Below are 55,262 nucleotides of genomic sequence, written 5' to 3'. Positions count from 1 at the left end.
GAGCAGGATGTGCGCGGTCGCGATCTGCCGCGCGACGAGCGACGACGACTTCATGCCGGCGGGCGCCGCGCGCACCGCGACGTCGTAGCCTTCGTCGATCAGCTCGACGACGCGGTCGGACAGCGTGATCTCGACCGTCACGTCGGCGTAGCGCTGCGCGTACGACGTCACCGCGTCCATCACGTGCCGCAGCCCGAACGCGGACAGCGACGTCACGCGCAGCCGCCCTTGTGGCACGACGCTCGCGGCGCCCACCGCCTGCCCGGCCTCGTCGAGTTCGGTGAGCGCCTGCACGAGCCGCTCGTAGTATTCGCGTCCCGCCTCCGTCGGCGCGACGCGGCGCGTCGTGCGATGCAAGAGACGCGCGCCGAGCTGATGCTCGAGATGCATCACATGCTTGCTCGCCATCGCAGCCGACATCTCCATGCGCTCGGCCGCGCCGACGAAGCTGCCGACTTCGACGACATAGCGGAACACATTCATGCTGACGAGGGTATCCATCCGAAATGCTCGCAATCGAGGGGAATTATGCAATCGCAAGCAACTGTAACAAAGCTGGTGAATTGAAAACGTCAAAAAAGGCAAAACGGCGCCGTTTAATGTGACGCCGCTCACTTTTTCGTGCATCGCCCGGACAGTGCGCGCCCGGGTTCCGATTGGTTAGAACTTCGCACGAATTCCCGCGCCGAACGTGTCGCCGCTCGACATGCCCGAGTAGCGATCGTTCATGTACGCCGCGTACAGGTCGGTGCGCTTCGACAGCGGGTAGTCGTAGCCGAGCGCCCACGTGCGACGCGTCTGATCGAGCCCGCCCGAATCACGCGAATACGCGTACGACGCGAGCGCGCTGCCCGGCCCGAGCGGCACCGCCACGCCGCCTTGCACGGTGTTCACGTGCCAGTTGCCGGCGTTGCGCTCGTTGTTCGTATACATGTATTGCGCGTAGATCTTCGCAAGCTTGAAGTCGTACGACAGGCCGACCTGCGCGACGCCCTGGCTCTTCATCCCCGACACGAGCGCGCCGAGATCGCCCGGGCCGCCGTTGAAGTTCACGTATTGATAGACCGCCGTCGCCGCGAACGGGCCGTTCGAATAGTTCAGCTGGCCGCTCCACTTCTTCGAGCGGTTGTCGCCCGCCGTATTGCCGAACGCGTACATCGCGGCCGCGTTGAAGCCGCCGAAGCTCGGGCTCGTGTAGTCGATCGCGTTGTTCCAGCCCGAATCGCCGACCACGCCCTGATCGGTCGTATACGTCGGGAACGTGCCGAGGCCGAGGAACACGTGGTACACCATCGGCGAGAACACGTACGAATCGACGAACGGATTGAAGAGGATCGTCGAGACGAAGAGCTGCGTCGTCAGACGCCCGGCGCGCACCGTGCCGTACGGCGTCGCGAGTCCGACATAGGCGTTGCGGCCGAAGAACGTGTCGCCGTCGAAGCGGCCGTAATGGCCGTTCTGCGCGCGGAAGAAATCCTCCAGCGTGAAGATCGCCTGATAGCCGCCGCCGAGATCCTCCGTGCCGCGCAGCCCCCAGTACGACGTCGACATCCCGCCGCCCTGCACGCCCCACGCGCGCTGCCCGCCCGGAAATTTCTGCGCGCCGATCCATTCGTCGACTTGCCCGTAGAGCTGAACGCTCGATTGCGCGCGAACGCTCGGCGCGCCCGCGGCCAGCGCCGCGACGGCGGCGCACGCGAAAGTGGTTTGCAGCGCGCGGCTGACGGATGACTTCATGTGATCTCCAGATTGTCGTCTAACGGAAGCGAGGCGAACGGGCGGGCGACGTCCGGAAGACGCGATGCCGTTCGGGGGCGTCGCCATCTTCCCGAGCCATTTTTCCGGTCAAAAAAGGAGGGACTTATTGCGGATATAGCGTCAGCGTTAACTTCCCGGCGATTTGTCGGGCGTCGGCGATCGGCTCGCCGGTTTCAAACTGACGGATGGCTTTCCCGCGCGCGCCGAACGCGCCGGCAACGATCGCCGGCGGCGCCTCGAACACGGGGAAAACGCCGGCGTGCGCGCGTCGTCCTCGCAACAACGCGCGAAAGATAGCGTAATCAAGGAAATGCGAGGCAGGATTTCGCGCAAGTGTCGCGGATTTGCATCAGCCGGCGGCAGCGCGAGCGCCGAACCGGCGCTCAGTTGCGATAGAACGGCGCGAAGAACGGCAGGCGCGGGGATTCATCCTGCCGCGGCACCGGCGCGGGACGGCCGCCGCGCTCCTCGTTGTAGCGCGCGACGTCTGCCCGGATCGAGCCGGCGCGCATCGGCAGGTTCGCCGAGCCCGGCGCGTGCGGCGCCTGGCGCGCTTCGGCGCTGATCGGCCGGTACGGGTTTTGCGTCGCGTAGCGGCCATACGACGGCGTCGGGCGCAGCCCCCAGCGCTGGCGGTAGCCGTTCACGCCGATGCGCGCGTCGCCGCCGCCGCGCGGCGCCGCGCGCAGATAGCCGGGCGCGCCGCGCCAGCCGCCTCCGCCGCCCGCCATGTATGGCGCGCCGCCGCGACCGCCGCCGAAACCGGGCCCGCCGCCGTGCGGCGGCTGCGCGAAGACGAGCGTCGCCGCGAGCGCGCCTATCGCGCCCGCCGCCCATCGCCCGATCTTCCGTATTGCCCGTTCCGTCATCATGATTGGTGGGTCTGCCGCTTGGCTTTTTCGCCCGCGCGCGCACCTAAATCGCGCGCAAGCCTTTCAGCGGTAATTTATGGGCGGCGCGAAAACGTGTCGAGCGCAAAAGTGTTAGACCAAAAGCATCGGTGTAACACCGTGTTACTGCATGGCTTTTGCCGATTCCGCGCACGTTTTCCGAGCGCGCGCGCCGCCGGTTTTCGATCCTTTCCGCCGTAAGGTTGCGATGCGCGGGAAGCGCGCATCGGCATGCATTCGAGTCATCAATCGATTCTTCGAATGAATTTGCCTATTCAATCCCCGGCCGCGACAATATCGGACCGACAACCGCCGCACCGCCCGCCCCGCGGGCCGTGGCGCATCCACCGCATTCGACCGAGACCCGAGATGGCGCGCTCCCGCTTCGTTCCCGACAACTTCACGCTCGCGCTCGTCGGCACCGTCGTGCTCGCGAGCTTCCTGCCGTGCCGCGGCGAGGCCGCGCACGCGTTCAACTGGGCGACCGACATCGCGGTCGGCCTGCTGTTCTTCCTGCACGGCGCGAAGCTGTCGCGCGAGGCGATCATTGCGGGCGCGACGCACTGGCGGCTGCACGTGGTCGTGCTGCTCAGCACGTTCGCGCTGTTCCCGCTGCTCGGCCTCGCGCTCAAGCCCGTGCTCACGCCGCTCGTCACGCCCGCGCTGTACGCCGGCGTGCTGTTCCTCTGCACGCTGCCGTCCACCGTGCAGTCGTCGATCGCGTTCACGTCGATCGCGAAGGGCAACGTGCCGGCCGCCGTGTGCTCGGCGTCCGCATCGAGCCTGCTCGGCATCTTCGTCACGCCGGCGCTCGTCGGCGTGATGGTGTCGACGCAGGGCACGGGCGCGACGGCGTCGCCTTGGAGCACGATCGGCGCGATCGTCATGCAGTTGCTCGTGCCGTTCCTCGCCGGCCAGTTGCTGCGGCCCGTGATCGGCGGCTGGATCGAGCGCAATCGCGGCGTGCTGCGCTTCGTCGATCAGGGCTCGATCCTGCTCGTCGTCTACGTCGCGTTCAGCGAGGCCGTGAACGAAGGGCTCTGGCACCAGATTCCGCCGATGGCGCTCGCGGGCCTCGTCGTCGTCAACGTCGTGCTGCTCGCGATCGCGCTCGCGGTCACGACGATCGTCAGCAAGCGGCTCGGCTTCAACCGCGCGGACCAGATCACGATCATCTTCTGCGGCTCGAAGAAGAGCCTCGCGGCCGGCGTGCCGATGGCGAAGGTGATCTTCGCCGCGCACGCGGTCGGCGCGATCGTGCTGCCGCTGATGCTGTTCCACCAGATCCAGCTGATGACCTGCGCGGCGCTTGCGCAGCGCTGGGGAGCGCGCGACACGAGCCGCGAGCGGCAGCCGGGCGCGCACGGCGGCCGGGCGATCGGCTCCGGCGCGAACGCGAGCGCGGCGAAACGCTGAGCAACGGGCGCGGCGAAGCGGGCTTGCGCCAGCCGCGCCGCGCTCGCGCCGCCAAAGCTTCGCAGCGGGGCGCTTCCCCGTTTTCGGGGCGCGCAGGGCTTCATGGCCGCGCGGCTTCGCGATTTTCCGGTTTCGTCGGCACATCGAATTTTCGGCGTCCTCCGCCGACGTCGCCTCAGGCGCTTCTTCACGCCGCCGCTGCGCGCCGACGCAGCGCGCATCGAACGCACCGTTCGCTCGCCGATTCGCGCATCGCGCTTTCGGCCGCCCTGTCCCAGCCCCGCCTCATCGGCCATCGCATCCGCCCCGGCGCACCCGCCCGGCGGTCGCCGCCCCACATCGGGGCATCGCTTCACGAAAAATTCATTCAATCCCGGTTCCGCGGCGCCGTTAAGCCGGCTTCTCGTCACGGCTCGACGCGTCACGAGCGCGGCGCGCCGCTTCCGGAACCCTCGATGAACACCACCCGCCTCACCGTCAAAACCCGTCTGCGCATCCTCGTCGCGGTCGTCGTTCTCGTGCTCGTCGCCGTCGGCGGCATCGGCCTCGCCGGTGTCGCGCGCGTCGGCGACGCGCTCGCGCATGTCTTCGAAGATCGCGCGAAGACGCTGCAGCGGATTTCGTCGATCGACGAGCTCGTCACGCAGACGCGCTACGCGGTCGGCGACGCCGTGCTTGATCCGTCCGCCGCCAAGACCGAGGCGGTCGCGGCAGCGTCGGCGCGCGACGCCGCCGCGATCGACCGCCTGCTCGCCGACTTCCGCGCGACGCCGCGCGCCGGCGCCGAGCGCGAGCAGGCCGAACGCCTCGCCGCCGACTGGGCGACGCTGCGCGACAAGGGCATCCGGCCCGCCGTCGATCTGCTGAAGGCGAACAACCTGTCCGAAGCGCAATGGGTCGTCACGCAGACGCTCGATCCCGTCGCGCAACGCGTGAAGGGCGAGGCCGCGCAGTTGCGTCAGGAGCAGCTCGAGGCCGCGCAGCGCGCGTACGATTGCGCGCGCGGCGTCGCGCGGCTCGTCCAGTGGGCGGTCGCGGGCTGCGTGCTCGCGGGCGTCGCGGCCGTCGCGCTCCTGTGCGCGGCGATGGCGCGCGCGCTCGCGCGGCAACTGGGCGGCGAGCCGGACTACGCGGCGAGCGTCGCGAACGAGATCGCGTCCGGCAATCTCGCGCTCGACGTGCGCGCCGCCGACGCCGCGTCCGGCAGCGTGCTGCATGCGATGCACGCGATGCGCGCGCGCCTCGCGGCGACGATCGGCACGCTGCAGCGCGCGGCCGACGCGATCGCGCACGCGACGTCCGACATCGCGCATGGCAACCACGACCTGTCGCGCCGCACCGACGAACACGCGGCCGGCCTGCAGCAGACGGCCAGCAGCATGGAGCAGCTCGCGGCGACGGTGCGCACGAACGCCGATCACGCACGACAGGCGAGTTCGCTCGCGCTCGCCGCATCGGCGCAGGCCGAGCAAGGCGACGCAGCCGCGCGCGACGCGATCGCGCGGATGGAAGCGCTGTCGGTGCGCTCGCAGCAGATCCGCAGCATCTCGTCGACGATCGAGGGCATCGCGTTCCAGACCAACCTGCTCGCGCTGAACGCGGCTGTCGAGGCGGCGCGCGCCGGCCAGGCTGGGCGCGGCTTCGCGGTCGTCGCGCAGGAGGTGCGCGGCCTCGCGCACCGCAGCGCGCAGGCGGCGAAGGAAATCTCGGCGCTGATCGCCGACGTGACGGGCGAAGTCGAGCTCGGCGCGGACACGGTGCAGGCGGCGGGCAACACGATCGTCGGCATGCTCGCGTCGGTGCGGCAGGTCGCGACGCTCGTCGACGAAATCTCGCACGCGTCCGACGAGCAGCGCAGCGGCATCGATCAGGTGAGCCGCGCGGTCGCGCAAATGGACGAGATGACGCAGCACAACGCGCTGCTCGTGCAAAAGGCGGCGAGCGCCGCGGGCGCGCTCGCCGGCGAGGCGGCCGCGCTGCGCGAGGCGGCCGCGATCTTCCGGACCGCGGCATAAGCGCCGGCCGCGCCGCCCAGGCCATTCTGTTTAGTATTTTTAGTAAACAATTATGAGCATATTTACCGTTTATACATAAGCACTTATAAGCGCGATCGAGATGATTCCGGGACGTTTCGCGGCGATTTTTACTATACAATCGCCAACACCCTAAACATCCCGGCTCAAACGATGGGCACCACCATTCGCGACGTTGCGCAAGCGGCCAACGTGTCGATCGGCACCGTGTCGCGCGCGCTCAAGAATCAGCCCGGCCTGTCCGAGGCGACGCGCGCGCGCATCGTCGAGATCGCGCATCGGATGAACTACGATCCGACGCAACTGCGCCCGCGGATCAAGCGGCTCACGTTCCTGCTGCATCGCCAGCACAACAACTTCGCGACGACGCCGTTCTTCTCCCACGTGCTGCACGGCGTGGAAGATGCATGCCGCGAGCGCGGCATCGTGCCGTCGCTGCTGACGACGGGCCCGACCGACGACGTGATCCGCCAGATGCGTCCGCACGCGCCCGACGCGATCGCGGTCGCGGGTTTCATGGAGCCGGAGACGCTCGAGGCGCTCGCCGCGACGGGCCGGCCGCTCGTGCTCATCGACATCCGCGCGCCCGGACTGCGCTCGATCAACGTCGACAACGCGGGCGGCGCGGCGCTCGCGATGCATCACCTGTTCGCATCGGGCCGCCGGCGCATCGCGTTCATCGGCGGCTCGCTCGCGCACTACAGCATCGCGCAGCGCGCGCTCGGCTATCGCCGTGCGTTCTTCGACGCGGGCATGCTGTTCGATCCGTCGCTCGAGCTGTCGATCGACACGAGCCTCGGCCCCGACGCCGGCGCGGCGCACGCGATGCGGCAACTGCTCGACGCGGGCGGCCCGCTGCCCGACGCAGTGTTCGCGTACAACGATGCGGCCGCACTCGCCGCGATGCGCGTGTGCGTCGAGCGCGGCGTGCGCGTGCCCGAGGACATCGCATTCGTCGGCTTCGACGACATCCCGGCCGCCGCGCACGCGGCCCCGCCCCTCACGACGCTCGCGATCGACAAGGAAGCGCTCGGCCGGCAAGGCGTCGAGCTGCTGCTCGCCGATTCGCCCGCGCAAGCCGAACTCAGCCTCCCCGTGCAGCTCGTCGCGCGGGCCAGCAGCGCAGGCGCCGCACACGCGCCGCGCGCCCTCACCTCGGTACTCGGATCATGACGACCTCAGCCACGCCCGCCCCCCGTCCGGCGCCCAACGCGCCGCCCGCCGCCGCGCCGTACGTCGCGAGCTTCCGCGACCCGCAGTTCCTCGTCGCGCACGTCGAGGACACGCTGCGCTTCTACGCGCCGCACGCGTTCGACCCGTCGGGCGGCTTCTACCACTTTTTCCGCGACGACGGCAGCGTCTACGAGCGCGCGACGCGCCATCTCGTCAGCAGTTGCCGCTTCGTCTTCAACTACGCGATGGCGTACCGCCACTTCGGCGACGCGCGGCATCTCGAGTACGTGCGCCACGGGCTGCGCTTCCTGCGCGACGCGCACTGGGACGCCGAGCACGAAGGCTATGACTGGGAGATCGAATGGCGCGACGGCGAGAAGCGCTCAACGCGCGACGGCACGCGCCACTGCTACGGGCTCGCGTTCGTGCTGCTCGCGGCCGCGCATGCCGTGATGGCGGGCGTCGAAGAGGCGCGGCCGCTCATCGCGCATACGTTCGACCTGATGGAGCACCGCTTCTGGGATCGCGCGGCGGGCCTCTACGCGGACGACGCGACGCCGAACTGGACCGTGTCGAGCTACCGCGGACAGAACGCGAACATGCACGCGACCGAAGCGCTCCTCGCCGCGTACGAGGCGACGGGCCACCTGACGTATCTCGATCGCGCGGAGAAGATCGCGACGAACATCGTGCAGCGGCAGGCCGCGCTGTCACGGGGGCTCGTGTGGGAGCACTTTCACGCGGACTGGTCGATCGACTGGGAATACAACAAGGAAGACAGCTCGAACATCTTCCGGCCGTGGGGCTTCCAGCCCGGCCACCAGACCGAATGGGCCAAGCTGTTGCTGATTCTCGAGCGCCACCGCCCGCTCGACTGGCTCGCGCCGCGCGCGATCGAGCTGTTCGACGCGGCGTTCTCGCACGCGTGGGACAGCGATCACGGCGGCCTCTGCTACGGTTTCGGCCCGGACTACACGGTGTGCGACCACGACAAGTACTTCTGGGTGCAGGCCGAGAGCTTCGCGGCGGCCGCGCTGCTCGCGCGGCGCACCGGCAGCGAGCGCTTCTGGGACTGGTACGACGAGATCTGGCGCTACAGCTGGGCGCATTTCGTCGATCACCGCTACGGCGCGTGGTACCGAATCCTCACCTGCGACAACCGCAAGTACAGCGACGAGAAGAGCCCGGCCGGCAAGACCGACTATCACACGATGGGCGCGTGCTACGAGGTGCTGCACGCGCTTGCGTCGACGCGCGACGGCGAGGCGCCCGGCGCGCGCACGGGCGACGGCGAGGCCGCGCCCGCAGCGCGCGGCAACGGGCACGGCGGCAACGTCGTGAACAACGGCAACGCCGGCTACGGCAAAGGCGACGGCGCCGCGCGCCGCCGCGACGGAGGAGTGCGATGAGCGCAGGATTTCCGCAATTCGTGTCGGCGGGCGACATCCTCACCGACATGGTCCGCACGGGCGGCGCGCACTGGACGTCGCGCCCGGGCGGCGCGGGCTGGAACGTCGCGCGCGCGGTCGCACGGCTCGGCGCGCCGAGCGCGTGCGCGGGCGCGGTGGGCCGCGACTGCTTCTCCGACGCGCTGTGGCGCGAAAGCGAGGCAGCCGGCCTCGATCTGCGCTTCCTGCAGCGCGTCGATCGCGCGCCGCTCCTCGCGATCGTCCACGAGACCCAGCCGCCCGCATATTTCTTCATCGGCGAAAACAGCGCCGATCTCGCGTTCGATCCGAAACGGCTGCCCGACGGCTGGCGCGAACACGTGAAGTGGGCGCATTTCGGCTGCATCAGCCTCGTGCGCGAACCGCTCGCCTCGACGCTCGTCGCGCTCGCCGCCGAACTGCGCGAAGCAGGCGTGAAAATCAGCTTCGACCCGAACTACCGGAACCTGATGACGGACAGCTACCGGCCGACGCTCGCGAAGATGGCCGAGCTCGCCGATCTGATCAAGGTGTCCGACGAAGATCTGCGCCACCTGTTCGCGGGCGAAGACGAAGCGAGCGCGACCGCGCGGCTGCGCGCGCTCAATCCGCAAGCGGCGCTGCTCGTCACGCGCGGGCCCGACACGGCGACGCTCTACGCGCACGGCGCGACGCTCGACGCGCAGCCGCCGCGCATCGAGGTCGCCGATACGGTCGGCGCGGGCGACGCGACGATCGGCGGCCTGCTGTTCAGCCTGATGACCGTGCCGGCGCGCGGCTGGCGCGAGCATCTGGCGTTCGCGCTCGCGGCGGGCGCGGCGGCGTGCCGGCACACGGGCGCGCACGCGCCGACGCTCGACGAGGTCGTCGCGCTCGTCGCGGCGTGACGTGACGTGACGTGACGTGACGTGAGGCAGCGTGACGCGACCTGACGTCGCGTGACGGGCGTCGCGCCGCCCGTGCATTCTCACGCCCCCCCCGGCCCCCCATGCGCGGGCGCGCCAGCCGCGCGTTCCTGCCGCCGCTGAACGCGCTGCGTCGGAATGCTACGATGGGGGCGTCCTTTCTCGGGAGAGGCATCATGGACGGCGGCAACACCTACACGAAAGGCCTTTACACGGCCAAGGCGCACACCCGCAAGACGGATAACGGACGCTTCCAGGGCTACGTGATCCTGTCCCGGAACGAAGGCGGCCCGCCCGACAACACGCTCTACGAGGTCGAGGCGACGAGCACGAACGAGGCGGAAGCGTTCAACGAGGCGAAGGCGCTCGCGCATCGGATTCTCGGCGAGCTCGAGCTGTAACGCGAGCGCGCACGGTGCGATGCGCGGCAGGCGGCCGGCTGCGCGCGCCGCGTCGGAACCGTCCGAACGCGGTGCCCGCCCGCCGACGTCACCAGAGCCGCGCGATCACCGACACGATGCCCATGATCACGAGCGTCGACATGAACGGGAACGGATAGACGCGCGAGCCGAGCTTGAGCGTCACGTCGCCCGGCAGCCGCCCGACGCCGAGCCTCGACAGCCACGGCCACGCGCGCGTGAGCACCATCACGGCGATGAACGTGGTGAGCAGCCAGCGCAGCATCGCGTCGCGTCCGGCCCCGGCTACAGCGTGTGCGAGCGGTCGCCGCGCGCGAACGCGTCGAGCGCGCCGTCGATGCCGCGCGAGAAAGCGATCACCTTGAAGAGCTCGCCCATCTCCGCCTCGGAAATCAGCTTCTGCACCGCGTTCGCGGCGGGCAGGAAATGCTGCGCGTCGGACGGGTCGATCTCGGCGAGCACGTCGGTGATCCCCGCGTTCAGCAGGAAACGCGCCTGCGACGTATAGCCGAGCAGATCCGCGCCCGCGCCGACGCCCGCCTCGTGGATCGCGCTGAATTCGACGTGCGCGGTGATGTCCTGCAGCCCCGGATAGACGAACGGATCGCCGTGCGCACGGTGCCGGTAGTGGCACATCAGCGTGCCCTGCGCGCGCTGCCGGTGATAGTACTCGTGGCTCGGAAAGCCGTAGTCGATGAAGAACGCGGCGCCGCGCGCGAGCATCGCGCACACCGTGCGGACGAACGCCACCGCCGCATCGTGCGTCTCGGTCACGTAGCCTTCGTCGGCATCGATCCCCGCGAGCCGCGCCGCCTCTTCGGCGCGCGCGAACGGCCGATCGGCGAACACGAACGCGCCCGCATCGTCGATCGATACGCCGCGCTCGCACCAGCCGCGCGCCTGCTTCGCGACGAGCCGCACCGGCATCGCGTCCAGCACTTCATTGCCGACCACGACGCCCTCGAAGCGCTCGGGCAGCGCATCGAGCCAGCGCACGCGCGCGGCGAGGCCGGGCGCTTGCGCGCCGAGCGTCTCGCGCTGGCGCGCGCGCAGCTCGCCGGACAGATCGACGATCGCATATTCGTCCAGCTCGACGCCGAGCGCGGCCAGCGCGGTCAGCAACCCCGCCGCGAGCTTGCCCGTGCCCGCGCCGAACTCCATCACGCGCCGCGTGCCGCTCGCGTCGAGCGCCTGCGCGACGGGGCGCGCGAGCGTTTGCGCGAAGAGCGGCGACAGCTCGGGCGCGGTCACGAAATCGCTGCCGTCGTCGGCGCGCCGGCCGAATTTCTGCGCGCCGCCGCTGTAGTAGCCCATGCCCGGCGCGTACAACACGCGCTCCATGTAGCGTGAAAACGGGATCCAGCCGCCCGCCGAGGCGATTTCGGCGCGCAGCGAAGCGGCGAGCGCTTCGGACTGCGCGAGCGCGTCGGGGCCGGGAACGGGTAAACTAGCGGGTTCGTGAGCTTTCGGATTCATCCCGGCATTGTAAATGACCGTCCCCGCCGACACCTGCGACACATCCGCGGCCCGCACCGCGCGGGTCGTGCTGATCACGGGCGCCGTGCATACGGGCGCCGCGCAAGCATGCGCCGCCGAAGCGGCACGGGCGGTCGCACCGCAGGCGGCCGATGCCGCCCCGGCGGGCGACGCGCCATCCTGCGCGCCGACGGCGGATGGCGCGCCGATGGGCGCCCCGCGAGCAGGCGGGCAGCAGGCGGACACCGCTTCGCATGCCGCGCGCCCGGGCGGCGCGCCCACCGCCGCGCGGCCCGCGCCCGACGCCGCGGCCGTCGGACGCGCGCTCGCCGTCGGCTTCGCTCGGCGCGGCTGGGACGTCGCGCTCGCGGCCGCCGCGGGCGACGAAGCCCGCGCGGCCGCCGCGCTCGCCGCCGAAGTCGAGGCGCTCGGCCGCCGCGCGGCGGTGCTCGTCGCCGATCTGTCGGCCGAGACGGATGTCGCGCGGCTCGTCGCCGAGTGCGGCGCGGCGCTCGGCCGGCCGGCGTGCGTCGTCGCGCAGCCCGCGCCCGTCGCGGACAACGCGCGCGACGTCGGCTACGCGTCGCTCGCGTGCGCGATGGCGCGCGGCGTCGCCGCGCCGCTCGTGCTCGCGCGCACGCTCGCCGACGCGACGCCCGACGCCGCGCGCGACGACGAGCGCGAGCGCGCGGTCGTGATTCATCTGCTCGACGAGACGCTGTTTCATCCGGCGCCCGAGCGCCTGTCGCACTCGCTCGCGCAAGCCGCGCTGCACCGCGCGACCACCGCGCAGGCGCTCGCGCTCGCGCCGAAGGTGCGGGTAGTCGGCCTCGTGCGCGGGCGGGCGCCGCGCGCGGACGACATCGCCGACGCCGCGTGCTATCTCGCGGATGCGCCGGGCGTGACGGGCGCGACGCTGACCGTCGACGGCGGCGAGCATCTCGCGCCGCCCGCCGACGAACGGAATTGACGGGCGCGGCCTCGTGCGGACATCTCGACGCCGCGCGTGGCCGCGCCCCTTTGCATGCATCACCCTTTGACTGGAACGACCATGTTTGCCGCCCTCCTGCATCCCAGGCTCGCCGATTGCCGCAGGCTCTACCTGCGCAACCACGAGGTGTACATGAACATCGGCGCCTTCGAGCATGAGAAGCGCGGCGAGCAGCGCGTCGTCATCAACGTCGACCTGTTCGTGCCGCTCGCGCTGACGACGCCCGTCGAGGACAAGCTGCGCGAAGTCGTCGATTACGATTTGATGAAGCAAAGCGTCGCGCAGTGCGTCGCGCGCGGCCACATTCATCTGCAGGAAACGCTGTGCGACGCGATCGCGGCGAGCCTGCTCGCGCACGACGCGGTGCGCGCGGTGCGCGTCTCCACCGAAAAGCCGGACGCCTATCCCGATTGCGACGCCGTCGGCGTCGAAGTATTTCGCATCAAGGACGAGGAGCGAGCATGAATGCGCCCCACACCCCGCATCTGAACGAAGCCGACGCGGCCGCCGCCGTCGAGGCGAACGCGGCCGAGATCGGCCGCCGCGCGCTCACGCGCCGCGAGCAGAAGGAAGCGTACGAGAACAACAAGCTGTTCAAGCGGCTCGTGCGCCAGGTCGGCCAGGCGATCGGCGACTACAACATGATCGAGCACGGCGACAAGGTGATGGTCTGCCTGTCGGGCGGCAAGGACAGCTACGCGCTGCTCGATATCCTGTTGCGGCTGCGCGAGCGCGCGCCGATCGATTTCGACCTCGTCGCCGTGAACCTCGACCAGAAGCAGCCGGGCTTTCCGGAGCACGTGCTGCCCGAGTACCTGACGAAGATCGGCGTGCCGTTTCACATCGAGAACCAGGATACGTACAGCATCGTCAAGCGGCTCGTGCCCGAAGGCAAGACCACCTGCTCGCTGTGCTCGCGGCTGCGCCGCGGGATTCTGTACCGCGTCGCGGGCGAACTCGGCGCGACGAAGATCGCGCTCGGCCACCACCGCGACGACATCGTGCAGACGCTGCTGCTGAACATGTTCTACGGCGGCAAGCTGAAGGGGATGCCGCCGAAGCTGCAATCGGATGACGGCAAGAACATCGTGATCCGCCCGCTCGCCTACGCGAAGGAAACCGATCTCGAGAAATACGCGGAACTGCGCGAATTCCCGATCATTCCGTGCAATCTGTGCGGCAGCCAGCCGAACCTGAAGCGCGCGGAGATGAAGGCGCTGATCCGCGACTGGGACAAGCGCTTTCCGGGCCGCGTCGACAACATGTTCAACGCGCTCGCGAACGTCGTGCCGTCGCACCTGATGGACACGCAGTTGTTCCCGTTCGCCGGACTGCGCGCGACGGGCGAGGCCGATCCGAACGGCGACATCGCGTTCGACGAGGACCCGTGCGGCACCGGCGCGAGCGCGCCGGGCGGCGCGAAATCCGTGTCGATCGTGCAGTTCGACGATCTGTAACCCGCCATTCGCGGCGCGCGCCGCGAAACGAAACGAACGGCGGCGCGCCGGCCTGCCGCGCGCCGCCGGAACCCGAGCCCGCGCCGATCCCGCGGCCGCGGCGGCTCGCCGGGCCCGCCGAACTCGCCCGCGCGGTGGCCGCCGCCGCGCCCGTCCGGCCCCCCGCGCAGCCGCGCCGGACGGGGCCTGCATGCTAGAATGGCCAGCTTCGAACTCTCCCTACGAAACTGGCGCCATGAATATCGTGATTTTGGCGGCAGGCACCGGCAAGCGCATGCGTTCGGCGCTGCCGAAAGTGCTTCATCCTCTGGCCGGCAGGCCCCTTCTCTCCCACGTGATCGACACCGCCCGCGCGCTCGCGCCGTCCCGGCTCGTCGTCGTGATCGGCCACGGCGCCGAGCGGGTGCGCGCGGCCGTCGCCGCGCCCGACGTGCAGTTCGCGGTGCAGGAGCAACAGCTCGGCACGGGGCACGCGGTGCGCCAGGCGCTGCCGCTGCTCGACCCGTCGCAGCCGACGCTCGTGCTGTACGGCGACGTGCCGCTCACGCGCGCGGCGACGCTCAGGCGCCTCGCCGACGCCGCGACCGACGCCCGCTACGGCGTGCTGACCGTCACGCTCGACGATCCGACGGGCTACGGGCGCATCGTGCGCGACCAGGCGGGGTGCGTCACGCGCATCGTCGAGCAGAAGGACGCTTCGGCCGACGAGCTGAAGATCGCCGAAATCAACACGGGCATCGTCGTCGCGCCTACCGCGCAGCTGTCGATGTGGCTCGGCGCGCTCGGCAACGACAACGCGCAGGGCGAGTACTACCTGACCGACGTCGTCGAGCAGGCGATCGAAGCGGGCTTCGAGATCGTCACGACGCAGCCGGACGACGAATGGGAGACGCTCGGCGTCAACAGCAAGGCGCAGCTCGCCGAGCTCGAGCGCATTCATCAGCGCAAGCTCGCCGAAGCGCTGCTTGCCGATGGCGTGACGCTCGCCGATCCGGCGCGCATCGACGTGCGCGGCAAGCTCACGTGCGGGCGCGACGTGTCGATCGACGTGAACTGCGTGTTCGAAGGCGACGTGACGCTTGCCGACGGCGTGACGATCGGCGCGAACTGCGTGATCCGCAACGCGGCGATCGCCGCGGGCGCGCGCGTCGACGCGTTCTCGCATCTCGACGGCGCGACGCTCGGCGCGAACACGGTCGTCGGCCCGTATGCACGGCTGCGCCCGGGCGCGGTGCTCGCCGACGACGCGCACGTCGGCAACTTCGTCGAGGTGAAGAACGCGACGCTCGGCCACGGCTCGAAGGCGAACCATCTGACCTATCTCGGCGACGCGGACATCGGCGCGCGCGTGAACGTCGGCGCGGGCACGATCACGTGCAACTACGACGGCGCGAACAAGTTCCGCACGGTCATCGAGGACGACGTGTTCGTCGGCTCGGACACGCAGTTCGTCGCGCCGGTGCGCGTCGGCCGCGGCGTGACGGTCGCGGCGGGCACGACCGTGTGGAAGGACGTGGCCGAAGGCATGCTCGTGCTCAACGACAAGACGCAGACCGCGAAAAGCGGCTACGTGCGTCCCGTCAAGAAGAAGAGCTGAACCGTTTTTCGGGCGCGCAGCGGCGCGCCCGCGTCATTGTCGAGTTTCGAGGATAGATTTCATGTGCGGGATTGTCGGCGCGGTTGCGCAACGTAACATCGTTCCGGTGCTGATCGAAGGACTGCGCCGTCTCGAGTATCGCGGCTACGACTCGTGCGGCGTCGCGGTGCTCGGCGCCGGCGCGCCTGCGCCGGGCGCGCCGAGGCGCGCGCGCAGCGTCGCGCGCGTCGCCGATCTCGATGCGCAGGTGCGCGAGTCGCATCTCGGAGGCGTAACCGGCATCGCGCACACGCGCTGGGCGACGCACGGCGCGCCCGTCACGCACAACGCGCACCCGATCTTCTCGTCGAACGCGCTCGCGCTCGTGCACAACGGCATCATCGAGAACTTCGAGCCGCTGCGCGAGGGGCTGCGCGCGAAGGGCTACGCGTTCGTATCGCAGACCGACACCGAAGTCATCGCGCACCTGATCCACAGCCTCTATCGCGGCAACCTGTTCGCGGCCGTGCAGGAAGCCGTCAAGCAGTTGCACGGCGCGTACGCGATCGCGGTGATCCACCAGGACGAGCCGCACACCGTCGTCGGCGCGCGCCAGGGCTCGCCGCTCGTCGTCGGCTTCGGCGAACAAGAGAACTTCCTCGCGTCCGACGCGCTCGCGCTCGCGGGCAGCACCGATCGCTTCACGTTCCTCGAGGAAGGCGACGTCTGCGAGCTGACGCTCGCGGGCGTGACGATCGTCGATCGCGACGGCGCGCGCGCCGTGCGCGAGGTGCGCGTCGTCGCCGCATACGGCGGCGCGGTCGAGCTCGGCCCGTATCGGCACTTCATGCAGAAGGAAATCTTCGAGCAGCCGCGCGCGATCGCCGACACGATTGCGCAAGCGGACGCGTTCGATCCGTCGCTGTTCGGCGAGCGCGCGGGCAGCGTATTCGCGGGCATCGACAGCCTGCTGATCCTCGCGTGCGGCACCAGCTACTACTCGGGCCTCACCGCGAAGTACTGGCTCGAATCGATCGCGAAAATCCCGACGCAAGTCGAGATCGCGAGCGAATACCGCTATCGCGAATCGGTGCCGAACCCGCGCGCGCTCGTCGTCGTGATCTCGCAGTCGGGCGAGACGGCCGATACGCTCGCCGCGCTCAAGCACGCGCAGGCGCTCGGCCACGCGCACACGCTCGCGATCTGCAACGTCGCGACGAGCGCGATGGTGCGCCAGACCGAGCTGCAGTTCCTCACGCACGCGGGCACCGAGATCGGCGTCGCTTCGACGAAGGCGTTCACGACGCAGCTCGTCGCGCTGTTCGTGCTCGCGGCGACGCTCGGCAAGCTGCGCGGCCACGTCGACGCGGCCCGCGAAGCCGATTACCTGAAGCAGTTGCGCCACCTGCCCGCCGCGCTCAACAGCGTGCTCGCGCTCGAGCCGCAGATCATCGCGTGGTCCGAAGAGTTCGCGCGTAAGGAAAACGCGCTGTTCCTCGGCCGTGGGCTGCACTATCCGATCTCGCTCGAAGGCGCGCTGAAGCTCAAGGAGATCTCGTACATCCACGCGGAAGCGTATCCGGCGGGCGAACTGAAGCACGGGCCGCTCGCGCTCGTGACGGAGGCGATGCCGGTCGTCACCGTCGCGCCGAACGACACGCTGCTCGAGAAGCTGAAATCGAACATGCAGGAAGTGCGCGCGCGCGGCGGCGAGCTGTACGTGTTCGCCGACGCGGACACGCACATCGTCAACGACGAAGGGCTGCACGTGATCCGGATGCCCGAGCATTACGGGCCGCTGTCGCCGATCCTGCACGTCGTGCCGCTGCAGTTGCTCGCGTATCACACCGCGTGCGCGCGCGGCACCGACGTCGACAAGCCGCGCAATCTCGCGAAATCCGTGACGGTGGAGTAAAGCGCGCGCGACGGAACACGCGATCCGCGCCCCCCCGCGGATCGCTCGCCTCCCCCGCTGCGATCCTCCCGCCTCAAGCCCTGACGAACGTATCGGCACCCGCGTTGATCGACGCCCACTCGTCGCCCGCCTCGACCTGATGCGTCATTTGCCACAGCGTGCTGATCCTGTCGTCCGACGTGCCGGGCTCGCATTGCCCGACCCACGCGGTGATCGCCTGAAACTGATCCCAGTGGACGACGAACGCGATCAGGTTGCCGTCGACGTAGCCGATCAGATCGCCGCTCGTCGAGCCGCCCTTTTCGCTGACCGCGCTCGTGTACGTGCCCGTCACGCTGTCGCCCGACTGCTCGATCCGCATCGTCGAGCCGAGCTCGTTCTTCCACGTGCCGGAGAAATCGATCGGCGTGCCGGTGCCGACCTTGACGCGCCTGAGCGCATGTTCCAATCGCTGCATCTTTCGCCTCCTCAATTTACGAATCGACGACAGCCGGCCGGGACGGGCGCGGGTCACGCCAGGGCGCGTTGTTCTATCGGCGCAGCGGCACGGATATCTAGAACAATAGTTCATCGCTCGCGGCAGCGACGGACGATTCACTGATTCACCGATTCATCGATTCATCGCGCGTCGCTCGTGACCGCGCGCGGACGGTGCCGCTCGGAACCCGTCGCGTCAACCCGGCGCTCGAACGGGCGAACCCGCGCGGCGCGCGTGCCGGCAGACAGTCCCGGCTTCGCACGAAACCGCCGCCGAATCGAAAGCGATTCACAGCACGACCGGCGCGCTCGACAACTCGTCGCCCGGCGCGCGGCGCGCCGGATAGTGCCGCGCGAGCAACGCGGTGACAGCCTCGATCCCGTGAATCGAGCCCGCCTCGAAGCGGCCTCGGCGAAACTCCGCCTCCATCTCGCGGCACACCTTCTCCCAATCGTCGCTGTCGACGCGCGCATGAATCCCGCGATCGGCGACGATCTCGACGTCGTGATCGGCGAGCAGCAGATAGATGAGCACGCCGTTGTTGTGCTCGGTATCCCAGACGCGCAGTTCGGAGAACGCATCGATCGCGCGTTCGCGCGCGGTGGTCCCGCGAAAGAGCATCGACACGTGCAACGCGCCTTCGACCGCGAACCGCAATTGGCCGACGTGCTTCTCGTGACTCGTCTTGATCGCGCGCTCGATCTTGCCGAGCGTGCGCTTCGGAAACGCCGTGCCGACGCGCCAGCGCGTCATCAACAGGTGCCTCGCGAATCGCGCAATATCCATCACCACCTCCCGGACGCGCCGCCGCCGCCGAACCCGCCTCCGCCGCCGCGAAAGCCATCGCTCCCGCCGCCCCAGCCGCCGCCGCGCCCGCCGATGAACGGCCCGCCGACGCGCGCGCCCACCCCGCCGCCGAGCAGCGTGAAGAAGAGCGCGACCGCCGCCGCAGCGAATGCGACAAAGAGCGCGCCGGACAGCATCCACGCGACGAAGCCGACCACGCCGCCCGTGACGACCGAACCCGCGAGCCGGCCGAGTATCGCGCGCAGCACGCCCCCCGCGACGATCGTCATCACGAACAGCAACGGCAGCAGGCGGCCGAGCCCGCCTTCGTCGCCGCGTCGCGCGCGAGGCGGCGGCAGCGGCTCGCCTTCGATCACGCGCATCATGCTGCCGACGCCCGCCGAGATGCCGCCGTAGAAATCGCCGCGTCGAAAGCCCGGCACGATGATCTCGTCGATGATTCGATGGCTCGTCGCGTCGGTCAGCACGCCTTCGAGCCCGTAGCCCACCTCGATGCGCAATGTGCGATCGTTCTTCGCGACGATGAGAAGCGCGCCGTCGTCGACGTTCGCGCGGCCGAGCTTCCACTGCTCGACGACGCGGATCGAATACTGCTCGATCGTCTCGGGCTGCGTCGTCGGCACGATCAGCACCGCGATCTGGCTGCCCTTGCGCGCTTCGAAATCCTTCAGCGACTGTTCGAGCGTCGCGCGCTCGGCGGCCGTCAGCGTGCCCGTCTCGTCCGTCACGCGCGCGGCGAGCGGCGGCACCGGCTGCTCGGCGCGGCAGACGCCGCCGCCGAGCGACAGGAACGTGAGGATCGCGACGCACGCCGCGCGCAAGAGATTCTTCAATTCGACGCTCCGGCGGCCGGCGCGGGCGCCGGCTTGGCCCCGAAGTCGACGCGCGGCGGCTTCGAGATCTCGGCTTCGTTCGCGACCGAGAAGTTCGGTTTTTCCTGGTAGCCGAACGCCATCGCGGTCAGGTTGCTCGGGAACGAGCGAATCGTCGTGTTGTACGCCTGCACCGAGCGGATATAGCGATTGCGCGCAACCGTGATGCGATTCTCGGTGCCCTCGAGCTGCGCCTGCAGATCGCGGAAGTTCGCATCGGACTTCAGTTGCGGATAGTTCTCGGACACGACGAGCAGCCGCGACAGCGACGACGTCAGCTGCGCTTGCGCGGCTTCGAATTTCGCGAATGCCTGCGGATCGGACAGCAGCTCCGGCGTCGCGCGAATCGAGCCGACCTGCGCGCGTGCCTCGGTCACGCGCGTGAGCACGTCGCGCTCCTGATTCGCGTAGCCCTTCACGGTGTTGACGAGATTCGGCACGAGATCCGCGCGGCGCTGATACTGATTCAGCACCTCCGACCAGCTCGCCTTCACCTGCTCGTCCTGCACCTGGATCGCGTTGTAGCCGCAACCGGACAACGCGAACGCGAGCACGGCCAGCAGCGCCGCCCGGATCGGAAATGTCCACGCCGCCATCGCATGAGGAACCGAAGAGTGATGTCGCATCTGCTACCTCCTTGCCGTTTGCCGGGAAGGCTTGCGCTGATCGCCGGCAGCCCGTCCGGGGCGGCTGGCTTCGGACAGCCAGTTTGAGGGACGGCCGGTCGCGGACGGCCGGTCGCGAATCGTCTGCGCACGCTTCGAATCGATGCTACGTTTGCGATTCCCGATCCGCTTGACTTGCGTCAACGGTCGACCAGCATGGGCCGGCGGCAAGGATCGCGCGCACGGCTCGCGCCCGCCGCGTCACGTTCGCGGCCGACGCCGCTCTGGGCCGCGCGTCCGCGGGCAAGTAACGGGGCGCGATTGAGATAGGTCAATTCGCGCCGTCCGGCCCGCGCTACAGTGAAACGGTCATTCGCCTTCGAGCCATGCTCAGGCCCCGAAATGAGAGCATTCAAGCGGTTCGCGATTGCAATGCTCGCCGCCCCGCTCGCGACGGGACGCCGGCTCGCCCGCCGCATGCGGGCGTCCGCGCGCGCCGAGGCCGCACGGTGGCGCGTGCTTTGCCGGCAATGGCGCGGCGGTCCTCGCTTGCGCGCGTCGCCGGCCGGCACCGGCGCGCCGGGTGGAGCAAGACGATGAGCGCGCCGCGCCGTTCCCATTCGCATCGGCGGTCGCGCATCGTGATCGGCATGCTCCTGCTCGGCGCGACCGCAGCCTTCGTGTGGCTGCCTCGCCATCGCTACCACGTTCTTGGCTTCCTGCCGTATCTGCTGCTGCTCGCGTGCCCGCTCGCGCATGTTTTCATGCATCGCGGCCATTGGCACCGCGACGCCTCCGGAAACGCGACGCCCCCCGATGCCGGAGACGACGATGCGCGGCACCGCTGCACGGTCGGCTCGCGAGCCTGCGTCTCCCGCGCTCGCGAAGCCGGCCGGAAAAGCGCAACATCGAACGACGGTTCGCCGCCTATGCGATGACGCGACGCGCTTGGGCTAAGCGCGCCGCCGCAGGCGCTACCGACATTCATCGACGCGACAGGAGCGCTTGTCATGCACGACGCACATGTCCATCACGATCACGGCCGCGACGCGGACGAACGGCACGATCCCCATCGCGCGCACGGCGCGGCGACGCCCGGCGAAACGGCCGTCGATCCGGTCTGCGGAATGAAGGTGCCGATCGACGCGCCGCGCCGGCACGACCATCAAGGCCGGACGTATCGCTTCTGCAGCGACGCGTGTCTGACGGCGTTTCGCGCATCGCCGCAACGGTTCGTCGGGATGCCGAAGCAGCCGGCGAGCGAATCCGCGGCGCCGCCGGGCACGATCTACACGTGCCCGATGCACCCGCAGATACGCGCGAACGCGCCGGGCGACTGCCCGATCTGCGGGATGGCGCTCGAGCCGCTCGCGCCGGGCGCCGCCGAAGTAAGGAATCCCGAGCTCGAATCGATGACCAAGCGATTCTGGGTCGGGCTCGCGCTATCGGTGCCGCTCGTGTTGATGACGATGGGCAGGATGGCGCTGCCGTTCGACATCGGCGCGGGCATCGACGCGCTGCTCGCGCGCTGGCCGCCGCCGCACTGGATGGCGGCTTCGTGGTCGCAATGCGCGCAGGCCGCGCTCGCGACGCCCGCCGTGCTGTGGGGCGGCTGGCCGGTCTTCGTGCGCGGCTGGAAGTCGTTGGTCACGCGGCAACTGAACATGTTCAGCCTGATCGCGCTCGGCGTCGCGGCGGCCTATCTGTTCAGCGTGTTCGCGCTGCTGTTCCCCGACGCGCTGCCGCGGGCGTTTCGCAGCGGCCATGAAATCCCGCTCTATTTCGAAGCGTCGGCGGTGATCGTGACGCTCGTGCTGCTCGGCCAGGTACTCGAGCTGCGCGCGCGATCGCGCACGTCGAGCGCGATCCGAGACCTGCTGCAGCTCGCGCCGCACACGGCGGTGCGCGTGAATCCAGACGGCTCGGAGCAGACCGTGCCGCTCGAGGCGGTCGTCGTCGGCGACACGCTGCGCGTGAAGCCCGGCTCGAAGGTGCCGGTGGACGGCGTCGTCGTCGAAGGGCACTCGAGCGTCGACGAATCGATGATCACCGGCGAGCCGGTGCCCGCCGAGAAGACCGTGGGCAGCCCGGTGACGGGCGCGACCGTCAACCAGACGGGCACGTTCGCGATGCGCGCGGAGAAGATCGGCGCCGACACGCTGCTCGCGCGGATCGTGCAGATGGTCGCCGAAGCCGGGCGCTCGCGCGCGCCGATCCAGAAGCTCGCCGATCAGGTATCGGGCTGGTTCGTGCTGGCCGTCATCGCGCTCGCCGCGATCGCGTTTGCGGCATGGGCGGCGTTCGGTCCGGCTCCCGCGCTCGCGAACGCGCTCGTCGTCGCGATCAGCGTGCTCATCATCGCGTGCCCGTGCGCGCTCGGCCTCGCGACGCCCGTGTCGATCATCGTCGGCGTCGGGCGCGGCGCGCGCGAGGGCGTGCTCATCAAGGATGCCGAAGCATTGGAGCTGATGGAAAAGGTCGACACCGTCGTCGTCGACAAGACCGGCACGCTGACGGAGGGCCGCCCGCGCGTGCAGACGGTCGTCGCGCTCGACCCGCAGCGCGAGCGCGCGCTGCTCGGCGACGCGGCGAGCCTCGAAGGCGCGAGCGAGCATCCGCTCGCGCAGGCGATCGTCGAGCATGCGATGCAGGCGGGCGCCGAGCGCAAACCGGTCGCGTCGTTCGATTCGGTGCCCGGAAAAGGCGTGCAAGGCATGATCGACGAGCGCGCGGTCGCGCTCGGCAACGCGCACCTGATGGCGGATCTCGCGGTCGATTGCGCATCCGTCGAAACGGATTCGAATCGCCTGCGCGAAGCCGGCCAGACCGTGATGTACGTCGCGATCGACGGGAGGCTCGCCGGCTATATCGGCGTCGCGGACCCGATCAAGGAGACGACGCCGGACGCGGTGCGGCAGCTCAAGGCATCGGGCGCGCGCATCGTGATGCTGACGGGCGACAACCCCGTCACCGCGAACGCGGTCGCGAAGACGCTGTCGCTCGACGGCGTGAAGGCGGGCGTGCTGCCCGAGGACAAGTACAGGCACGTTCAGACGCTGCAGCAGCAAGGGCACGTGGTGGCGATGGCGGGCGACGGCGTCAACGATGCGCCGGCGCTCGCGCAGGCGAACGTCGGCATCGCGATGGGCACCGGCACCGACGTTGCGATGAACAGCGCGCGGATCGTGCTCGTGAAGGGCGACCTGCGCGGCATCGCGCGCGCGCGCGCGCTCAGCGTCGCGACGATGAAGAACATCCGGCAGAACCTGTTCTTCGCATTCGTCTACAACGCAGTCGGCATTCCGGTCGCGGCGGGCGTGCTGTATCCGTGGTTCGGCATCACGCTGAGCCCGATCTTCGCGAGCGCAGCGATGGCGGCAAGCTCGGTTTCGGTGATCGGCAACGCACTGCGGCTGCGCGCCGCGAAAACCTGAGCGAGCGGCGCACAGGCGGCGAATCCCGCGCGACGCCCGGACGCCGGCCGCGCCGTCGCCGAAAGCTCCGTTGCGCGCGCGGCGCAGCGCCGAGCGATCAGACGGTCACGCCCGCAAGCGGCGCGGGCGCTCGTCGCTCACGCGGCGACGACGGACGGGTGGAATCCCGCGGCTTCGATGATCGCGACCATACGCTCGACACCGAGCGTCGAGCCGACGTCGACCACCTTCGATGCGATGTCGACGGAAACGGTCGCCGACGAATCGACGGCCTTGATCGCCTGCGTGATCGCGTTCGCGCAGCCGCCGCACGACATGTCCTTCACTTCGAGCTTCATGTTGCTTCTCCAAAGGGATATGAGTCGATCGCAGGATGAATCTTCCCACAGTGGGAAGGTCAAGCGCGGTCGACCGGATGCGGATGCGGATGCGGATGCGGATGCGCGGGCGGGGCGGCGACGCGGCGCGTCGGACGTGGCTTCGAACCGGGAGTCGAACGCCGCAGCCCCGCGAACTCGCGACGCGGCCGATGCGTTCGCGGCGATCCCGGCGGGCAATCCGCGCGTCGGCGCGCTTCCGAGCGCCGCGCGGGCGGCGATCGACACGAGCGGCGGTCCGCCGCGACCGACGATGCGCCCCGCCCGCCGGCCTCGCGCGTCAGCGCTTCGCCGGCGCCCGGCAAAGCGCGAGATTGTGCAGGATCGCGTCGCCCGTCGACTGGTAGTTGTCGGCATCGCACGGCGGCAGGCCGAACGCCTCGCTATGATCCTGCTGCGCGCGATAGGCGACGGTATCGGACAGCACGGCCACGCATTGCGCGCGATCGCCGCGGTGGTACTCCGTGAGCGCCAGATCGCTCTTCGCGCGATCCAGCTCGATCCAGCCCATGAAGCCGCTGCATTCGTCGAGCAGCGATTTCAGCGTCGCGCGCGCCGCATCGTAGTCGTGCGCCGCGTATTGCTTGTGCGACCGCTCGGTGCGCACGTCCCGCGCGCGATCGGTGCACGCGGCGCCCGGGCGACGATACTCGCCGTCGAACGACGCGCGCATCCCGCAAAAGTCCCGGCACGCGTCCGAGCCGGACGTATCCAGCTTGACGGCGCCGTGCCCGCCGGACACCGCGATCCGGCATACGTTGTCGCCGTCGCGCGCGATGCCGACGCGTCCTTCGAGCGTGCCGCTCAGCGCGCAGGTGTGGCAGTTGCTGCCCATCGTCTCGATGTCGAACGCGTTGCCCTTGATGCTCAGCACGCCGTGCGCGCTGCCGCCTTCGACGTACAGATATCGGCCCGAGTCGATCGCGGGACCGGCGGCGATCGCAGAAAGGCTCGCCAAGAGGCTCGCCGAAAGGCCTGCAGAAAACGCGGCCGCCGCCCGCATGCGGATTCCCCAGTTCATTCGCCCCCCTTCGTCGAAGCGCCGCGCAACCCGAGCATGCGCGGCATCATGCGGATTCGCCCGCGAGCCGCCGCAGCCGCCGCGCCTGCCGCGGCAGCACGATGTACATGCCGGCCACGACGTTCAGCACGAGGCCAATCGCCTGACCGGCGAGCAGATGGCCGCCATGGCGCAGCGGCAGCGTCACCGCACTGATCGGCAGCGCGGCGAGCGCGGCCCAGCCGGCCGTCGTCAATCCGATCATCAACGCCTGCCTGAACGACACGCGGCCCGGCGCAGTCAGCGCGTGCGCGGCGAACCCCCGGCGCACCGTGTATCCGGTGATCGGCAGGCAGATCGCGAAGCAGACGACGAAGACCACGATCGCAAGCGCCATCGCCTTGCCGCTCGGCGGCTCGCCGGCGACGGGATGGGGCTGCCATATCGCGAGCCCGACGATCGCCACGCCGAGAATCCACACCGGCGCGCTCGCGAGCGTTTGGCGCCACATGCACGACCACCACACCGACAGGCGTCGGCCGAATGTCATCGACGGAAGCATCTGGAACATATCAACCCCCATTCTTGTTATCGGTTCGACGAACGCGCGAGAGCGGCGCCGTTCAGCGGTTGATGCGCGTGCGCTCATGTACGGGCCAGCCGGCGCGCTCGCCCCCGGCCCCGCGACGCGGCCCGGCGAGCGGCCCGCGATTTTGCGCGCCTTCGCCGCGCGCCGCCCGCGCGATTGCGGCGCGGTTTTTTCTTCACATCGGCCGTCCGGCCTGCGCTGCCGCAGCCGGGCGCGAACACCGGTTCGCGCACGGCCGCGCGCGGCGCCGAGCGGACGTCAGGACATCCGGACGCGGGCGCGTCAGTTGCCGCTCTCGTCTTCCTTCAGCTTCGGCAGCGCCGACGATTCGCCCGGCGTGAGCAGGCCGACTTCCGAGTAGATGCGCAGCTTGTCGCGGGTGTCGGTGATGTCGAGGTTGCGCATCGTCAACTGGCCGATCCGGTCGCGCGGCGAGAACGTCGACTGCACCTTCTCCATCGACAGGCGCTCCGGCTGGTACGTCAGGTTCGGCGAGCGCGTGGCGAGAATCGAATAGTCGTTGCCGCGGCGCAGCTCGACCGTCACCTCGCCCGTGACCGCGCGCGCGACCCAGCGCTGCGCGGTCTCGCGCAGCATGATCGCCTGCGGATCGAACCAGCGGCCCTGGTACAGCAGGCGGCCGAGGCGGCGGCCGTTCTCGCGGTACTGCTCGATCGTGTCTTCGTTGTGGATGCCGGTGACGAGGCGCTCGTACGCGATGTACAGCAGTGCAAGCCCCGGGGCTTCATAGATGCCGCGGCTCTTCGCCTCGATGATCCGGTTCTCGATCTGGTCGCTCATCCCGAGGCCGTGGCGGCCGCCGATCCGGTTCGCCTCGAGCAGCAGCTCGACCGCATCCTTGTACTCGACGCCGTTCAGCGCGACGGGGCGGCCCTCTTCGAAGCGGACCGTCACCGCTTCCTTGTCGATCTTCACGTCGTCGCGCCAGAACGCGACGCCCATGATCGGATTGACGATCTTGATGCCGCTCTCGAGGCTCTCGAGATCCTTCGCCTCGTGCGTCGCGCCCAGCAGGTTCGAATCGGTCGAATACGCCTTCTCCGCCGACATCTTGTACTCGAAGCCGGCCTGGCGCATGAATTCGGACATTTCCGCGCGGCCGCCCAGCTCGTCGATGAACTGCTGATCGAGCCACGGCTTGTAGATCTTCAGATCCGGATTGACGAGCAGGCCGTAGCGGTAGAAGCGCTCGATGTCGTTGCCCTTGTACGTGCTGCCGTCGCCCCAGATGTTGACGCCGTCCTCCTTCATCGCGGCGACGAGCATCGTGCCCGTCACGGCGCGGCCAATCGGGGTCGTATTGAAATACGTGACGCCGGCCGTCGAGATGTGGAACGCGCCGCACTGGAGCGCCGCGATCCCTTCGGCCACGAGCTGCGCGCGGCAGTCAATCAGGCGTGCGCCCTCGGCGCCGTACTGGATCGCGCGCTTCGGGATCGCATCGTAGTCGTCTTCGTCGGGCTGGCCGAGATTGGCCGTGTACGCGTAAGGAACGGCCCCCTTGATGCGCATCCAGTGCAGCGCGGCGCTCGTGTCGAGCCCGCCGGAGAACGCGATGCCGACTTTCTGGCCGGCCGGGAGATTTTCAAGAATCGTGGTCATGACGAAAACCGTTCAATCAGTTGGAAGGGGGAATTTCGCGGAATCCAAGAGTATCGGCTGTGCCTGATTATGAGGCAAGTCTCACGCACTGCTCCGGCGGCCGGAGATCGAGGGAGGCGGGGCAGCGCACGGGTGCCGAACGGGCAGCGGACGGTGAGATCGCGCGTCGATTCGGCGGGCCGCGCGGGGGCGGCCGGAACGCCGCTGCGAGCTTGGCTGGGCGGGCTTCGCGCGGGATCGTCGGAGGCTGGGCGATGCATTGGCGGCTCGAATGGACGTGCGCGGATTCCGAGGCGCACGACGGAATCGCCCCGGACCAATCAGCGTTCGAGCGGGGCGCGCATCCCGGGCAAGCGGCGCTGGCGCGGCGTTCGGGGCGGATTCGGGGCGGATTCCCGGCGAATTCGAGGGAATTCGAGGCAGATCCGGGCTGGAATCCAGCCGACGATCCCGCGTCGCCCGAGCACCGGGCAACGGCGCGCCGCCCGGCCGGCGCTCGAACATCCTCCGGCCACTCCGGTCGATGCGCGGATCGGCCGTTGCCGAGCGCCCCGAAACGCGGCCGTGCATCGGCAACACGGGCGGCCGGAGCGCCCGGTCGCCGAGCCCGGCCCGGCCCGGCCCGGCCCGGCCCGGCCCGGCCCGGCACGGCACGGCACGGCACGGCACGGCAGGCGTCCGATCGGGCCATGCCGAAGCCCGCAGCCGGTCAAGCCGCGATGGGCGCTCCTTAAACGAAATTTCATCCTACCGCCGTCTTGTTTCAGATTTCTCCGCGCGCCGCCCGTCGATAATCCCCGCACGCAGCAACGGTGAGGAAGCGAGTCATGTCACGCCCGATGAGCATCGAGATGGTCGACGAACGCGGCAAGAAGACGGTAATGGTTTCGATCGACCAGGCATCGGTGCTGCTCGATCCCGAGGACGTCGACGCCGTGATCCAGTATCTGAGCCTGCTGCGCGCGTCGATGCAGCCCGCGATTCCGGAAGTCCCGCCGCGTTCGCAGCAGTACGTGATGGAAATGGACCCGTGCTGGTACACCGAAAAGCACCCGCTGTACGACGGCGCCGTCCTGTTCCTGCGGCATACCGGGCTCGGCTGGGCGAGTTTCGCGCTGCCGACGCACAGCCTCGCGAAGCTGCACGAATCGCTCGCGCGCCATCTCGATGCCGAGCAGCCGATGTTCAGCCTGCCGAACTAGGACGCGTGCCGTCGCACGCGCCCGCATCGCACCGCTGAAGCGCGCGCCAAGCGCATCGACGCGACGCCTGCGCATCGGCTCCCGCGTCGCGTCTTCGTCATATCGTTCCGACATCGGTTCAACATCGGTTCGACTCCCCTCCCAGCCGCCCCGGCGCGCCCGCGCTTGCCGTCGCACCGATGAGCGCGCGGTGTCGTGACTAGCCCGATCCGCACCGCACGCGCCTCTCTCCCCTCGACCAACCGCTTGCGAAGCGCATGCGGACACGCGTGCCTCGCGACAGCAGCGCCGGCATTCCGGCCCGGCGCGCTCAACGCAATCCGCCGTTCGCGGCGTCGCGCATCAGACGACATCCGATGCGATGCACACCGAATGTCGCGCGACGTGCCGACGTTTCGAGTCGCGCATTACGCGATCCATCTCGCGCCGCATGTCTTGCGCTTCGCGCTTCGCGCTTCGCATTTCGCATTTCGCATTTCGCATTTCGCATTTCGCACGCAACGCGTCACACCCGCGACGCACCTGATCCACGACCACCGCCTCTGCTCACATTGCGCGAACATGAAAAATCCTTAATCCACGCGGCGCGCCCGTTTTACTCGCGCTCGCGGATCATGTGCGCACTCTCCGCCCGTCGAGCAGGAACATGAATCAGCTACAAGTGATGCGCGTCTTCACGCGCGTGGTCGATCTCGCGAGCTTCAACCTCGCCGCGCGACAGCTCGGCATGTCGGCCGCGGCCGTCACGCGCAGCATCGGCATGCTGGAAGCCCATCTGAACATGCGCTTGCTGAACCGCACAACGCGCAGCCTGTCGCTCACCGAGGCCGGCCGCGAGTACCTGGACGGCTGCCGCGCGATCATCGACAAGCTCGACGAAATCGAATCGAATCTCGTGCAGGCGACGCGCGATCCGCGCGGCACGCTGCGCATCGCGTCGTCGATGAGCTTCGCCGCCTCGGGCCTCGGGCCGCTGCTCGCCGCGTACCGCATCCTGCACCCGCGCGTCGCGTTCGACGTGACGACGTTCGATACGCACGTCGACATGGTCGAAGGCGCGTACGACGTGTGCTTCTCCGACGATCGCCATCTCGCGAGCTCGACGCTCGTGAGCCGCGCGCTGACGACGATCCGCGAGGTGACAGTCGCGTCGCCTGCCTATCTCGCGCGCCACGGCACGCCGCACAATCCGGCCGAGCTCGGCGAGCACAGCCTGCTTGCGATATCGGACGGCACCGCGCGCTCGTGGGAATTCGCCGATGCGAGCGGCGCGTATCGCGTTTACGCGGGCAGCGTGCTCGTATCGGAAAACAGCGCGATGGTGCGCATCGCCGCGCTCAACCACATGGGCATCGCGCAGTTGCCGCTCCCTCTTGTCGCGGCCGATCTCGACGCGCGCATGCTCGTGCCGCTGCTGCAGCGCCGCAAAACCGCCGCGCCGCTGCAGCGTGCCGATCTCCGAGATGCGCAGCATCGCGCGAAAACGCGCGAGCAGGCCGTCCGTTTCGGTTCGCGCGCGCTCGACGAGGCTCGACAATGCGACGTCGTCGAGCGTGTCCGCACGCTGCGCCGCGTGCGCGAGCAGCGTATGCACGTGCGCGAGCGGCGTGCGCAGATCGTGCGCGATGCCGTCGCATACGCCCTTCACCTCGTTCATCAGACGTTCGACCTCCTCGAGCATGTGATTGACGAGGTGCGACAGCATGTCGATCTCGTCGCGCCCGCCGACGGGCAGGCGCTGCCCGAGATCGCCTTGCGCGATGCGCTGCGTGACGTGGCGGATCGCCTTGAGCCGGCTCATCTGCCGCACGCTCAAAGCGAGTCCGCCCGCGATGCCGGCCACGAGGCACAGAACGCCGCCGCCGATCAGTGCGTTGATGATCGCCTCGCGAATGCGCAGGATGTGCGTGAGGTCGCGTGCGAGCACGAGCTTGTCGCCGTTCGCGCGCACCTCGGCCATCGCGCGCACGACGGGCGCAACCTGATCGCCTGCGATCTTCAGCGTGTGGTCGAGCGTCGTGCCGGTGCGATACGTCGTCAGCTCGGACGGAAACGCGAGCACGTCGCCCGCGATGTGCGTGCCGTTCGCGGAGAAGAGGCCGTAATAGTTCGTGTGCATTCGCTCGTGTTCGAGCCGGCGATGAATCGCGCCGGCGATGTCGCCGTCCGGCATCGCATCGAAGTAGATCATCTGCCAGTCGATCACGACATCGGTCTCGCGTTCCATGTCGTGCGTGATCGCCGCCGCGATGAAGCCGAGCAGCACCATTACCGAAATCGAGAACGTCGCCGCATAGACGGTGAGCAGACGGAACGTCGTCGAATACCACCGACGTCCCGGCGCGGCGGGCGCATGGCGTGAAGCGTCCATCGGAAAAATCCGCTTACGAAAGGATGTAGCCCGCGCCGCGCACGGTCCGGATCATCGGCGTCGCATCCGGCGGATCGATCTTCTTGCGCAGGCGGCCCATGTGCACGTCGATCAGGTTGGTGCCGGGGTCGAAGTGGTAGCCCCATACGGCCTCGAACAGCATCATCCGCGTGATCGTCTGCCCGGCATGACGCATCATGAACTCGAGCACGCGGTACTCGGTCGGCAGCAGCGCGATCTCCGCGCCGTCGCGATAGACCTTCCGCGAGATCAGATCGAGCGTCAGCGGACCAACGGCGAGCGTCGTCTCGAACGGCGCGGGCGACGCTTGGCTGCGCCGCAGCAGCACCTCGAGCCTCGCCGTCATTTCCTCGGTATCGAACGGTTTCGTCAGGTAGTCGTCGCCGCCCGCGCGCAGGCCGCGCACGCGCTCGTCGACGTCGCCGAGCGCGCTCAGCATCAGCACCGGCGTGCGCACGCCGATGCTGCGCATCGTGGTCAGGATCGTGAGGCCGTCGACGCCGGGCAGCATGCGGTCGAGCGTGATCACGTCGTAATCGTCGCTGATCGCGCGCGCCATGCCGTCGCGGCCGTTCGCGACCCAATCGACGGTAAAGCCGCGGCTTTTCAATTCGCCGACGATTTCATTCGCCGTGATTTCGTCATCTTCGATTGTGAGCACTCGCGACATGAGCGTATCGGGCGCCGCGACGGATGGGACCACCGTGCGCGGCGGGCACGACGGGTTGTTTGCAGGCATACATGTTGCCATATTCGGTATCAGCTCTTCGGAACGTGGCCGCCGTGCACCGCGGCGCGAGCCGCGACGCACGGCCGGCGATCGAGAGCAGACTACACGCGCGCGCGTGAAAGCGCGCCGTCGGCTTCATGAAAAATTATTTAATCTTCGGCCCCACGGCGCGCGCCGCCGCCGAGCGATGTCGCGCAACTCACCGCCGTCGCGTCATCGACGTCGCGTGATGCCCCGCCCGCGCGAGCGAGCGACGAAGCGCGTCAGCCCGATGCGTGCGCCCCCTTCGCTACCCGATCACCGCATGCGCGCTCGGATGCATCCGCCGTTGCCCGGCAATCGCAGCCGCCAGCATCGGCCGCGCGCCGTTCGCTTTCGATTGCCTTCCGTATCAGCGTCACGTCGGCGATCGGGCCGCCTTCGCCCTGCACCTTCGCGTATGACATCGCCGGCGCGAACAAACTGGCCGCCAGCATCATTGCGCTCACCGTCCGCATCATCGCCAACCCCATTCTCGTCTTGTCGGTTCGTTGCCCGTCGTGCTGCATGCACGGAGCACACATCGCGTGCGCCATCCGTGAACCCGACGATACCAACGCACACGTAACGTTTCGCGAACAGCGGCATGAATAATTATTTAGATATCCGCGTTAAATCTCAAAGCCGAGTTTTGCGGCAACGCGCGGATGAAACAAATTTCATCCGCGCGTTGCCGTTTCGACAAATCGCGACGCTTAGCCTTCATTCCGCGATCCGCGCCACGGCCGGCATCGCCGGGCAATCGATCGGTTGCTCGAACCGGAACATCGAATACACGAAGGAGCCGCAGATGAAATACCCGGTCCGCACGCTCGCGTGCGCGTTCGCGCTGACGTTCGGCGCCGCCGCGCACGCCGCGCCGAAGCTCACGCCCGAGCAATGTTCGGATTACCCGTTCGTGCACACGAAGGGGCCCGTCACGCGAGCGCAACTGATGAATGAATTGTCCGAGCTGGAATCGGTCGGCTACGATCCTTCCGCGGGCGACGAAAGCGGCTATCCCGACGACATCGACGACGCGCAGCAAAAGCTGATGCAGAAATATCAGACGGATTGCGTCGGCGCGGGCGGCTCGATCGCGTCGAACGGCAACTGACGGCGGCGCATGCGGCGGGGCACGCCGTCAACCCGACACGGCGCGGCGCGGCGCGGGCATATCGTCGGCGCGCGTCACGCGTCGTCCGGCTCCTTCTGCCGCAGCGTGACGAATTCCTCCGCGGCGGTCGGGTGGATGCCGACCGTCTCGTCGAACTGCGCCTTCGTCGCGCCCGCGCGGATCGCGATCGCGATGCCCTGAATGATCTCCGCCGCGTCGCGCCCGACCATGTGCGCGCCGACGACGCGCTGGCTGTCGCGCGCGACGACGAGCTTCATGAACGTCTTCTCGTCGCGGCCGGACAACGTGTGCCGCAGCGCGCGGAACGACGTCTTGTAGATGTCGAGCGCGCCGAGCTCGGCGCGCGCATCCGCCTCGGTGAGGCCGACCGTCGCGATCTCCGGCTGGCTGAACACCGCGGAAGGAATGTAGCGATGATCGGCCGCGATCCGCTTGCCGCCGAACAGGTTCGCCGCGAGCAGCATGCCGTCGCGCGTGGCGACGGGCGTGAGTTGCGGGCGTGCGGTGACGTCGCCGATCGCGTGGATCGACGGCACCGTCGTCGTCGAATATGCATCGACCTCGATCGCGCCGCGCGCGTCGCGCGCGACGCCGACCGCTTCGAGCCCGAGCCCGTCGCCATTCGCGACGCGCCCCGTTGCGTACAGCACCGCATCGTACGGCCCGTACGCGCCTTGCGCGAGCCTGAGCGTCAGCGCGCCGTCGGCGCCGCGCTCGATCGCGTCGATCCCGGCGTGCGTATGGATGGCGATGCCGTGCTTCGTCATCTCGCCGTGCAGCGCGCGCCGCACGTCGTCGTCGAAGCCGCGCAGGATCTGCGCGCCGCGATAGAACAGGTCGACGTCGGCGCCCAGACCGTTGAAGATGCCGGCGAACTCGACCGCGATGTAGCCGCCGCCGACGATCGCGATCCGCCTGGGCAGTTCGGGCAAGTCGAGCGCCTCGCGCGACGTGATCGCGTGCTCGATGCCGGGAATCGGCGGCAGCACCGGCCGCGAGCCGGTCGCGACGCCGATGTGCCGTGCGGTGATGCGCCGTCCCGCGACGTCGACCGTATGCGCGTCCACGAGCGTCGCGCGCCCCGCGTGGATCTCGACGCCCGACTTGTTCAGCAGATCGCCGTAAATGCCGCTCAGGCGCGCGATCTCGCGGTCCTTCGCCTCGATGAGCGCCGGCCACGAGAAGAGGCCGATGTCGAAGGTCCAGCCGAAGCCCGCGGCATCCTCGACATCGTGGCCGTAATGCGATGCATAGACGAGCAGCTTCTTCGGAATGCAGCCGCGCAGCACGCAGGTGCCGCCGATCCGTTCTTCCTCGGCGATGCCGACGCGCGCGCCGTAGGACGCCGCGACCCGGCTCAGGCGCACGCCGCCCGAGCCCGCGCCGATGACAAAGAGATCGTAGTCGAATTCCATAGCGCCGCCTGATCGAAGCCTCGATGACCGGACGATAGCAAGTTTTCGAATTTCATGCGGCGCGGTGCGTGCGCACTGTCATGCAGCGCAATCATCAGCGGATTCCCCGGTGCGCCGCCAAGAAAAAAGCGGAGGGCGACGCCCTCCGCTTCATCGGTGCCGTGCGCGGCGCGCAATCGCCGCGCGAACGCACGTCATGCCTGCGACGTGTCGCCGTCCGGCGCGGCCGTGTTGTCGCCGTCGGCCGCTTCGTCGTCCTTCTTTTTCTCGACGAGATTCTCGAGCGCCTCGGCGCCCTTGAAGCCCGCGACCGCGGCCGCCGCCTTCGTCAGCAGGCCGGCATCCGGATCGACCTTCTCGGCCGCCTCGACGGCCGCCACCGCGCCTGCAATCTCACCTACCGTATTCAGGATTCCCATCGCAATCACCGTTTAGGTTGAACGTGAGCGAGCATGATTGCACGGACATTCATGCAGCGCCGCGTTTGTCACATTCGGTAGCACCAGTTACTTCGGCGCGACCGCTCACGAGCCGACGCGCAAGGCGCCGGCGAATGCGCGCGCCGGCGCACGACAGCGAACCGGAACGCATGCGCGGCGCAAGATCGACGACGATCGCGATCGTCGCCGCGCGCGAAGCAGCTTAGCTCAGTGCCGCCCACGCAACTGTCAAACTATGTCGGATAATTTTCGGACGCCTTTCATTCGAACGATTCGTCCGCTTTTCCGCACGCTCCGGAGCGCGCGACATGCATCGCGGGCGCGTTCGCGCTCATTCGCTCGCGCCCGAAGCGGGCGCATCATTGGTCTTGCTGCTCACGGCGTCGTCCGTCCGCGTGCACGCGGCGAGCAGCAACACCGCCGTCATCGATGCGGCCCATGCGTAGCGCTTCATCCTGTCGCGCCCGAAAGAATCGAATCGCCGGAAAACGGCCGCTGCGCGTCGAACGGCCGCATGCACCGGCTACCTGAAAAACGCCATCTGCACGACCTTCACGATCACGAGCCCGACCGCGAGCACCAGATAGCCGCGCAGCACGCCCATCCAGATGCGCGTCGACAGCGTGATCCGCGGCGCCGGCAGCGCGTCGAGCGGGGGCATCCGCCACGTGTCCCGCAGGCTACGCTCGACGGCCGACTCGGCCGGCTCGGGGGGCTCGCCGCCGCGCTTGCGCAACGCGAGCGTCGCGACGCAGCCGAGCGCCGCGAGCAGCGTGCCGCCCGCGAGCACCTCGATCATCGTCTCGCCGGTCATGTCCGGATACATCACGGACGCCGTCAGGATGATCGACAACATCACGAGCACCCAGATCACCGCCCCCGTAAACAGATTCAGTTTTCTCGAGTTGACCCACGGACCGAGCACCGCCTTGTCGTTGCACAGCAGCAGCAGGAATACGGTCGCGCTCGGCAGCAGCACGCCCGCGAGCGTTTGCACCGCTTCCGTCAGCAGTCCGAGCGGGCTGCCCGGAATCAGCACGAGCGCGGCCGCCGCGGCGACGATGCCGAAATAGACGAGGTAGAAACCCTTCGCATCCGATACGCTTCGATGAAGCGAATGACGGATCTTGAACACGTCGCCGATCGCGTACGCGGTCGCGAGCGACACGGCGGCCGCACCGATGATCGACGCGTCGAGCAGCGCGATCGCGAAGAGCGTCGCGCTCGTGTGGCCCGCGTACTTCGCGAGGCCCGCGATCACGCCGCCCGCATCGGTGAAGTTGCCCGCCTCCGGACGTCCCTCGAAGAGCGCCGCGCAAAACGCGATCATCGCGATCGCGCCGATCATCACGAGCACGATGCCGATCCACAGGTCCGCCTTTTCGTATTTCATGAAACGCGGCGTAATCCGCTTGTCGATCACGTAGCTCTGCTGGAAGAACAGCTGCCATGGCGCGATCGTCGTGCCGACGATGCCGATCACGAGCAGCATCACGTCGGAGAGCTTCGCGTGCGCGGGCCAACCCGGCACGAACAGGTCCCGCGTCATCTGATGCACGGGCGGATGGATCGACACGAGCACCGGCACGAGCAACAGGCTCAACAGGCAGAGCGCGACCGCGAAGCGCTCGAACCGGCGCAAATCGCCTGTACTGACAGCCGCCATCGTCAGCGCCGCGGCAATGCAAACGCCCGCGACCTTCGATACGCCGAAGAAATCGAGCACGAACGTGATGCCGATGAATTCGGTGACGATCGTCAGCGCATTCAGGACGAAGAGATCGACCACGCTGAACGCACCCCAGAACTTGCCGAACCGCTCGAAGATGAGCCGCGCGTGACCGACGCCCGTCACGGCCCCGAGACGCAGCACCATTTCCTGATTCACGAACAGCACGGGCACGAGCAGCAGCAGCGTCCACAAGAGCGTCGTGCCGTAGTTCTGCCCCACTTGCGTGTAGGTGCCGAACGCGCCGGCGTCGTTGTCGCCGACCATCACGATGAGGCCCGGCCCGAGAATCGCGAGCAGCGTGCGCACGCGCGCCCACCAGGTGTTGCGAGGCGCGGTGTCGTGAAGCGCGATCGTGCCGAGCGCGCCCTTGATATCGCCGACATGCGCGTGGTCGAGAACCGCGCTGCGTTCGATGGCGATTGGCGGTGAAACGTCGGTTGGCGTGGACATACTGGATTTCCCAACGGGTATGGCTTGCGTCGGCGCGCTCGTCCGGCATGCGCAAGCGCCGCGCCGCGGCGGCCTCGCTTGCGTATGCGAAAGCGCATCGAGATTCAGAAAATCAGGGTTTTCAGGCGCTGCCAGAACGAGACGGATGCCGGCTTGCCGGCGGCTTCGAGCGACAGCATCGCGTCGTAGTGGACGCGCGATTCGTTGACGTGCGGCAGTTGCGACAGAAGCAGACCGAATTGCATGATGATTCTCCGGGCGCGGGTTCTCGCGCATGGCGGGAAGCCGCGTGCCCGAACGTCATGCGCGCGATGCGCCTATCGGTCGGACCCTACGCGCTTCCCTTGATGATCGAAATCGAAAAGATCCAGGGTGCGGCATATGGGATAACTGTCACTGTCCGGCATGTCGGCTCCTTGTCTGAAGGTTGACGGTTGACCACTGCATGCACGCGCGCGCGGCAAGCGCGCACGCGAACACGCACGCTCGGCGCGGCCGTCATGCGAAGCATGCGCCGGGCGCCAAGCGAACACGCACCGCGAACCGAGGTTCGCGGCGAATGCCGCGACGGGCGCGCGAAAACGCGGCGCTCATGCGGCGCAAATCAAGGATGCACGGGGAGTGGGACTGCTAACTGCGGCGCGCACCGTCTGCCTGATCGGCTGAACGGCGGCGATGGAAAGGGCGCGGACGTCTTGCCGTTCAGGCAGGAAAACTGCTCAAAGGTCGACTACTGCAAGTGTCCAAGGACGCTGCCCCATTTGTGGAGATGGCCGGATTCTAGGTAGGCGATCGATCGAAAGTCAATGACTATCATCAGCTTCACGAAGAAAAATTCTCGCCCTTCCGGCACTGTAAGTTTTTACGCAATGAAACCGTGTCCGTTGCTTTCAATCGCCCATGAGCGGGAACCGGATCGAAAGCCGGAACGCGCGGCGCGCGGCGAATGTCGCGCGCACGCGCCGATTTCGCCGGATGCTGATCGATCCGGCATTTTTATTCGTTTTTTGCTTGCGCGCCCGCATGCGGCACACATACAATCCGCCGCGATTCGTCACAGAAGGAGAGTCCCTCGTGGACACGTCCCCCAGTAGTTGCAGTCCGATGCCGGTCGAAGCCGGCAATGCAATCGCGCGCTAGCCGTTTGGTTCCCCCTCGCCGCTAGCTCGCATTGGTCGAGTTAGCGCGCTTCATCGTCGGCGGCCTCCGTCCGCTCGTCCGCAGCACGCTTGCTCTGTTCAGGTCTCGTCGCAAGCCGCCGTCCGGCGCGCAAGCGATGTGTCATGTCGTCCGGCGCAAGCCGGAGCGGACAGGAGCGAAGTCATGCTTGTTCGATTTTTCAAGGCTAAGCTCGGGCGCCACGCCCAGCTCGCGAGCCGCCGGATCGTCGTGTCGTCGATCTCGCCGCGCGCGCATGCGGCGAACGCCGCGAGCCACGGCACGCTGCCGGGCACCAGGTTTCCGGCCCGGCCGGTCGGCTGCGCGATCGTGGGCGCCATCGCGGGCGCCGTCGCGATCGTCGCGCTGCTGTCCGCCTCGGATTACCGCACCGGCCTGAATCAGGCGATGCGCGTCAGCTGGTGGTTCTCGTAAGCACCCGGCAAGCCCGGCGGTTCGCCGTGTCCGCCGGGCAACCTCAAGCGGCGAGCGGGCGATATTCTCGCCCGCATTCATCCAAGCAACGATTCGTCATGAAGAAAACCGTTCATCACATGCTCGTCACATCCGGCGTCGCCTCCGGCCTGCCGCTGCTGCTGTCGCTCGGCGTCCCGCATGCCGCACTCGCGCAAGCCGCGTCAGCGAGCGCCGCCGCCTCCGCGTCCGAAAGCGCCGCGCAGGCATCGCCCGCTGCCGCCGCCACCTCCGCGGCGCTCGCCATCGACGGCGTGCAGACGCGATCCGCCGCGCCGGCCCCCGATGCCGCCGCCACGCCCGCTCCCACCGGCTTCTGGGAACGCTCGAACCTGTTCGGCGACATGGGCGGCCTGCGCAGCAAGCTCGGCGATCACGGGATCACGCTGAACCTGCAGGAAACGAGCGAATACCTGCGCAACCTGTCGGGCGGCACGAGCCGCGGCGGCGCATACGGCGGCCTCACGCAATTCGGCTTCAGCGTCGACACCGAAAAGGCCATCGGGCTGCCCGGCGGCACGTTCAACGTGTCGGGCCTGCAGATTCACGGCACGAGCCTCACGTCGCGCAACCTGCAACTGCTGCAGACGGCGAGCGGCATCGAGGCAGAGGGGACGACGCGCCTCTGGGAACTTTGGTATCAGCAGTCGTTCGCGAACGGCCGCGCCGACGTGAAGATCGGCCAGCAAAGCCTCGATCAGGAATTCATGGTGAGCCAGTACGCGAGCACGTTCATCAACGCGACGTTCGGCTGGCCCGTGCTGCCGGCCGTCGACATGCCGGCGGGCGGCCCCGCGTATCCGCTGTCGTCGCTCGGCGTGCGGCTGCGCGCGAAGCCCTCCGATGCGTGGACGGTGATGGCGGGCGTGTTCGACGGCAATCCGGCGGGCGGCGTCGGCGACGCGCAGCAGCTCAATCGCCACGGCACGAACTTCAACCTGCGCAACGGCGCGCTCTTCATCGGCGAGCTCCAGTACGCGCTGAACGCGCCGCCCGCCGACCCGAAGGCGCCGCAGCCGGCGGGCCTGCCGGGCATGTACAAGCTCGGCGTCTGGTACAACTCGGAGCGTTTCGCCGATCCGCGCTACGACACGAACGGCGTCGCGCTCGCCGATCCGGCAAGCAACGGCATCGCGGCGACGCATCGCGGCAACTACGGCTTCTACGCGGTCGCGGACCAGATGGTATGGCGCCCGGGCGCGGACAGCCCGCGCTCGCTGAACGTGTTCGCACGCGTGATGGGCGCACCCGGCGATCGCAACACGGTCGACTTCACGCTGAATGCCGGCGTCACGCTGAGGGCGCCGTTCGCCGGACGCGACAACGACACGGCGGGGCTCGCCGTCAGCTACGCGAAAGTCGGCTCGCACGCGCGCGGCGCCGACGGCGACGCCGGCGTGTTCCAGACGCCCGGCTATCCGGTGCGCCGCGCGGAAACGCTGCTCGAGGCGACCTACCAGTATCAGATGACGCCGTGGTGGCAATTGCAGGCGGACTTCCAGTACGCATTCCGGCCGGGCGGCGGCATCCCGAACCCGAACGAGCCGGGCACGCGAATCGGCAATGAAGCGATCGTCGGCGTACGCACGACGATCGCGTTCTGACCCGTTTCGCTTTCCTCATCTGTCACACCTTTCATTTCCTGCGCCGCGCGCGCCGTTCACGGCGGCGCCGCGCGCCCGCCGCCCGCGCGCCGTCGAATCGTCTAGGGCGTGTTCACACTATCGAAGGGCTTCGATAATCAGGGCGAAGTTGATAAAGGCAATGAACATCAAGTCGAGTTTGTCGAAGCGCGAGAAGATGCGACGAAAACCCTTCAATCGACGGAACAGCCGCTCGACTTCGTTACGACGCTTGTACATTTCCCGGTCGTATTCCCAAGGCTCGACGCGCGTACTCAACGGAGGGACGACCGGGATGAAGCCGAGATCGAGCGCGAGTTGTCGGGTTTCGTTACCTTCGTACGCCTTGTCCATCAGCAGGTGCAGCGGCCGATTCGGCGGCCCCAGGCGTTCGAGCAGTGCACGTCCCTGCGGCGCATCGCCGGCTTGACCGGGCGACAGTGCGAACGTTATGGCTGTTCGAGCATCCGCGGCAACCATATGAATCTTGGTTGTCCATCCTCCGCGAGACTTGCCGATGGCTTGAGGTCCATTTTTTTTAACGCACCGGTGCCGTCAGGATGAACCTTCACGATCGTGCTATCCAGCGATACCGCTTCAATCCGAACGCGAATGATCTGCGCGCGCTGCAACTCCGTGAACACTCGGTCCAGTACACCGTTGCGAGACCAACGGTTCATGCGCGTGTAGATCGTGTGCCAGCGGCCGAAACGTGGTGGCAGGCCGCGCCATTTACATCCGTGCTCGGCCACATAAAGGATCGCGTTGAGCACTTGCAGGTTCGACAGGCTCACATTGCCACGCTGTCGCGGCAGGCAATGTTCGATCTGCTTGAATTGGGCTTCGGAGATTTCCATCTCCGAAGCATAACCTCAAACCAATGTAGTGTGAACACGCCCTAGGCCCCGTTCACGCTGATAGCGGACTTGCGCCGGCCGGCAGAAGGGCCGAGCGCGAGGAACGGGACGAAGCGAATACTCTGTGCATTCGCAAGGATGCGTGGCGCGGCGATCTGCCCTTCCGCCGGCCAACCCGGCGAATGAACGCAAAAATCGGGAGAACGTGCGTTATTGGCGTGAACGGGCCCTAAACCGATTTGTCACGATAACGCCATCGGAAAGTCGGCTCCGCGCGTTACGGTGATTCGTCCGGCCGCACACCGGCGCCGCTTCGCGTCGCAATTTAAGCGTTGCGGCGCGCGCCCGGACAAGGCATGCTGGACCGGACGCGCGCCGCACGCGAACGCCGGCCCGGCGCCTCCCGACGAGAGTCGCATTCACGCGGAGCCATCAGCTTGTCCTGTCTCGATCTCGCCGCACGTCGCCACGATCGTCCGAACGATCGCGCGGCGGCCGTTCGTGCGCGTCTGCGCACGCCGAAGGTCGCGCGATGAAAGCGCTCGCGTGGCTCGCCGGCGCCGTCTGCGCGCTGCTCGCGGCCGAGCTGATCTCGTTCGGGGACATCGGCCGCTTCGTCGCGCTGCTCGCCTGCCTGCTCGCCGCGCCGTGCGCGATCGCCGCCGCATTCGGCTGCGCGTACACGCTCGTCGCGGCAGCGCTCACGCACCGCTTCTTCGCCCGCGCGCCGCGCGAGCCGCGCGCGTGCCCGCCCGTCACGATCGTCAAGCCGTTGCACGGTAACGAGCAGACGCTGTTCGCGAATCTCGCGAGCTTTTGCGAGCAGCGCTACGATGGCCCGATCCAGTTCCTGTTCGGCGTGCACGATCGCGACGATCCCGCGCTGCGCGCCGTCGATGCCTTGCGCGACGCGTTTCCCGGCGCGCACGTGACGATCGTCGCCGACGCCCGCCTGTACGGCCCGAACCGCAAGATCGCGAACCTCGTCAACATGCTGCCCGCCGCCGTGCACGACGTGCTGATCTTCGCGGACAGCGACGTGAGCGTCGGCCCCGATTACGTGCGGCATATCGTCGGCGAACTCGACGAACCGGACGTCGGGCTCGTGACCTGCGTCTATCGCGGCCGCCCGGACCCCGGCTTCTGGCCGCGCGTCGAGGCGCTCGTCACCAATCATCAGTTCCTGCCGGGCGTGGTGACGGGCCTCGCGCTGAAACTCGCGCGACCGTGCTTCGGCCAGACGATCGCGATGCGCCGCGCAACGCTCGATGCGATAGGCGGCCTCGCGCAATTCGCGCATCATCTGGCCGAGGATCACGCGATCGGCGAAGCGGTGCGCGCGTGCGGTGCGCGAGTCGTCGTGCCGCCGTTCGCGATCGAACACGGCTGCGTCGAGACGCGGGTCGCGCAGCTCGTCGAGCACGAGTTGCGCTGGAGCCGCACGATCCGCGCGGTCGATCCGCGCGGCCACCTCGGCTCGCTGCTCACGCACCCGCTCGCGCTCGCGCTGCTCGCCAGCGTGCTGTCGAGCGGCGCGGCGTGGGCGTGGCCGCTCGTGCCGGCCTCGCTCGCCGCGCGCGCCGTCTCGAAATGCATCGTCGATCACGCGACGAAACGGCCGGTGCGCGACCTGTGGCCGCTGCCGCTCGCGGACCTGATCGCATTCGGCATCTTCGTCGCGAGCTTCTCGTCGTCGCGCGTGATCTGGCGCGGCTTCAGCTTCGACGTCGATCGCGACGGCCGCCTGTGCCCCGCGCCGGAGAAACGCCCGAATGCCTGATCGGCATCGCGCGTCGAACTAGCTTTTCTTCGTCATGCAAAACGAACCTATGCGATCACCACACGATGCGCGCGACGCACGCAACCGACAAATGATGAAGCATGCGGGACGCATCGCGGCGCTCGCGGGGCTCGCGGTCTCGCTCTGGCTCGTCGCGCGCGACGATCCGCGCGCGGTGCTGGATCTGCTGCGCGCGGCGGGGATCGGCCTCGTCGTCGCGGCCGCGTCGCACCTGCTGCCGATGCTCGCGAACGCGAAAGACTGGCAAACGCTGATCGCGCCGCCGGATCGGCCGAGCCTGCGCGCGATGCTGCAACTCGTGTGGATTCGCGAATCGGTCAACGGGCTGCTGCCCGTCGCGCGCATCGGCGGCGAGCTCGCGTCGTTCCGCCTGCTGCGCGCGCATGGGCTGACGGCGCCCGCGGCGGTCGCGAGCCTCGTCGCGGACATGCAGCTCACGCTGATCAGCCAGGCGCTTTTCGCGCTCGCGGGCGTCGGCTTTCTGCTCGTGCGCGCGACGTCGGACACCGCGCGCGTCGCCGGCATGTTCGCGTGGGGCCTCGCCGCGCTCGCGCCGCTCTTGATCCTGTTCGCGCTCGTGCAGCACGCGAAGCCGTTCGAGCGCGCGATGCATGCGCTCAATCGCGTCGCCGGCGGTCAGCTCGCGTCGCTCGTCGAGCGCTCCGCGCAGATCGACGATGCGCTGAAGGCCGTCTGGCGGAGGCGCGGCATTGTCGTGCGCTATCTGTTCTTCTGGCAGCCGCTGCAACATCTTGCGACGTCGCTCGAAATCTGGCTCGCGTTGCATTTTCTCGGCGCGCCCGTCTCGTTCATCGACGCGCTCGTGATCGAAGCGCTGATCCAGGCGCTCAGCAGCGCCGCGTTCTTCGTGCCGGGCGGGCTCGGGGTGCAGGAAGGCGGATTCGTGCTGATCGGCGGCGCGCTCGGGCTCGACCCGGCGACGTCGCTCGGGCTCGCGGGCGCGCGGCGCATCCGCGATCTGCTGATCTTCGTGCCCGGCCTGTTCGCGTGGCAGCACGCGGAGGCATCGGTCGCGGCGAGCAGTTCGTGATCGATCGGCGTGACGCGCCGCGATTCGTGGGGTTCGCCGTCACGCCATTTTCAATATCCGCATGCATGATCGGAGTGGGCCGAACGGCTCGCCACACCGACGGGCCCGTTCGCGCGCGTCGCTCGACGCACGCTCGCGCATCGACGCTTTACGTCGCTCGACGCAACAATCGAGTCGACTGACCGCTCACCCGAACCGCCACGACGCGAAGCCCCCGCTCGCAATACGGTGACGCTTCCCCGCCGCGACGATTTCTTGTAACGTTTGCAAGCCATTGGCGGAGACGAGGACGGCAGGATCGCGGCGGGCAACCGGCCGCGGCCCGCAACGAATACAAGACATCACAACAAAAGGAGAGGGCATGCGATGGCAATACCCCGTTGCGGCCGCGCTCGCGATCGCCGCACTCGTGTGGGCCTGCGCGCGGATCGTGTCGACCGATGCCGCGCCCGCTGCCGCGCCGGCCGAACAAACGGAATCGACCTCATCCACCGCGCTCGCGAGCGCATTCGCTATCGCATCGTCGGCGACGCCACGCTCCGCGCCGCCGCCGCTTCCGCCCCGCGTCGCCGAGTACATCGCGCATGAATACGCGAATTCGGCCGTCACGCGCGAAGCGCTCACGCAGATCGCATACGGCTGGAGCCAGGCGGTCAACGACGTCCACGATCCGGGCGACGCCAAGACGGCCGGCGACGCGATCGCGAAAGGCATCGCCTGCGCATTGAGCGCGCGCGTGCTCGTGAAAGCGGGCGTCGACCAGCAGACGATGCTCGACCGGATCAAGAGCACACGCGCGATCATGCTCGACACCGAAGCCGACACGCTCGCGTACATCCGCTTCCAGTCGCTCGCGGGCGGCCAGTTCTTCGACGATCCCGGCCCCGCATCGTGCGGCTTCAACCCGACGTCCATGCCGAATTGATCTCACCGACGCTGTAGCGCTTCAACCACCATCCGAGGGAACTTTCGATGAAAAAGTTAGTGACGCTGATGATTGCCGGCGCGCTCGTCGCGCTGCCCTACTCGACGCCCCTGAACGCCGCGCAAGCGGCGACGGTCACGCCGGCCGCGGCGGCCTCGCCCGGCTCCGCAATCGTGTTCGTCAACGGCATCAACAACACGTTCGACGATGCGATCGCGAGCCTGCAAGTGCTCAAGAGCCAGTTGAACGCACGCGACGCGAACAACGCATACGTGTACGGCAACGCATACAACGCGACGCAAGGCACGTTCAGCGATCTGTGGCAGGTTTTCAAGCAGAAGTCGGTCGAAGGCACGAGCCCGGCGGACTTCTGGCGTGCGATCGACGGCGGCGCGATTCCCGCGGGCGGCATGGACGCGGCGCTGCAACAGAAATACATCGATATCCTGACGAAGAGCGAGACCCCCGAGCTGCCCGATCACCTGAACCAGTACCGCACGTATCTGCAGCAGAACCGCAAGGTCGTGCTCGTCGGCCACTCGCAAGGCACGCTGTACGCGAACTTCGAGGTGAACCTGCTGATCACGGGGCCTGAGCGTGCGCAGGGCAGGATCAGCTCGGTGAACGTCGGCAATGCGGCGCGCTACCTGCTGCCGGGATCGAGCTATCTGACGTCGTCATCGGATACGGTGATCGGCAGCCTCGGCCTCGTGCAGACAGTGATGCCGTCGAACTTCTCGCTCGGCTTGCACCTGCTCACCGATCCGCTCGGCCATTCGTTCACGAAGATCTACATGAACCAGTCGTTCGCGGCGGCCAAGCAGATTCTCACGCAAGTATCGCAGCAGGCGAACGGCACGGCGAAGGCCGCCATGCGCTGAAGCCCCGCCGCCGCATCGCATGCGCCTGCGCGACGCGCGTGCGATGCATGCCATGCGCCGTGCATTCGCGCGGCGCATGCGCCTGTCATACATATCGACGCCAACGCGCGCGGGCGACGCGCCGCAACGAAAAGGCCCGCTTTTGCGCGGGCCTTTTCATTGCTGCCGAGCGATGCCGAAACGCTCAGAAGATGTTGCGCAGACCGATCGCGACGCCCGTCTGGTTGCTGCGCCCCGGCATCTCGACCGTCGCCGCGCCGTTCACCTTGTTGAAATCGACGGTGCCGTAGATCTCGGTGCGCTTCGACAGCGCGTATTCGACGAGGCCGACGACCGTGTATCGATTGCCGCTGTCGAGCTGGCCATTCGCGATCGTCGCGTTGCGCATCCGGTCATAGTAGAACGCGCCCGTGAGCGTGAGCGCGGGCGTCGCCTGCCAGCTCACGCCGGCGAACGGACCATCGTCGATCCGGCCGGTGCGCTTCGGCGCGCCGTTCGCGAAGAGGCCCGGCTGCTGCGCGAGCACCGCGTCGACGAAGCCCGTGTCGTCCTTCGAATGCAGGTAGCCCGCGTAGATCTTCGCCTTGCTGAATGCGTAGACGACGTTCGCGTGATAGATCGTCTGCTTGCGGTTCGAGTTGTCGCTGTTCTGCTGCACGCCCGCCGCGACGCTGACCGGCCCGGCGATGTACGACAGCGAGAAGCCGTACATGTTGCCCGCGCCCATGTGGCCGGGAATCTGGCCGGAGAAGCCGCCCGCGCCCGTCGACGACGTCGAGTCGGTGCCGAACGAGTACATCGCGCCGATCGTCAGGCCGCCGAACGTGCCGCGATACTTGACCGAGTTGTCCGCGTACAGGCCCGCGCCGAGCGCGACGGGCAGCCACGCGTTTTCCAGATAGTTGCCGACCGTCAGCGGATCGTACGTGTCGCTCAGCAGATCGAACAGCACCGTCTTCTGGCGGCCGAGCGTCAGGGTGCCGTATTGGCTCGTCAGGCCGACGTATGCGGCGCGATTGAAGATGCGCTTGCTGTCCGAGAACGAGCCGTCCTGCAGATTGACGCCGCTTTCGAGATTGAAGATCGCCTTCAGGCCGCCGCCCAGGTCTTCGCTGCCGTGCAGCCCGATGCGGCTGTTGGTGATCGCGCCGTTCGTCATGAAAAAGCGGCCGTCGTTCTGCGCATTCGAGTTGCTCAGGTAACGCAGGCTCACGTCCGCGACGCCCCAGAGCGTCACCGAGCTTTGCGCCATCGCCTGCTGGCCTGCGATCGCCAGCATTGCCCCTCCTACCAGTCCCGCGAGTTTGGTGGTTTGCTTCATGAGCTTTCCTTTGTAAATTGTCTCCGTCTCTGTTCCGGCCACGGCCGCGGCCGGCTCCGCCGCGCACGGCGACGAGCCTCGAATCATATGACGATGTAAGCTCTGTAAAAAATAAACGCCGCGAGAATCGCGGCGTTGTCGTCGTGGCGCAACGGTGCGCGGCAAAGGACGCCGCCCAGCCGTCCCGCACGTCGCGCGCGTCGCGCTCGCAAAGGCGCAGGCGCTTGCCGAACGGATCGGCGAACTCCGTCACCCGCCCCTAGTCATGTCGTTCGACGCCGGGGCGCGCATGCGGATTGCGCTTGCCGTTCAACTCGGCGGCGCGCGCGTCGATGCCTTCGAGCGGCACGAGGATGGTCGAGCCCGGCGTCGTGTCGCCATGACGCTCGCTCGGATGCAGAATCAGCGCGTCGCGCCGCACCTCGGCGTGAAGCGGCAAGCCGGGCTCGAAGCGATGTTCCCATTCGATCGTGAAGCCGAGGAAACCGACGCGGAACTCCGTCGCCTTCTGCGCGGAGAAAGCGCGCAGCGCCGGAATCGCGCAAGCAGTTGCACGGAGGATGCGCCCTCGCTATCGTCCATCCTCAGTGCGTCCGGCGGATGCGTCGCGCGCGGCGGCTTCGGTCTTGCCGGCGCCGCCGCCCGCATCGTGACGCGCGCGCCGGACGATCTCGGCGAACGCCGCGCCGAGCAGCAACACCGCCCCCCACAGCGCGCCGTCGCCGACGGTCCGCGTAATGAAGCCGCCCGCCACCGCGCCCGCGAGAAAGCACAGGCTGATCACGGCGAGGAGGCCGGAATCGTGCAGCGCGAGCGCGTCGTAACGCGGAATCAGCCCGGCGAACAGCAACTGCGCGGAACGCCTCAGGTTGCCCGTCGTCATCACCGACGTGTACGACAGGTTCTCCAGATGCGTAAACGACAGCGTCTGCAGCGTCGCGACGAACGAAATGCCCGGAATCAACCATGCGCTCGACATCGCGGGCCAGCCGGCCAACGCGATCGCGAGAAAGCCGATCTCGACGATCAGGCTGATGAACGCGGTGTGCCGGACCCAGCCCTTCTGCGCGGCGAGGCCGAGCGTGTGCGCGACGAACACCGCGATCACGAAGCCCGCGAGCGGCGGTACGTGATGCAGCGCCTGCGACCAGTCGCCCGCCGATACGTTGATGCCGAGCAGCGCGACGTTGCCCGTCATCGTGTTCGCGAACACGTGGCCGTGGCCGACGTACGTGTATGCGTCGAGATAGCCGCCCGACAGCGTGAGCAGCGATGCGACCGTCAGGTTGCGGCTCGCGGCGTCGAGATTCATCGTCCGTCGCGCGCCGCTCAGACTTTCTTCAGATAGCACGCCTTCAGCATGAAATTGCCGGCGTCCATCTTGCAGTCGACTTCGTGATCGCCGCCGACGAGACGGATGCTCTTCACCTTCGTGCCCATCTTCAGCGTGATCGACGAGCCCTTTACCTTCAGGTCCTTGATCAGCACGACCGCGTCGCCGTCGGCGAGCACGTTGCCGTTCGCGTCCTTCACGACGGCGGCCGCGTCGTCATCGGCGGCGCTCGCGTCGCCGGCGATCGGCCATTCGTGTCCGCAGTCCGCGCAAATATAATGTTCGCCGTCCGGGTACGTGTTTTCCATTGCGCATTGCGGGCAGGCGGGAAGCGTCGACATGGTGTTGCAGCCTTGTTTGCAGTTGATCGAATACGTGAAAGTATACTCGCCCGCCCGCACGCGCCGAACGCACCCGGCGATCCGTCTCCCGATTCACTGCATCCACCCTTCCATGACTGCCGCCAAGTTCTTTCTGCGCTATACCCTCGTGCCGTTCGTCGCGATCGTGCTCGTCGTCGTGTGGGCGTTCAATCGCGAATCGGACGAAATCGACGCGCGGCAGTACGCAGCGCTCGTCTCCGCCTATCCGGGCTTCACGCCGGACCTTCGCGGCGAAGTGAATCGCGCGATGCGCGACGGCAAGCTCGCGAAGTCCGATTACGCATCGATCGTTCGCGATTCGCTCAACCACGGCTATGTGCTCGACTGGTCGTCGACGAACGTCGATCTGAATACCGAGCGCGGCAAACTGCTCGGCCTCGTGAAGCGCGACGCGCGCACGCCGGAATGACGATCGCGCGAAGCGCGCGGCTCCCGTGCGCAAAGCCGACGCGTCGGCCTGCAGGATGGCTGCGCGCTCGCGTCGCCGTGCGAGCGGGCTTCGTGCCGCCGCGTATCGCACGCGGAGCGCCGCCGCATCGCGCTGCCGTTTGCCGCGCCCCCGCGGATCGCGAACGCATGCTGCGTATGTCGCCGTGCGTCGTTGCGCGACGCACGGCGACATCGCGTGCCCCGTCGCCGCATCGCCGCATCGCTTGAAATGCGCACACCGAGGCGCGATGCTCGTCGCCCCGCCCCGACACGCGTCTACGCGAAGCATCCGCCGACGAGCCCGGCGAGCGCGCCGCCCGCGAGCAGCCATAGCGGATGCAAGCGTGTGCGGTACGCAAGCGCCGCGACCGCCGCGGTGATCCCCCATTGCAGCGCCGAGCGGTTCGACGCCTCGGAGATCAGCACCGCGCTCGCGACGACGAGGCCCGCCGTGACGGGCATCATCCCCTGCTGCACGTAGCGCCGCCACGGCTTGTCCTTGAAGCGCTCCCACGCGTGCAGCGCGAGCATCGTCACGATCGACGACGGCCCGAACTTCGCGACCGACGACACGAGCAGGCCCGGCCAGCTCGCGACATGCCAGCCGACGAGCGGCACGATCATCATGTTCGGCCCGGGCGCCGCCTGCGCGAGCGCGAAGAGCGCGGTGAACGCCTGCGCGCTCATCCAGTGATGGACGTCGACGACCTGCCGCTGCATCTCGGGCAGGATCGTGTTGCCGCCGCCGAACGCGAGCAGCGACAACTGGCCGAAGATCGCCGCGAGTGCGGCAAGCGTATCGCTCATCGCCGCGCTCCCTGCGCGCCCGCGGCCGCGCCGCGCGGCGCGCGCGACGCGAGCCAGATGCTCGCGGGCGTGATCACGAGCATCGTCGGCAGCAGCGGCACGCGCATCACCGCGATCGCGACGAACGCGAGCGCCGCGACGCAAGCGGCCATGCGCGCGTGCCGCAGCGGCTTCGCGACCTTCACCGCCATCGCGATCAGCAGGCCCGCCGCGGCCGCCGCGAGGCCGCCGAACAGATGATGGACGGCCGGATTCTGCTGCGTCTTCGCGTACAGCACGCCCAGCGCGATGACAACGAGCGTCGGCCCGGCGACGAGGCCGAGCAGGCCCGCGATCGCGCCCGGCACGCCGCGAAACCGCATGCCGACCGCCACCGACAGGTTGATCACGTTGCCGCCCGGCAGAAACTGGCAAAGGCCGAGCAGATCGGTGAACTCGTCGGCGCTCAGCCAGCGGCGCTCCTCGACGAGCGCGCGGCGCGCGAACGGCAGCGCGCCGCCGAACGAGATCAGCCCGAGGCCGAGAAAACCGGCGAACAGATCGGCGACGCTCACGTCGGGCGCATCGCCGCCGTCGGGTTCGGAACGAGATTGCATGGGAGTCCTCGTGATTTTCACGAGCCGAGATTACGCCCGTTCGCCGCGCGCTCCAAACGATTTTATCGGCGCGCCTTTGTGATCTAGAATCACAAGCATGGCACGCGATCTTCCACCGTTTCCGGCGCTGAGAGCCTTCGAGGCAGCAGCAAGACATGAGAGCTTCAGCGCCGCGGGCGAAGAGCTGCATGTGACCCACGGTGCCATCAGCCGGCAGATCGCCGCATTCGAGGCGTGGCTCGGCAAGCCGGTGTTCCACCGGCACGGCAAGCGGGTGAGGCTCACCGAAGAAGGCCGCCGCTATCTCGCCACCGTCGAGGCGGCATTCGACAGCATCGCGCGCGCGACCGGCCAGTTGCGCGAGACGGGCGCGGCGCGCGTGCTGCGGATCAACGCGCTGCCGACGTTCGCGATGAAATGGCTGCTGCCGCGGCTGTCGCGGTTTCAGCGCGAGGTTCCGAACGTCGAGCTGAAGCTGTCGACGTCGAACGCGCCGCTCGGCTCGCTGGACGGCTTCGACGTCGCGATCCGGCGCGGCCCGGGCCGCTGGCCGGGCTGCACGAGCGGCCGCTTTCTCGACGAAAGCGTGATTCCCGTATGCAGCCCGGCGCTCCTGAAGCGCACGCCGATCGCGAGCGCGGACGATCTCGCGCGCCACGTGCTGCTGCATTCGGATACGCGCCCGGACGCGTGGCGCGAGTGGTTCGCGGCGGCGTGCGCGCCGAGGAAGGGCCGCAAGAAGCAGTCGTTCGACCACTTCTATCTGGCGCTGCAGGCGGCCGTGGACGGCCTCGGCGTCGCGCTCGGACCGCTGCCGCTCATCGCCGACGAACTCGCGAGCGGCCGGCTCGTGACGCCGCTGCCGGGCCCGCGCATCGCGACGCGCAGCTACTGGTGGATCGCGCCGCGCGAGACGGCGAGCGACGCGCTCGTCGGCCGCTTCTGCGCGTGGCTTGACGCGCAGGCGCAGGCGAGCTGAGCGCCCGGGTGAATTTCGGCGGACAAGCTCGCGCACGGCCAACCCGCGCGCGACTGTGCGCCTGACGGCGCGATCGTGCCGCCCGGCGCGGCTCGATCGCCGATGAACGCGGAAAACGGCCGCCGCGTCATCTCACCGCCCGCGCATCGAGCGGCACGCATCGTCGGCGCCCGCGCGCTCACACCATCGGCCCCGGCTCCTTCTCCTTGCGCAGCAGCGCATAGAGGATGATCGCGCCGAACGTCGCGGTGCCGATTCCGCCGAGCGCGAAGCCGCCCAGCTTCAGCGAGAAATCACCCGCGCCGAGCACGAGCGTGACCGCTGCGACGATCAGATTCCGGTTGTCGGAGAAATCGACGCGGTTCACGACCCAGATCCGCGCGCCCGTCACCGCGATCAGGCCGAACACGACGATCGACACGCCGCCCAGCACCGGCCCCGGAATCGTCTGGATCACCGCGCCGAACTTCGGCGAAAAGCCGAGCAGGATCGCGATCAGCGCGGCCGCGACGAACACGAGCGTCGAATAGATTCTCGTCACCGCCATCACGCCGATGTTCTCCGCATACGTCGTCACGCCCGTGCCGCCCATGCTGCCCGAGACGATCGTCGCCAGGCCGTCGCCGATGAACGCGCGGCCGACGTAGCGGTCCAGATTGCGGCCCGTCATCGCGCTCACCGCCTTGATGTGGCCGAGATTCTCCGCGACGAGGATCACGGCGACGGGCGCGATCAGCAGCATCGCGTGCGGATCGAACACGGGCCGATGGAACGTCGGCACGCCGAACCATGCGGCATGCGCGACGATCGCGAAATCGATCGGCTTGCCGAGCCCCATGCCGTTCGTGAGCGCCGCGTAGATCGCGTACGCGATCACTACGCCGACGAGAATCAGCAGCCGCTGCAACATCCCGCGCGCGAACACGGCGACGCCGCCGACGCACAGCACGGTCACGAGCGCGAGCGTCGAATCGAAGGTCGACGCGGACACGCTCTTCACCGCGATCGGCGCGAGATTGAGCCCGATCACCGCGACGATCGCGCCCGTGACGACGGGCGGCATCAGCGTCTCGATCCAGCGCGTGCCGACCGCGGACACGACGAGCCCGATCAGCGCATAGACGACGCCGCACGCGACGATCCCGCCGAGCGCGACGGGAATGTTCGGATTCGCGCCGCCGCCGGCGTAGCCCGTCACGGCGATCACGAGGCCGATGAACGCGAAGCTCGAGCCGAGATAGCTCGGCACGCGCCCGCCTACGAGCACGAAGAACAGCAGCGTGCCGATCCCGGACATCAGGATGCAGAGATTCGGATCGAAGCCCATCAGCAGCGGCGCGAGCACGGTCGAGCCGAACATCGCGACGACGTGCTGCACGCCCATCGCGAAGGTCTGCGGCCACGGCAGGCGCTCGTCGGGCGCGACGACGCGGGCCGCGTCGTCGCGCGGCTGCGCGCGCCACCGCGGAAAATAGGAATCGGCCATCGCGGGATTCTCCTGGTTGTCTGGATTGAGGCGCGCGCGACGGCGCGTCAAGGTAAAAATCACGCGCGAGTGTACGAAGCGGGAATCGCGCTGACAAGCGGCGCGCAAAAACACCCGCCGCGCGGGGGGCGCGCGGGGGGCAAACGCAAGGAACGGGTAAGGAAACGCACGCGGGCCGCGCGCGGCGGCGGATGCATGCGGATACGCGGATGCATGCGCAGGTATGCGACGGCAAGCGGCGACAACGCGGCCGCCCCGCCCCAAAACAAAGCGGGCGGCACGCGCCGCCCGCTTCGTCCCAACGTATGACGCCTCGGCGCCGCCCGCGCCCGGCGAAAGCCCCGAGCCGAACACCGCACCGACCGTCGCCCGGACCGCCTCGCCGATAGCGTGACCGCCGCCGAGCGTGCCGCGCGCGCCGGCGCCGCTTACGGGTTCAGATACTGGAACAGCGACAGGTTCTGCATCTGCACGAACGCCTTCTGCGCGGCGCTCAGCGAATTCTGCAGTTGCAGGAACTGGCTGATCGCGGCGGGCAGGTTCGTGGCGGTCAGGTTCGACAGGCTGTTCGTCGTCTGCAGCGAATTCGTCGACGTCACCGACTGCATCGCCTTCACTTCCTGCAGGCGGCCGCCGACCGACGCCTGCACGGTCAGCACGTTCGTCATCGTGTTCATCAGCTTCGTCGACGTCGTGGCCAGCGTGTTCGTCAGCGCGGTCGACGCGCTCGGGCTGTTGCCGACGGGCGTCTTCAGCGCGGCGATCACCGTGTCGAGCGTCGCGAACACGTCGGCGCCCGCCTGCGGCGCGGGCGTCACCGTGAACGTGTCGCCCACGGCCGGCGTGCCCGACACCGCAACCGTCTGGCCGCCGAGATTGATCCCTTGGCCCGACGAGTACGGCTGCGCCGCGGTCGTCGTCGGCGGCGTGACCGTATTGTCGGTCACCGTGTAGGTCGGCGCCGCCGCCGTGCCGCCGAACGTGATCGTGAACTGGTGCGTGTTGGTCGGATCGGACGGATTCGTGATGCTGACCGCGCCGATCGTGCCCGTGCCCGTGTTGCTCGCGCCCGCGGCGGGCACCGGCAGGCTGCCGAGGAACGGCACCGACATGAACACGCTCGCGCCGTTGTCGCCCTGCGAGACCGTGCGCGTGTCGGCGATCTGCACAGTGCGCGCGCCATAGTCGCCCGCATACGTGACGCCGCCGCCCGGCTTGTTCGAGAACGGCTGCGTCGTCGGCTGGAAGCCCGCGAACAGGTAGTTGCCCGCGCCGTCCGCCGTGTTCGCGAGCGTGAGCAGATGGTCGCGCGAGCCCTGAATTTGCGCGGCGAGCGCCGCGCGGTCGCTGTCGGACAACCCGCCGTCGCCCGCGTGCATGATCGACTGATACGCGGCGTTGAGCACGTCGTTGACGCTCGTGAGCGTCGTGTCCTCGGTCTGCAGCGCGGTCTGCACGATCGTCTGGTTCTGCGTGTACTGCGAGAGCGTGGCCGACGTCGCCGAGAGCTGCACCGCCTGCGCGGCCGCGAGCGGATTGTCGGCGGGCGTCGTCAGGCTGATGCCGCTCGACACCTGCTGGTAGAGCTGAGCGATCTGCGCCTGCTGGTCGTTCATCATGTCGACGTTCAGGCTGTAGAGCTGAGAGCTGGAAATGCGCATCGCCGCCTACCTCGTTCAGTTGAACAGGCCGAGCACGGTCTGGAATACCGAGTTCGCCGTCTGGATCACCTTCGCGTTCGCCTGGTACAGCTGCTGGTACTGCATCAGGTTCGCCGCTTCCTCGTTCTGGTTCACGCCCGACACCGACTGCTGCGCCTGCGTGATCTGGCCGACGAGCGCCGTCTGCGCGGCGCTCGACGCCTTCAGCTGGCTCGCCGCGTTGCCGATCGCGTTCACGTAGCCCGCGTAGGCGCCCGTCAGCGTCGTCGTGCCGTTGTTCATCGTCTTCGAGTTGACGAGCTGCGACAGCGCGAGCGCGTTGCGCCCGTCGTTGGTGCCCTTGTTCGCGCCGATCGTGAACTGGTCGCCGTCCGCGGGCGTGCCGGACAGCGAGACGCTCACGCCGTTCATCACGCCCGACGGCGCCGGCTGCGTCGTGCTCGAGATCGTCAGCGACGCACCCTTCGTCGGATCGTAAGACACGGGCGTCGTCGCGCTCGTGATGTTGATCGACGTCGGCGGCGTGCCCGCGATCGTCACCGTCGTGCCGACGGGAAAGCCCGACAGCGTCTTCGACGACGCGTTGTACGTGAGCGTCGTCGTGCCGGCCGGCAACTGGTAGCCCGCGCTCACCGCGCCCTGCGAGATCACGCCCGTGCCGCTGTTCGTCGAAACGCCCGCGGCGAGCACGGGCGACGCGGCCGCGATCGCCGAGCCGTTCGCGGTGGCGAGCGAGAAGCCTTCGAGCGCGCCGCGCGTG

Annotated in this window: 54 protein-coding genes and 2 pseudogenes (2 of these 56 running past the window's edge); 24 read left to right on the top strand and 32 right to left on the bottom strand. The window is 68.3% G+C overall.

The window, feature by feature from the left end:
• The 4 genes from BTH_RS13745 to BTH_RS34495 all read right to left on the bottom strand — a co-directional run.
• On the bottom strand, positions 1 to 501 hold the 5' portion of the coding sequence (locus BTH_RS13745) for a LysR family transcriptional regulator (protein WP_009893337.1). It extends 462 nt beyond the left edge of the window; only the first 501 of its 963 coding nucleotides appear in the window; it begins with the start codon at positions 499 to 501; the stop codon falls past the left edge of the window.
• 159 nt (positions 502 to 660) lie between these two features.
• Positions 661 to 1,737 carry a porin gene (locus tag BTH_RS13740; RefSeq protein WP_009893339.1) on the bottom strand — a complete coding sequence of 359 codons (1,077 nt, stop codon included), beginning with the start codon at positions 1,735 to 1,737 and terminating at the stop codon, positions 661 to 663.
• 124 nt (positions 1,738 to 1,861) lie between these two features.
• Positions 1,862 to 2,002, bottom strand: coding sequence for a hypothetical protein (locus BTH_RS34500; RefSeq protein ID WP_009893340.1), 141 nt, complete (start codon positions 2,000 to 2,002; stop codon positions 1,862 to 1,864).
• A 139-nt stretch (positions 2,003 to 2,141) separates the two neighbouring features.
• The gene (locus tag BTH_RS34495) at positions 2,142 to 2,630 is read right to left on the bottom strand and encodes a hypothetical protein (RefSeq protein WP_009908372.1); all 489 of its coding nucleotides are present in this window, start codon (positions 2,628 to 2,630) and stop codon (positions 2,142 to 2,144) included.
• A gap of 387 nt (positions 2,631 to 3,017) precedes the next feature.
• Here BTH_RS34495 and BTH_RS13725 point away from each other — a divergent pair, with 387 nt between their 5' ends.
• From BTH_RS13725 to BTH_RS13700, 6 genes are all read left to right on the top strand, one after another.
• Positions 3,018 to 4,064, top strand: coding sequence for a bile acid:sodium symporter family protein (locus BTH_RS13725; RefSeq protein ID WP_009893343.1), 1,047 nt, complete (start codon positions 3,018 to 3,020; stop codon positions 4,062 to 4,064).
• Between the two features lie 455 nt (positions 4,065 to 4,519).
• On the top strand, positions 4,520 to 6,079 hold the full coding sequence (locus BTH_RS13720; RefSeq protein ID WP_009893344.1) for a methyl-accepting chemotaxis protein: 1,560 nt from the start codon (positions 4,520 to 4,522) through the stop codon (positions 6,077 to 6,079).
• Between the two features lie 171 nt (positions 6,080 to 6,250).
• A complete protein-coding gene (locus BTH_RS13715; RefSeq protein ID WP_009893345.1) occupies positions 6,251 to 7,270 on the top strand; it encodes a LacI family DNA-binding transcriptional regulator in 1,020 nt (339 codons plus the stop codon).
• Entirely contained in the window at positions 7,267 to 8,679 is a 1,413-nt protein-coding gene (locus BTH_RS13710) for an AGE family epimerase/isomerase (RefSeq protein ID WP_009893347.1), read from the top strand. Before BTH_RS13715 ends, BTH_RS13710 begins: the two co-directional genes overlap by 4 nt.
• Complete coding sequence (locus tag BTH_RS13705) at positions 8,676 to 9,584, top strand: carbohydrate kinase family protein (protein ID WP_009893348.1); 909 nt, start codon at positions 8,676 to 8,678, stop codon at positions 9,582 to 9,584. Before BTH_RS13710 ends, BTH_RS13705 begins: the two co-directional genes overlap by 4 nt.
• Positions 9,585 to 9,778: 194 nt before the next feature.
• Positions 9,779 to 10,003 carry a hypothetical protein gene (locus tag BTH_RS13700; protein WP_009893349.1) on the top strand — a complete coding sequence of 75 codons (225 nt, stop codon included), beginning with the start codon at positions 9,779 to 9,781 and terminating at the stop codon, positions 10,001 to 10,003.
• Between the two features lie 88 nt (positions 10,004 to 10,091).
• Here the strand turns inward: BTH_RS13700 and BTH_RS13695 are convergent, their stop codons facing one another.
• Together BTH_RS13695 and BTH_RS13690 are read right to left on the bottom strand one after the other, a co-directional pair.
• The gene (locus BTH_RS13695) at positions 10,092 to 10,286 is read right to left on the bottom strand and encodes a DUF2905 domain-containing protein (RefSeq protein ID WP_009893351.1); all 195 of its coding nucleotides are present in this window, start codon (positions 10,284 to 10,286) and stop codon (positions 10,092 to 10,094) included.
• A 20-nt stretch (positions 10,287 to 10,306) separates the two neighbouring features.
• Positions 10,307 to 11,497 (bottom strand): class I SAM-dependent methyltransferase, encoded by a 1,191-nt coding sequence (locus BTH_RS13690; RefSeq protein ID WP_009893353.1) that lies wholly within the window; start codon positions 11,495 to 11,497, stop codon positions 10,307 to 10,309.
• Positions 11,498 to 11,510: 13 nt separating this feature from the next.
• Between BTH_RS13690 and BTH_RS13685 the strand changes: the two genes are divergently transcribed.
• The 5 genes from BTH_RS13685 (at position 11,511) to glmS (ending at position 17,436) form a co-directional block, all read left to right on the top strand.
• Positions 11,511 to 12,467 carry an SDR family oxidoreductase gene (locus BTH_RS13685; RefSeq protein ID WP_009893354.1) on the top strand — a complete coding sequence of 319 codons (957 nt, stop codon included), beginning with the start codon at positions 11,511 to 11,513 and terminating at the stop codon, positions 12,465 to 12,467.
• Positions 12,468 to 12,548: 81 nt separating this feature from the next.
• Positions 12,549 to 12,953, top strand: a complete 405-nt coding sequence (locus tag BTH_RS13680) for a dihydroneopterin aldolase (RefSeq protein ID WP_009893357.1) — start codon at positions 12,549 to 12,551, stop codon at positions 12,951 to 12,953.
• A complete protein-coding gene (gene ttcA / locus BTH_RS13675; protein WP_009893359.1) occupies positions 12,950 to 13,945 on the top strand; it encodes a tRNA 2-thiocytidine(32) synthetase TtcA in 996 nt (331 codons plus the stop codon). Before BTH_RS13680 ends, ttcA begins: the two co-directional genes overlap by 4 nt.
• A gap of 235 nt (positions 13,946 to 14,180) precedes the next feature.
• Positions 14,181 to 15,542, top strand: coding sequence for a bifunctional UDP-N-acetylglucosamine diphosphorylase/glucosamine-1-phosphate N-acetyltransferase GlmU (gene glmU / locus BTH_RS13670; protein ID WP_009893360.1), 1,362 nt, complete (start codon positions 14,181 to 14,183; stop codon positions 15,540 to 15,542).
• A 61-nt stretch (positions 15,543 to 15,603) separates the two neighbouring features.
• Complete coding sequence (glmS, locus tag BTH_RS13665) at positions 15,604 to 17,436, top strand: glutamine--fructose-6-phosphate transaminase (isomerizing) (protein ID WP_009893361.1); 1,833 nt, start codon at positions 15,604 to 15,606, stop codon at positions 17,434 to 17,436.
• A gap of 73 nt (positions 17,437 to 17,509) precedes the next feature.
• Here glmS and BTH_RS13660 read toward each other — a convergent pair whose 3' ends face one another.
• The 4 genes from BTH_RS13660 to BTH_RS13645 all read right to left on the bottom strand — a co-directional run bounded on the left by BTH_RS13660 (position 17,510) and on the right by BTH_RS13645 (position 20,219).
• Positions 17,510 to 17,893, bottom strand: coding sequence for an avidin/streptavidin family protein (locus tag BTH_RS13660; protein WP_011401719.1), 384 nt, complete (start codon positions 17,891 to 17,893; stop codon positions 17,510 to 17,512).
• A 309-nt stretch (positions 17,894 to 18,202) separates the two neighbouring features.
• Positions 18,203 to 18,700, bottom strand: coding sequence for a TPM domain-containing protein (locus BTH_RS13655; protein ID WP_009893364.1), 498 nt, complete (start codon positions 18,698 to 18,700; stop codon positions 18,203 to 18,205).
• Entirely contained in the window at positions 18,700 to 19,554 is an 855-nt protein-coding gene (locus BTH_RS13650) for a TPM domain-containing protein (RefSeq protein ID WP_009893365.1), read from the bottom strand. The genes BTH_RS13655 and BTH_RS13650 overlap by 1 nt, the downstream gene beginning before the upstream one ends.
• The gene (locus BTH_RS13645) at positions 19,551 to 20,219 is read right to left on the bottom strand and encodes a LemA family protein (protein WP_011401718.1); all 669 of its coding nucleotides are present in this window, start codon (positions 20,217 to 20,219) and stop codon (positions 19,551 to 19,553) included. The genes BTH_RS13650 and BTH_RS13645 overlap by 4 nt, the downstream gene beginning before the upstream one ends.
• Before the next feature lie 575 nt (positions 20,220 to 20,794).
• Between BTH_RS13645 and BTH_RS13640 the strand changes: the two genes are divergently transcribed.
• Together BTH_RS13640 and BTH_RS13635 are read left to right on the top strand one after the other, a co-directional pair.
• Positions 20,795 to 21,136: a DUF2933 domain-containing protein gene (locus BTH_RS13640; protein ID WP_045592528.1), complete on the top strand. Its 342-nt coding sequence runs from the start codon at positions 20,795 to 20,797 to the stop codon at positions 21,134 to 21,136.
• Positions 21,137 to 21,208: 72 nt separating this feature from the next.
• A complete protein-coding gene (locus BTH_RS13635; protein WP_009893368.1) occupies positions 21,209 to 23,632 on the top strand; it encodes a heavy metal translocating P-type ATPase in 2,424 nt (807 codons plus the stop codon).
• 137 nt (positions 23,633 to 23,769) lie between these two features.
• Here the strand turns inward: BTH_RS13635 and BTH_RS13630 are convergent, their stop codons facing one another.
• From BTH_RS13630 to argG, 4 genes are all read right to left on the bottom strand, one after another.
• On the bottom strand, positions 23,770 to 23,970 hold the full coding sequence (locus BTH_RS13630; RefSeq protein ID WP_009893369.1) for a heavy-metal-associated domain-containing protein: 201 nt from the start codon (positions 23,968 to 23,970) through the stop codon (positions 23,770 to 23,772).
• Between the two features lie 319 nt (positions 23,971 to 24,289).
• Positions 24,290 to 25,012, bottom strand: a complete 723-nt coding sequence (locus BTH_RS13620) for a hypothetical protein (RefSeq protein ID WP_025369645.1) — start codon at positions 25,010 to 25,012, stop codon at positions 24,290 to 24,292.
• A 64-nt stretch (positions 25,013 to 25,076) separates the two neighbouring features.
• The gene (locus BTH_RS13615; protein ID WP_009893374.1) at positions 25,077 to 25,580 is read right to left on the bottom strand and encodes a hypothetical protein; all 504 of its coding nucleotides are present in this window, start codon (positions 25,578 to 25,580) and stop codon (positions 25,077 to 25,079) included.
• A gap of 300 nt (positions 25,581 to 25,880) precedes the next feature.
• The gene (gene argG, locus BTH_RS13610) at positions 25,881 to 27,221 is read right to left on the bottom strand and encodes an argininosuccinate synthase (protein WP_009893376.1); all 1,341 of its coding nucleotides are present in this window, start codon (positions 27,219 to 27,221) and stop codon (positions 25,881 to 25,883) included.
• Between the two features lie 827 nt (positions 27,222 to 28,048).
• Between argG and BTH_RS13605 the strand changes: the two genes are divergently transcribed.
• Together BTH_RS13605 and BTH_RS35165 are read left to right on the top strand one after the other, a co-directional pair.
• Positions 28,049 to 28,423, top strand: coding sequence for a hypothetical protein (locus tag BTH_RS13605; RefSeq protein WP_009893377.1), 375 nt, complete (start codon positions 28,049 to 28,051; stop codon positions 28,421 to 28,423).
• Between the two features lie 646 nt (positions 28,424 to 29,069).
• Positions 29,070 to 29,846 (top strand): annotated as a pseudogene (locus BTH_RS35165) (LysR family transcriptional regulator); the annotation flags it as partial.
• Here the strand turns inward: BTH_RS35165 and BTH_RS35160 are convergent.
• The 3 genes and pseudogenes from BTH_RS35160 to BTH_RS13590 all read right to left on the bottom strand — a co-directional run.
• Positions 29,841 to 30,794, bottom strand: a pseudogene (locus BTH_RS35160) (HAMP domain-containing protein); the annotation flags it as partial. The pseudogenes BTH_RS35165 and BTH_RS35160 sit on opposite strands and share 6 nt — an antisense overlap.
• A 13-nt stretch (positions 30,795 to 30,807) precedes the next feature.
• Positions 30,808 to 31,485, bottom strand: a complete 678-nt coding sequence (locus BTH_RS13595; RefSeq protein ID WP_009893384.1) for a response regulator transcription factor — start codon at positions 31,483 to 31,485, stop codon at positions 30,808 to 30,810.
• Between the two features lie 323 nt (positions 31,486 to 31,808).
• Positions 31,809 to 32,093 carry a hypothetical protein gene (locus tag BTH_RS13590; protein ID WP_226805923.1) on the bottom strand — a complete coding sequence of 95 codons (285 nt, stop codon included), beginning with the start codon at positions 32,091 to 32,093 and terminating at the stop codon, positions 31,809 to 31,811.
• A 281-nt stretch (positions 32,094 to 32,374) separates the two neighbouring features.
• Between BTH_RS13590 and BTH_RS13585 the strand changes: the two genes are divergently transcribed.
• Positions 32,375 to 32,680: a DUF4148 domain-containing protein gene (locus tag BTH_RS13585; RefSeq protein ID WP_025369647.1), complete on the top strand. Its 306-nt coding sequence runs from the start codon at positions 32,375 to 32,377 to the stop codon at positions 32,678 to 32,680.
• Between the two features lie 74 nt (positions 32,681 to 32,754).
• On the opposite strand, the gene gor is transcribed toward BTH_RS13585, so the two are convergent.
• The 5 genes from gor to BTH_RS34490 form a co-directional block, all read right to left on the bottom strand.
• On the bottom strand, positions 32,755 to 34,116 hold the full coding sequence (gene gor, locus BTH_RS13580; RefSeq protein WP_009893387.1) for a glutathione-disulfide reductase: 1,362 nt from the start codon (positions 34,114 to 34,116) through the stop codon (positions 32,755 to 32,757).
• A 194-nt stretch (positions 34,117 to 34,310) separates the two neighbouring features.
• Positions 34,311 to 34,535: a hypothetical protein gene (locus tag BTH_RS13575; protein ID WP_009902342.1), complete on the bottom strand. Its 225-nt coding sequence runs from the start codon at positions 34,533 to 34,535 to the stop codon at positions 34,311 to 34,313.
• Between the two features lie 352 nt (positions 34,536 to 34,887).
• Positions 34,888 to 35,010, bottom strand: coding sequence for a hypothetical protein (locus BTH_RS35475; protein ID WP_009893391.1), 123 nt, complete (start codon positions 35,008 to 35,010; stop codon positions 34,888 to 34,890).
• A 69-nt stretch (positions 35,011 to 35,079) separates the two neighbouring features.
• Positions 35,080 to 36,738: an NRAMP family divalent metal transporter gene (locus BTH_RS13570; protein ID WP_009893392.1), complete on the bottom strand. Its 1,659-nt coding sequence runs from the start codon at positions 36,736 to 36,738 to the stop codon at positions 35,080 to 35,082.
• Between the two features lie 104 nt (positions 36,739 to 36,842).
• On the bottom strand, positions 36,843 to 36,983 hold the full coding sequence (locus tag BTH_RS34490) for a hypothetical protein (protein WP_009893394.1): 141 nt from the start codon (positions 36,981 to 36,983) through the stop codon (positions 36,843 to 36,845).
• A 1,078-nt stretch (positions 36,984 to 38,061) separates the two neighbouring features.
• Here BTH_RS34490 and BTH_RS13560 point away from each other — a divergent pair.
• A complete protein-coding gene (locus BTH_RS13560; RefSeq protein ID WP_009893399.1) occupies positions 38,062 to 38,331 on the top strand; it encodes a hypothetical protein in 270 nt (89 codons plus the stop codon).
• 98 nt (positions 38,332 to 38,429) lie between these two features.
• Complete coding sequence (locus BTH_RS13555) at positions 38,430 to 39,974, top strand: carbohydrate porin (protein WP_009893401.1); 1,545 nt, start codon at positions 38,430 to 38,432, stop codon at positions 39,972 to 39,974.
• A 117-nt stretch (positions 39,975 to 40,091) separates the two neighbouring features.
• Here the strand turns inward: BTH_RS13555 and BTH_RS33575 are convergent.
• Positions 40,092 to 40,849, bottom strand: a protein-coding gene (locus BTH_RS33575; RefSeq protein WP_099005207.1) for an IS5 family transposase whose coding sequence is annotated in 2 segments (ribosomal slippage) — positions 40,092 to 40,534 and positions 40,534 to 40,849 — 759 coding nt in all. Because the reading frame shifts where the segments join, the coding sequence is not laid out codon by codon here.
• A gap of 532 nt (positions 40,850 to 41,381) precedes the next feature.
• Between BTH_RS33575 and hpnI the strand changes: the two genes are divergently transcribed.
• From hpnI to BTH_RS13530, 4 genes are all read left to right on the top strand, one after another.
• Positions 41,382 to 42,629, top strand: a complete 1,248-nt coding sequence (hpnI, locus tag BTH_RS13545) for a bacteriohopanetetrol glucosamine biosynthesis glycosyltransferase HpnI (protein ID WP_009893405.1) — start codon at positions 41,382 to 41,384, stop codon at positions 42,627 to 42,629.
• A gap of 91 nt (positions 42,630 to 42,720) precedes the next feature.
• Positions 42,721 to 43,701 carry a lysylphosphatidylglycerol synthase domain-containing protein gene (locus tag BTH_RS13540; RefSeq protein WP_009893406.1) on the top strand — a complete coding sequence of 327 codons (981 nt, stop codon included), beginning with the start codon at positions 42,721 to 42,723 and terminating at the stop codon, positions 43,699 to 43,701.
• 361 nt (positions 43,702 to 44,062) lie between these two features.
• The gene (locus BTH_RS13535; RefSeq protein WP_009893408.1) at positions 44,063 to 44,626 is read left to right on the top strand and encodes a hypothetical protein; all 564 of its coding nucleotides are present in this window, start codon (positions 44,063 to 44,065) and stop codon (positions 44,624 to 44,626) included.
• Positions 44,627 to 44,685: 59 nt separating this feature from the next.
• Entirely contained in the window at positions 44,686 to 45,507 is an 822-nt protein-coding gene (locus tag BTH_RS13530; RefSeq protein WP_009893409.1) for a hypothetical protein, read from the top strand.
• Between the two features lie 184 nt (positions 45,508 to 45,691).
• Here the strand turns inward: BTH_RS13530 and BTH_RS13525 are convergent, their stop codons facing one another.
• The 4 genes from BTH_RS13525 to BTH_RS13510 form a co-directional block, all read right to left on the bottom strand.
• Positions 45,692 to 46,828, bottom strand: a complete 1,137-nt coding sequence (locus BTH_RS13525) for a porin (RefSeq protein WP_009893410.1) — start codon at positions 46,826 to 46,828, stop codon at positions 45,692 to 45,694.
• 259 nt (positions 46,829 to 47,087) lie between these two features.
• A complete protein-coding gene (locus BTH_RS35155) occupies positions 47,088 to 47,357 on the bottom strand; it encodes a glyoxalase superfamily protein (protein WP_308411120.1) in 270 nt (89 codons plus the stop codon).
• A 42-nt stretch (positions 47,358 to 47,399) separates the two neighbouring features.
• A complete protein-coding gene (locus tag BTH_RS13515) occupies positions 47,400 to 48,140 on the bottom strand; it encodes a YoaK family protein (RefSeq protein WP_009893414.1) in 741 nt (246 codons plus the stop codon).
• A gap of 17 nt (positions 48,141 to 48,157) precedes the next feature.
• On the bottom strand, positions 48,158 to 48,502 hold the full coding sequence (locus BTH_RS13510) for a zinc ribbon domain-containing protein YjdM (protein WP_009893416.1): 345 nt from the start codon (positions 48,500 to 48,502) through the stop codon (positions 48,158 to 48,160).
• 112 nt (positions 48,503 to 48,614) lie between these two features.
• Between BTH_RS13510 and BTH_RS13505 the strand changes: the two genes are divergently transcribed.
• On the top strand, positions 48,615 to 48,953 hold the full coding sequence (locus BTH_RS13505; protein WP_009893417.1) for a hypothetical protein: 339 nt from the start codon (positions 48,615 to 48,617) through the stop codon (positions 48,951 to 48,953).
• A gap of 296 nt (positions 48,954 to 49,249) precedes the next feature.
• On the opposite strand, the gene BTH_RS13500 is transcribed toward BTH_RS13505, so the two are convergent.
• Together BTH_RS13500 and BTH_RS13495 are read right to left on the bottom strand one after the other, a co-directional pair.
• The gene (locus tag BTH_RS13500; protein WP_009893418.1) at positions 49,250 to 49,780 is read right to left on the bottom strand and encodes a chromate transporter; all 531 of its coding nucleotides are present in this window, start codon (positions 49,778 to 49,780) and stop codon (positions 49,250 to 49,252) included.
• Positions 49,777 to 50,376, bottom strand: a complete 600-nt coding sequence (locus BTH_RS13495) for a chromate transporter (RefSeq protein WP_009893420.1) — start codon at positions 50,374 to 50,376, stop codon at positions 49,777 to 49,779. Before BTH_RS13495 ends, BTH_RS13500 begins: the two co-directional genes overlap by 4 nt.
• A 97-nt stretch (positions 50,377 to 50,473) precedes the next feature.
• Here BTH_RS13495 and BTH_RS13490 point away from each other — a divergent pair, with 97 nt between their 5' ends.
• Complete coding sequence (locus BTH_RS13490) at positions 50,474 to 51,355, top strand: transcriptional regulator GcvA (protein WP_009893426.1); 882 nt, start codon at positions 50,474 to 50,476, stop codon at positions 51,353 to 51,355.
• Between the two features lie 178 nt (positions 51,356 to 51,533).
• Here BTH_RS13490 and BTH_RS13485 read toward each other — a convergent pair whose 3' ends face one another.
• From BTH_RS13485 to flgK, 3 genes are all read right to left on the bottom strand, one after another.
• The gene (locus BTH_RS13485) at positions 51,534 to 52,841 is read right to left on the bottom strand and encodes a solute carrier family 23 protein (protein ID WP_009893429.1); all 1,308 of its coding nucleotides are present in this window, start codon (positions 52,839 to 52,841) and stop codon (positions 51,534 to 51,536) included.
• A 428-nt stretch (positions 52,842 to 53,269) separates the two neighbouring features.
• Positions 53,270 to 54,502 (bottom strand): flagellar hook-associated protein FlgL, encoded by a 1,233-nt coding sequence (gene flgL / locus BTH_RS13480; protein ID WP_009893430.1) that lies wholly within the window; start codon positions 54,500 to 54,502, stop codon positions 53,270 to 53,272.
• 15 nt (positions 54,503 to 54,517) lie between these two features.
• Positions 54,518 to 55,262: the final stretch of a flagellar hook-associated protein FlgK gene (gene flgK, locus BTH_RS13475; protein WP_009893431.1), read on the bottom strand. 1,259 nt of this gene lie beyond the right edge of the window; only the last 745 of its 2,004 coding nucleotides appear in the window; its start codon lies off the right edge, out of view; its stop codon occupies positions 54,518 to 54,520.

The sequence above is a fragment of the Burkholderia thailandensis E264 genome (genome assembly GCF_000012365.1).
In the GTDB taxonomy this organism is placed as follows: Bacteria; Pseudomonadota; Gammaproteobacteria; order Burkholderiales; family Burkholderiaceae; genus Burkholderia; species Burkholderia thailandensis.
This window is presented reverse-complemented; position numbering and strand designations above follow the sequence as displayed.

What these genes read in the sequence shown, in the direction of transcription:
- BTH_RS13740 (WP_009893339.1), bottom strand. Translation starts at nt 1,737, where the DNA reads ATGAAGTCATCCGTCAGCCGCGCGCTGCAAACCACTTTCGCGTGCGCC.
- BTH_RS34495 (WP_009908372.1), bottom strand. Translation starts at nt 2,630, where the DNA reads ATGATGACGGAACGGGCAATACGGAAGATCGGGCGATGGGCGGCGGGC.
- BTH_RS13725 (WP_009893343.1), top strand. Translation starts at nt 3,018, where the DNA reads ATGGCGCGCTCCCGCTTCGTTCCCGACAACTTCACGCTCGCGCTCGTC.
- BTH_RS13720 (WP_009893344.1), top strand. Translation starts at nt 4,520, where the DNA reads ATGAACACCACCCGCCTCACCGTCAAAACCCGTCTGCGCATCCTCGTC.
- BTH_RS13715 (WP_009893345.1), top strand. Translation starts at nt 6,251, where the DNA reads ATGGGCACCACCATTCGCGACGTTGCGCAAGCGGCCAACGTGTCGATC.
- BTH_RS13710 (WP_009893347.1), top strand. Translation starts at nt 7,267, where the DNA reads ATGACGACCTCAGCCACGCCCGCCCCCCGTCCGGCGCCCAACGCGCCG.
- BTH_RS13705 (WP_009893348.1), top strand. Translation starts at nt 8,676, where the DNA reads ATGAGCGCAGGATTTCCGCAATTCGTGTCGGCGGGCGACATCCTCACC.
- BTH_RS13700 (WP_009893349.1), top strand. Translation starts at nt 9,779, where the DNA reads ATGGACGGCGGCAACACCTACACGAAAGGCCTTTACACGGCCAAGGCG.
- BTH_RS13695 (WP_009893351.1), bottom strand. Translation starts at nt 10,286, where the DNA reads ATGCTGCGCTGGCTGCTCACCACGTTCATCGCCGTGATGGTGCTCACG.
- BTH_RS13690 (WP_009893353.1), bottom strand. Translation starts at nt 11,497, where the DNA reads ATGAATCCGAAAGCTCACGAACCCGCTAGTTTACCCGTTCCCGGCCCC.
- BTH_RS13685 (WP_009893354.1), top strand. Translation starts at nt 11,511, where the DNA reads ATGACCGTCCCCGCCGACACCTGCGACACATCCGCGGCCCGCACCGCG.
- BTH_RS13680 (WP_009893357.1), top strand. Translation starts at nt 12,549, where the DNA reads ATGTTTGCCGCCCTCCTGCATCCCAGGCTCGCCGATTGCCGCAGGCTC.
- ttcA (WP_009893359.1), top strand. Translation starts at nt 12,950, where the DNA reads ATGAATGCGCCCCACACCCCGCATCTGAACGAAGCCGACGCGGCCGCC.
- glmU (WP_009893360.1), top strand. Translation starts at nt 14,181, where the DNA reads ATGAATATCGTGATTTTGGCGGCAGGCACCGGCAAGCGCATGCGTTCG.
- glmS (WP_009893361.1), top strand. Translation starts at nt 15,604, where the DNA reads ATGTGCGGGATTGTCGGCGCGGTTGCGCAACGTAACATCGTTCCGGTG.
- BTH_RS13660 (WP_011401719.1), bottom strand. Translation starts at nt 17,893, where the DNA reads ATGCAGCGATTGGAACATGCGCTCAGGCGCGTCAAGGTCGGCACCGGC.
- BTH_RS13655 (WP_009893364.1), bottom strand. Translation starts at nt 18,700, where the DNA reads ATGGATATTGCGCGATTCGCGAGGCACCTGTTGATGACGCGCTGGCGC.
- BTH_RS13645 (WP_011401718.1), bottom strand. Translation starts at nt 20,219, where the DNA reads ATGCGACATCACTCTTCGGTTCCTCATGCGATGGCGGCGTGGACATTT.
- BTH_RS13640 (WP_045592528.1), top strand. Translation starts at nt 20,795, where the DNA reads ATGAGCGCGCCGCGCCGTTCCCATTCGCATCGGCGGTCGCGCATCGTG.
- BTH_RS13635 (WP_009893368.1), top strand. Translation starts at nt 21,209, where the DNA reads ATGCACGACGCACATGTCCATCACGATCACGGCCGCGACGCGGACGAA.
- BTH_RS13630 (WP_009893369.1), bottom strand. Translation starts at nt 23,970, where the DNA reads ATGAAGCTCGAAGTGAAGGACATGTCGTGCGGCGGCTGCGCGAACGCG.
- BTH_RS13620 (WP_025369645.1), bottom strand. Translation starts at nt 25,012, where the DNA reads ATGCGGGCGGCGGCCGCGTTTTCTGCAGGCCTTTCGGCGAGCCTCTTG.
- BTH_RS13615 (WP_009893374.1), bottom strand. Translation starts at nt 25,580, where the DNA reads ATGTTCCAGATGCTTCCGTCGATGACATTCGGCCGACGCCTGTCGGTG.
- argG (WP_009893376.1), bottom strand. Translation starts at nt 27,221, where the DNA reads ATGACCACGATTCTTGAAAATCTCCCGGCCGGCCAGAAAGTCGGCATC.
- BTH_RS13605 (WP_009893377.1), top strand. Translation starts at nt 28,049, where the DNA reads ATGTCACGCCCGATGAGCATCGAGATGGTCGACGAACGCGGCAAGAAG.
- BTH_RS13595 (WP_009893384.1), bottom strand. Translation starts at nt 31,485, where the DNA reads ATGTCGCGAGTGCTCACAATCGAAGATGACGAAATCACGGCGAATGAA.
- BTH_RS13590 (WP_226805923.1), bottom strand. Translation starts at nt 32,093, where the DNA reads ATGCAGCACGACGGGCAACGAACCGACAAGACGAGAATGGGGTTGGCG.
- BTH_RS13585 (WP_025369647.1), top strand. Translation starts at nt 32,375, where the DNA reads ATGAAATACCCGGTCCGCACGCTCGCGTGCGCGTTCGCGCTGACGTTC.
- gor (WP_009893387.1), bottom strand. Translation starts at nt 34,116, where the DNA reads ATGGAATTCGACTACGATCTCTTTGTCATCGGCGCGGGCTCGGGCGGC.
- BTH_RS13575 (WP_009902342.1), bottom strand. Translation starts at nt 34,535, where the DNA reads ATGGGAATCCTGAATACGGTAGGTGAGATTGCAGGCGCGGTGGCGGCC.
- BTH_RS35475 (WP_009893391.1), bottom strand. Translation starts at nt 35,010, where the DNA reads ATGAAGCGCTACGCATGGGCCGCATCGATGACGGCGGTGTTGCTGCTC.
- BTH_RS13570 (WP_009893392.1), bottom strand. Translation starts at nt 36,738, where the DNA reads ATGTCCACGCCAACCGACGTTTCACCGCCAATCGCCATCGAACGCAGC.
- BTH_RS34490 (WP_009893394.1), bottom strand. Translation starts at nt 36,983, where the DNA reads ATGCAATTCGGTCTGCTTCTGTCGCAACTGCCGCACGTCAACGAATCG.
- BTH_RS13560 (WP_009893399.1), top strand. Translation starts at nt 38,062, where the DNA reads ATGCTTGTTCGATTTTTCAAGGCTAAGCTCGGGCGCCACGCCCAGCTC.
- BTH_RS13555 (WP_009893401.1), top strand. Translation starts at nt 38,430, where the DNA reads ATGAAGAAAACCGTTCATCACATGCTCGTCACATCCGGCGTCGCCTCC.
- hpnI (WP_009893405.1), top strand. Translation starts at nt 41,382, where the DNA reads ATGAAAGCGCTCGCGTGGCTCGCCGGCGCCGTCTGCGCGCTGCTCGCG.
- BTH_RS13540 (WP_009893406.1), top strand. Translation starts at nt 42,721, where the DNA reads ATGATGAAGCATGCGGGACGCATCGCGGCGCTCGCGGGGCTCGCGGTC.
- BTH_RS13535 (WP_009893408.1), top strand. Translation starts at nt 44,063, where the DNA reads ATGCGATGGCAATACCCCGTTGCGGCCGCGCTCGCGATCGCCGCACTC.
- BTH_RS13525 (WP_009893410.1), bottom strand. Translation starts at nt 46,828, where the DNA reads ATGAAGCAAACCACCAAACTCGCGGGACTGGTAGGAGGGGCAATGCTG.
- BTH_RS13515 (WP_009893414.1), bottom strand. Translation starts at nt 48,140, where the DNA reads ATGAATCTCGACGCCGCGAGCCGCAACCTGACGGTCGCATCGCTGCTC.
- BTH_RS13510 (WP_009893416.1), bottom strand. Translation starts at nt 48,502, where the DNA reads ATGTCGACGCTTCCCGCCTGCCCGCAATGCGCAATGGAAAACACGTAC.
- BTH_RS13505 (WP_009893417.1), top strand. Translation starts at nt 48,615, where the DNA reads ATGACTGCCGCCAAGTTCTTTCTGCGCTATACCCTCGTGCCGTTCGTC.
- BTH_RS13500 (WP_009893418.1), bottom strand. Translation starts at nt 49,780, where the DNA reads ATGAGCGATACGCTTGCCGCACTCGCGGCGATCTTCGGCCAGTTGTCG.
- BTH_RS13495 (WP_009893420.1), bottom strand. Translation starts at nt 50,376, where the DNA reads ATGCAATCTCGTTCCGAACCCGACGGCGGCGATGCGCCCGACGTGAGC.
- BTH_RS13490 (WP_009893426.1), top strand. Translation starts at nt 50,474, where the DNA reads ATGGCACGCGATCTTCCACCGTTTCCGGCGCTGAGAGCCTTCGAGGCA.
- BTH_RS13485 (WP_009893429.1), bottom strand. Translation starts at nt 52,841, where the DNA reads ATGGCCGATTCCTATTTTCCGCGGTGGCGCGCGCAGCCGCGCGACGAC.
- flgL (WP_009893430.1), bottom strand. Translation starts at nt 54,502, where the DNA reads ATGCGCATTTCCAGCTCTCAGCTCTACAGCCTGAACGTCGACATGATG.